Source organism: Chthonobacter rhizosphaerae, assembly GCF_013839525.1.
Lineage (GTDB): Bacteria > Pseudomonadota > Alphaproteobacteria > Rhizobiales > Pleomorphomonadaceae > Chthonobacter > Chthonobacter rhizosphaerae.
In genome coordinates, this window is the sequence record NZ_JACDIS010000001.1 from 1 (window position 1) to 57,237 (window position 57,237).

A 57,237-nucleotide genomic window follows, 5' to 3' on the forward strand; every position below is an offset into this window, starting at 1 on the left:
GACCCCTTCGAGACCGGAGACCCTTCAGGCTTGCTGCCTCGAAGCGTCGATCCGGAGACGACCATTCCCGCCGGCACCGCGTCGCCGCAGCGCCGCCGTCGATGGCGCTGATATAGTCCCCCCCTCCCGCCGCCTGTCAACACGCCAATTCAAAAAACCGATATAAATCTCCAAAAGCCGTTTGAAAGCAGTGGGATACGGGATCTCGACCCTTCCGCGCGGCGCCGGTCCGACCGAGGAGCGCGCCGGCGAGCGGGGCCACGGCCAAGGGCCGCCGACCTGAATTGGAATGGCGCTCGAAAGGGTGACGGGAGGCTTGCGACGGCTTGCCTCGCGACGGTCGATCGATCCGGAGGCGGAGGCCTGGACCATCGGCTCGGCGGCAGCTCGCGAAGGACCGGCGCGCGGTGGGCCTTTTGGCGAGTGGTGCGCCCGGGCTGCGGAGCGCAGGCTCTCCGGCAGCCTGTCGGCTCCGCCAATGGACGAAAGGACCAGGCCGGAGACGCCCGCCTTTCCGGCGGCGGAGCGGGAACGCCGTAATGTCGCCCCAATGGACGGCAGATAGAAGGGGAGAGCGGCCGCGCCGGCCCGGACCGATCGGTCCGATTTGTTGACAAATTGGTCAAAGGTCCGGCAAGGTCCAAGCTCTTGCGCCAAGGTGCGGTGAAGCCTTGGCAACCCGCGAACGGGGCACGCGTGGGGATCGGGGCCGGGGACGGCCTTGTCCTTTTCGGGTGTGTCGATCTCATGCCGACCGGTCCTCCGGTCCGGCCGGCCGCTTGCGGCCCGGCTGGACGGTCGTCCGGGTCAAGACAGCGGATCGGGCATTCGTCCGTGACGATAGGCCGGCGCCTGAAGCCGGTTCGAGGGGGCCAAGACGCCGACATGAACGCGGTCTGGAACGACCACGCTTCTGTGGACATCGATCTCGGGGACGAGCCGGCGCTCGTGACCGCCGACAATCGTTCGGGTCCACCGGACCGACGCCGGGTTTCCCTGCGCTGGCTGACCGGCACCGTGCTCGCCGCCATGGCGTCCACGTCCCTGATGGGTGGCGCCCTGTTCGTCGCCATGGACGGCCGCCAGACCTTCGCGGTCCCGGTGGGCGCCGCCATGGCCGCCGTGCCGCAAGGCGCCGAACAGCCGACCGACCTGATGCCGAAGGGCGACCGGCTGATCGCGGACGCCGGCCCGGCGCCGACCCGCCAGGTGCTGCGCGTCTCCACCATCAGCCGCGACGGCGACCGCGACCTCATCCGCCTGCGCCCGTTCGCCCGCGTGTCGGCCCCGCTGGTCGCCTCGGCGGCGGACATCGGGGAGGAGATCCCGAAGTTCGATCCCCTGCGCATCTTCGCCGACGCGAACGTGGACACCAAGGACGGCATGCCCGACACGCTCTACGGGGCGGACGTGGACGGCCAGATGACCCTGAAGGTGACCGACTTCCCGGTGGGCGACCCGGCCATGGACGCCGCCTCCCCGCTGGACGTGGCGGCCACCGAGGAGAAGGTGCGCGACGCGGCGCAGTTCAACGGGCCGAACGTGCAGGAGGCCTCCCTCCAGATGGTGGACCCGGCCCGGTTCGAGTTCGGCTTCGCCGAGCGCAGCGCCTTCGAGCAATATGGCGTGCGCATCTTCTCGGAGAACGTCTCCTTCATCGGCAGCACCGAGGAGACCGGGGCGGCGGTCGGCAACACCTATACGGAAGAGAAGACGGTGGTCGTCCAAAAGGGCGACGACCTGATGCAGACGCTGATCGCCAACGAGGCGACCGACGAGGAGGCGGCCGAGATTGCGCTCCGCTTCCGCAAGGACTTCAACGTTCTCGCCGCCGAGCCCGGCGACCGACTGCGGGTGGTGCTGGCGCCGGTCAACGACGAGTCCGGCCGCTACCAGCCGATCCGCACCTCGCTCTACCGGGACGGCAACCACATCGGCACGGTGGCGCTGTCCGACCATGCCGGCTACGTGGCCGCCGAGGAGCCCCGGACCGGCGACGGCGACGCCTTCCAGATGGCCGGCGAGCCGAAGGAGGATGCGGAGGTCGCGCGTCCGCGGCTCTACGACAGCCTCTACCAGACGGCGCTCGCCAACCAGATGTCGCCGGACCTCATCGACGAGCTGGTGCGGATCTATTCGTTCGACATGGACTTCAACACCCGCGTCGGGCCGGGCGACCAGATCGAGGTGGTCTACTCCCTCGACGAGGACGAGAGCGAGAGCCGCGACGCCTCGGAGATCGTGTTTACGGCGATCACCATCGACGGCAAGACGCACCGCTACTATCGCTACAAGGCGCCGGACGACGGCTCGATCGACTATTACGACGAGGCCGGCAAGAGCGCGAAGAAGTTCCTGTTGAGGAAGCCCGTCTCGGGCGGCACCTTCCGGTCGGGCTTCGGCTCGCGCCGGCATCCGCTGCTCGGCTATGTGCGGCGGCACACGGGCGTGGACTGGGCGGCCCCGCGCGGGACGCCGATCATGTCGGCCGGCAACGGCACGATCGCCTATGCGGACTGGAAGTCCGGATACGGCAACTACATCGTGGTGAAGCACGCCAACGGGTACGAAACGGCCTACGGCCACATGTCCGGCTTCGCCAAGGGCATGAAGAAGGGCATGAAGGTCCGCCAGGGCCAGGTGATCGGCTACGTGGGCTCCACCGGCCTCTCCACCGGCCCGCACCTTCACTACGAGGTTCTCGTGAACGAGAACTACGTGGACCCCATGCGCATCAAGCTGCCCCAGGGCCGGACCCTGGACGGATCGGTGCTGACGAGCTTCGAACAGGAGCGCGAGCGCATCGACACCCTGCTCGGCGTCGGCCCGCCGGCCAAGCTCGCTTCCGCGGGCAGCTCCGGCGGCGGCTGATCCGGCCCAAGGCGAAGCGGACGCGCGCTCGCCGGACCGCCCCGTGATGGACGCTTCGGTGCGGCGGCCCCGTGGCTTCAGAAGCCCTGGTAGCGGCCGCGCCTGTGATTGACGGCGAGCACGAGGTTGAGCGCGACGGCCCCGGCCACCGAAAGGAGCACGGCGACCGGCGGCAGGACCGCGAACGCGCCGAGCACGATGACGGCGTCGATGCCCATCTGCACCGTGCCGGCCCTGACGCCGTATCGCTCCTGCAGCCAGACCGCCAGCACGCCGACGCCGCCGAGGCTCGACTTGTGGCGGATCAGGATGAGGAGGCCGACGCCCGCCAGCATGCCGCCGGCGACCGCCGCGAAGGCCGGGTGGATGTCGCTGACCCGGAAGAGGTGGGGCAGGATCTCGGCCTCCAGCGACAGGAGCGCCACGGCCGCGAAGGTCTTCACCGTATAGGCGAGCCCGAACACCCGGAAGGCGAAGGCATAGAAGGGCACGTTCACGGCGAAGAAGACCGCCCCGAGCGGCCAGCCGGTGCCGTAGTGGACCAGGAAGGCGAGCCCGGCGGTGCCGCCGGTGGCGAGCCCGACCGTCTTCATGAAGACGAGGCCGAGCGCCACGAACAGCGTGCCGGTGAAGAGCGCGAGCGCGTCCTCCAGGACTGTGTGGGCGAGGTCCGGCTCTTCGAGCGGGCGTTTGGCGGCGTCAGAAGCCAAGGTAGCGCCCCGGCCGGTGGTAGAGCGCGATCACCAGGTTCATGAGAACGGACGCCAGCACGGAGAGCGCGACCGCCTCCGGCGCCATCACCCACAGGGCGCCGGCGACCACGGCGGCGTCCACGCCCATCTGCACCAGACCGGCGCGAAGGCCGAACCGCTGCTGCAGCCACACCGCCATGATGGCGACGCCGCCGACGCCCGTGCGGTGGCGGATGAGCGCCAGCATGCCCATGCCGACCATCAGCCCGCCGGCGACGGACGCGAACGCCGGGTCCACGTGGCCGATGGTGAAGAGCGGCGGCAGGAGGCCGGAAAAGAGCGACAGGGCCACCGTGACGAGAAGGGTCCTGACGAGATAGCCCGTCCCGAAGGCCAGCCGGGCGAAGATCATGAACGGCAGGTTGAGAACGAAGAACATCGCGGCGAAGGGCAGGCCGAGGCCGAAGTGGGCCAGGAAGGCGAGGCCCGCCGTGCCGCCGATGGCGAGACCGGCGGTCTTCAGGATCATCAGCCCGAGACCGACGAAGATGGTGCCCATGAGGAGCGCGAGAGCGTCCTCCAGGAGCGAGTGCGCGAGCGACGGGGACGTGACCACCGACATGGCCGGGCCTTCAGTGTGGATCGGGACAGCGGACGAGATAAGTCAGTATGGCTGACCTTTGTTCCGCCGGCAAGATGCTGCACTGCACGAAGAAGCGGCAGCGGATCCGGATCGGTCGCGGGGGCGCAGGGTGGGTTCGGGGCGGGATGGGTGGAGGGAGGCAGGTCGGTCAGGGGCGGGGGTTCACCCCTCTCCCCTACCCTCTCCCTCAAGGGGAGAGGGGGTGCGTCGGTGCGGGGGAGAGGGGGTGCGTCGGTGCGGGGGAGAGGGCGTCGGTCGATCGGCCGGCCTGGGCAGCGGGTTTGGAGGCAGGTCGGTCAGGGGCGGAGGTTCACCCCTCTCCCCAGCCCTCTCCCTCAAGGGGAGAGGGGGTGCGTCGGTGCGGGGGAGAGGGGCGCCGGGTGGCGGCCGTTCCGGGCAGCGGGATAGCGGCGTCGGTCGATCGGCCGTCCCGGGCAGCGGGATAGCGGCGCCGGGTGGCGGCCGTTCCGGGCAGCGGGATAGCGGCGCCGGGTGGCCGGCCGTGGTGTGAGCTCGAAGCCATGCTCGACGGGCCCCCTCCCCCCTTGAGGGGGAGGGTTGGGGAGAGGGGGGAACCGCCGAGAGCGGCCGGACGAGCGCCGCTCGCCGTCACGCCCGTCCCCTCACGCTTTCCTTGGCCGACCCGCCCTCACCCACCGGCTCTCGGTCAAGGCCGCTCGTCCTCACGCCGCCTCGGCTTCCGCCTCGCCGACGCTGGTGAAGAGCAGCCGGTCCGACCCCGCCGTGATCTCCACGGTGACGCCGTCGCGGATCTCGCCGGCGAGGATCTTCTCGGCCAGCGGATCCTGGACCTGGCGCTGGATCACGCGCTTCAGGGGCCGGGCGCCGTAGACCGGGTCGTAGCCCTTGTCGGCAAGCCAGGCCTTGGCGCTGTCGTCGAGCTTCAGGACGATCTTGCGATCCTCCAGAAGACGCTCCAGCCGCTTCAGCTGGATCTCCACGATGGCGCCCATCTCGGTCCGCTTCAGGCGGTGGAACAGCACGATCTCGTCCAGGCGGTTCAGGAACTCCGGCCGGAAGTGGCCGCGCACCACCGCCATGACCGGCTCGCGCACCGCGTCCACGTCCTCGCCGTCGATCTGGTTGGCGAGATACTCGGACCCGAGGTTCGAGGTCATGATGATGAGCGTGTTCTTGAAGTCCACCGTGCGGCCCTGACCGTCCGTCAGCCGCCCGTCGTCGAGCACCTGCAGGAGGACGTTGAACACGTCCGGATGCGCCTTCTCGATCTCGTCGAAGAGGATCACCTGGTAGGGCCGGCGGCGGACCGCCTCGGTGAGGGCGCCGCCCTCCTCGTAGCCCACATAGCCCGGAGGCGCGCCGATCAGCCGGCTGACGGCGTGCTTCTCCATGTATTCGGACATGTCGATGCGCACCATCGCGTGCTCGTCGTCGAACAGATAGCTCGCCAGCGCCTTGGTGAGCTCCGTCTTGCCAACGCCGGTGGGGCCGAGGAACATGAAGGAGCCGATCGGCCGGTTGGGATCCTGCAGGCCCGCCCGGGCGCGCCGGACCGCCGTGGAGACCGCGTGCACCGCCTCCGCCTGGCCGACGACCCGGCGGGCGAGCTCGTCCTCCATGCGCAGCAGCTTCTCGCGCTCGCCTTCCAGCATCCTGTCGACCGGCACGCCGGTCCACCGGGAGACGACCTGGGCCACGTGGTCGGGCGTCACCGCCTCCTCCACCATGCCGCCGGCCGCGCCCGCCGCCTCCACGTCCTTCAGCTCCTTCTCCAGCTGCGGAATCACCCCGTAGGCGAGCTCGCCGGCGCGCTGGTACTCGCCCTTGCGCTGGGCGATGGCGAGGTCGTTGCGGGCGGCTTCGAGGCGGGTCTTCAGGTCGGCGGCGAAGCCGAGCTTGTCCTTCTCCGCCCGCCACCGCGCGGTGAGCTCGGCGGAGCGCTGTTCCAGGTCGGCGAGCTCCTTCTCCAGGCGCTGCAGCCGGTCCTTGGACGCGGCGTCGCTCTCCTTCTTCAGCGCCTCCTGCTCGATCTTCAGCTGGATGATGCGCCGGTCGAGCTCGTCCAGCTCCTCGGGCTTGCTGTCCACCTGCATGCGCAGGCGCGCGGCCGCCTCGTCGACGAGGTCGATCGCCTTGTCGGGCAGGAAACGGTCGGTGATGTAGCGGTTGGAGAGGGTGGCGGCGGCCACGAGGGCGGAGTCCGTGACCCGCACCTTGTGGTGCTGCTCGTACTTCTCCTTGATGCCGCGCAGGATCGAGATGGTGTCCTCCACGGTGGGCTCGCTCACGAACACCGGCTGGAAGCGCCGGGCCAGCGCCGCGTCCTTCTCCACGTACTTGCGGTACTCGTCGAGCGTGGTGGCGCCCACGCAGTGCAGCTCGCCGCGGGCGAGCGCGGGCTTCAGGAGGTTGGACGCGTCCATGGCGCCGTCCGACTTGCCGGCGCCGACGAGGGTGTGCATCTCGTCGATGAACAGGATGACGCCGCCCTCGGCCGCGGTCACCTCCTGCAGCACGCCCTTCAGGCGCTCCTCGAACTCGCCGCGATACTTCGCGCCGGCGATGAGCGAGCCCATGTCGAGGGCGAGCAGTTCCTTGTCCTTGAGGCTTTCCGGCACGTCGCCGTTGATGATGCGCAGCGCCAGGCCCTCGGCGATGGCGGTCTTACCGACGCCGGGCTCGCCGATCAGCACCGGGTTGTTCTTGGTGCGCCGGGAGAGCACCTGGATGGTGCGGCGAATCTCCTCGTCGCGGCCGATCACCGGGTCGAGCTTGCCCTCGCGGGCCGCCTTGGTGAGGTCGCGGGCGTACTTCTTCAGGGCGTCGTAGGCGTTCTCCGCCGAGGCGTTGTCGGCGGTGCGGCCCTTGCGCAGCGTGTTCACGGCCGCGTTGAGGGCGTTGGGCGTGACGCCGGCGTCCTTCAGGATCTTCGAGGTGGCGGCATCCGGCTCCAGCGCGAGGGCGATCAGCAGCCGCTCCACGGTGACGTAGCTGTCGCCCGCCTTGTCGGCGATCTGCTCGGCGCTGGTGAACACCTTGGCGGTGGGGCCGGCGAGATAGAGCTGGCCCGCGCCGCCGCCCGCCACCTTGGGCAGGGCGTCCAGCGCCTTGTCGACCGCGGCGAGCGCGTCCTTCGGCCGACCGCCGGCCGCCTGGATGAGGCCGGCCGCCATGCCTTCCGGGTCGTCGAGGAGGACCTTCAGGATGTGCTCGGGCAGGAACTGCTGGTGACCGCGCCCCAGCGCATGGGTCTGCGCCGACTGCAGGAAGCCCCTGGCCCGTTCGGTGTACTTCTCGATGTTCATGCGGATCGTCTCCCTCTCGGCACGTCCCGCCCGTCTCGAAAGCCCGGATGGGACGCCCTTCCGTGTTCTGCCCGAATATGGTGAGGCCGATTTGGACGATGAAGGGGGTCCGGTCGAATCCGGACGCTTGGAGGCGCACACGCCCGCCGCATGCGTGGATGGGACCGCCTGGTGATGGCGCACGGCGGTGGGTGATGGCGGCGGATTCCGTCGCAGGCAGGGCGCGGACCGGCGTTCCAGGTCGTCACCCCGGTGCAAACCGGGGCCCAACCCAAGCCGGCCGGATCGGCGCCGTCCCGGGGCGGCCAAGGGCGGCTGGATCCCGGCTTTCGCCGGGATGACGGGAGTGGGAGGAGGACGGGCGAAAGTCGTGGCGTGCTCAGCCAATCAGGCAGGGCACGGACCGGCGTTCCAGGTCGTCACCCGGTGTAAACCGGGGCCCAACCCAAGCCGGCCGGATCGGCGCCGTCCCGGGGCGGCCAAGGGTGGCTGGATCCCGGCTTTCGCTGGGATGACGGGAGTGGGAGGAGGACGGGCGAAAGTCGTGGCGTGCTCAGCCAATCAGGCAGGGCACGGACCGGCGTTCCAGGTCGTCACCCCGGTGCAAACCGGGGCCCAACCCAAGCCGGCCGGATCGGCGCCGTCCAGGGGCGGCCAAGGGCGGCTAGATCCCGGCTTTCGCCGGGATGACGGGAATGGGAGGAGGATTGTCGACCAGGGGTCCGGGTCTGCTCCCAGGTTCCATCTGGAAAAGGCCCCGGCAAGCACGACGCCCGCCGGGGATGCCGGCGGGCTTCGGTTCATGTCGGCCGCTGCGCGGTCGGCGCCTTGGCCGCTGTGCGGCGGGCGTCGACGGCGCCGTCCGAGCGGGGCTCAGTCGCCGGCGGGGGCGTCCGCGGGGGCCTCGGCCGAGGCCTCGTCGGCGTCGGCGCGGCGGGTGCGCGGGCGGGTGGCGCGGCGGCGGCGGGTGGGGCGCTCGCCCTCGGCGTCGGCCGCCTCGGCCGGGGCCGGCTGGGCGGCGGCGACGGCCTCGGGCGCCACGGGGGCGGTGGCGACCGCCGCGATGGACGGCTGCTCGACCGGCGCCTGCGGGACCGGCTGCGCCTCCACGGCGACCGGGAAGTTCACGTCGGGCTGGGGCGCGTCCAGCGGCATGGGCGCCGCGGCGCGCTCGCGCGGCTCGTACGGACGCTGCTCGCCCCGGTTCTCCCGACGGTCGAAGGTGTTGCGGTCGAACCGCTGCCGGCGCTCGCGGCGGTCGCCGCGCTCCGGACGGTCGCCGCCCTCGCCCTGGACGGCCGGCTGGCGGTCGCCCTGGTCGGGCGCGGCCTCGCGCCGATCCTGCCGCTCGTAGCGGTCGCCCCGGTCCTGCCGGGGCCTGTCGTTCTGGCGATCGTTGGGCCGCTCGTTCTGGCGATCGTTGCGGTCGAACCGCTCGCCGCGGGCCTGCTGGCCCTCGCCGCGATCCTGGCGCGGGCGATCGAAGCGCTCGCCCCGGTCCTGCCGTTCGCCCCGGTCCGGGCGGTCGCCGCGGTCGAAGCGCTGCTCCTGGCCGCCCTCGCCCCGATCCTGACCGTAGTAGCCGTTGCCGTTGCCGTTCTGCTGGCCGAAGTTCGGACGATCGAACCGGTCCGTGAAGCCGGCGTCCAGATCGTCCTCCACGTCCTCGTCCTCGCGGCCGAAGGACGGCTGCAGCTGCGCCTGGGCGGCCGCGATGATCCGGTAGTAGTGCTCGGCGTGCTGGAGGTAGTTCTCCGCCATGACACGGTCGCCGGACGACGACGCGTCGCGCGCCAGCTGGGTATACTTTTCGGCCACGTGCATCGCGGTGCCGCGAATCTTGACGTCGGGACCGTTGGATTCGTAGGAGCGGGTCAGCGGATTGGGGCCCTTGCGGTTCCGCCCGCGCATCCGCTTGTTGTTCTGCTGAACTTGCCTCATATGTCCGCTATCTCTTTAGCTTTGAGCGCCCTGTTGGCTTTGCCCGTCACGCGCTTTCGACAGGCTTCAGAAGCGCTCGTGAGACGGTCGGCGACCTCCGGAGACGGGCTCCGACCGCTGATCCCCCGGAAACACGAGACGGACGTCGTCATGGCGCGAACCGACGGCCCGGTGCCCCGAGAACGGGATACCTCGCCCCTTGTCGGGCTGAGCGTGCGCGTTGAGCCATTCGTCCAATCGTTCCGAAACGAAAGCGAGCCGAAGCGAGACCAGATCCGAAGGTTGGTGCCGCCGTCCCGCCTCAGCCTTCGACGGCTTCGGCCGGAACTGACGATCAACCTGTCGATCCGCCGGAAATGACCGATCCACCCCCCAGTGGATGTTCCAGATTGGACGGAGTGCCCGCAGGGTGAAACACTGCGTATCGGCCGGATACCCGTCTCTCGGCAGGTTGACCGTAGCCGTTTCGCCGCGAACTTCCAAGCCTTTTTTCAAAGTGGAGCTTGCGCTTGGCTGGTTTCAAGGGGTGCCGCGCGCGGACTTTCGCGCGACGACCACCCTGTCCCGTCCTTCCAGGTCTTCCAGGATCCTGATCGCCTCGAATCCGGCGGCGCCAAGAAGCGCCGACACGCTCGCGGCCTGGGTTGAACCGATCTCCAGACAAATCGTTCCGCCGGCCGTGAGCGCCGCGAAACCCTGGGCCGACAGCGCCCGGTAGGCGTCGAGGCCGTCCGGGCCGCCGTCGAGGGCGAGGCGCGGGTCGTGGTCGCGCACGTCCGGGGCGAGGCCGGCGATCTCCGCGCTCGCGATATAGGGCGGGTTGGCGACGATCAGCGGCACCGGCTCGGCCACCGGATCGAGGAAGGAGCCTTCGCGCAGGTCGAGCCGCCCGGCGACGCCGTGGCGGGCCGCGTTGGCGCCCGCGACAGCCAGCGCGCCGGGCGCGAGGTCCACCGCGATGCCGCGCGCGCCCGGCAGGGCGACGAGGAGCGCCACCGCGATCGCCCCGGTGCCGGTGCCGACATCCACGAACAGGAGCCCCTCCCCGTCCGGCGCCGCCCCCGGGCAGCCGCCGGACCGCACCAGGGCGAGCGCCGCGTCGACGAGGACCTCCGTGTCGGGACGCGGCTCCAGGGTGTCCGGGCCGAGCTCGAACGTCAGGCCGTGGAACTCGCGCGCGCCGAGGATCCGGCCGACCGGCTCGCCGGCGACCCGCCTGCGGACGAGCTCGTCGATCCGGGCGGCCGTTTCGGTATCGGTCGGCGCGCCGCCGTCGGCGACGAGGCGGACGGCGGACCAGCCGAGCGCGTGGGCGACGAGGACGCGGGCGTCGAGCGCGGCCGTCGGCAGGCCGGCGTCGCGCAGGCGGCGCCGGGCGTCGGCGAGAAGGGCGTCCACGGTGGGCACGGCGCGGTCACATCTCCGCCTCGGCGAGCCGCTGGGCCTGGTCCTCGCTGAGGAGGGCCGAGACGAGCTCGTCGAGGTCGCCCTCCATCACCTGCGGCAGGCGGTAGAGGGTGAGGTTGATCCGGTGGTCGGTGACGCGGCCCTGGCCGAAGTTGTAGGTGCGGATCCGCTCCGACCGGTCGCCGGAGCCGACCTGGCCCTTGCGCTGGGCGGCCCGCTCGCTCGCCAGGCGCTCGCGCTCGGCGTCGTAGAGGCGGGCGCGCAACAGCTTCAGGGCCTTGGCGCGGTTCTTGTGCTGGGACCGCTCGTCCTGGACGGCCACCACGACCCCCGTGGGCACGTGGGTGATCCGGATGGCGCTGTCGGTGGTGTTGACGTGCTGGCCGCCGGAGCCGGACGCCCGGAAGGTGTCGATCCGAAGGTCGGCCTCGTCGATCTCCAGGTCCACCTCCTCCGCCTCGGGCAGGACCGCCACGGTGGCGGCGGAGGTGTGGATGCGGCCGCTCGATTCGGTCGCCGGCACCCGCTGGACCCGGTGGACGCCCGATTCGAATTTCAGCCGCTCGAAGACGCCGCGCCCCTCGATCGCCGCGATGATCTCGCGATAGCCGCCGTGCTCGCCCTCGGTGGCGGACAGGACCTCCACCTTCCAGCCCCTGGCGTCCGCGTAGCGCTGGTACATGCGGAAGAGATCGCCGGCGAACAGGGCCGCCTCGTCGCCGCCGGTGCCGGCGCGCACCTCCAGGATGGCGCCGAGGTCGTCGGCCCGGTCGCGCGGCAGGAGCGACAGGCGGATCTCCTGGGTGAGCGCCTCCAGCTGCTCCATGACGTGCGGCCGCTCGGCCTCGGCGAGGACGCGCATGTCCCGGTCGGTGCCGGCGTCGGCGATCATGTGGTCGAGGTCGCTCAGCTCGCGCTCGACCGAGCGCAGCTGGCGGATGCGCCCGACGAGCGGCTCCAGCTCGGCATAGTCCCGCGACAGGCGGACATAGGTCTCCGCGTCCGGCTGCCCGGCCATGCGCGCCTCGATGATCGCGAACCGATCGAGCACGCCTTCGAGTTTGTGATCGAATCCAGTCATCGGTCCGCGGTTTACGAGAGCGGCACGTCGTTGGCCAGAGCATACTCTTCAAGCACGGGCCGGAGCGTCGGCGCCGTGGACGTCTCGATCGCCTCCGACAGGAAAGCCTCCAGGGCGGCGACGTCGACGGATCGGACCATCGCCTTCACCGGGCCGACGGAGGCCGGCGTCATGGAGATGGACCGGAACCCCACCCCGATCAAGGCCATGGCGGTGAGCGGCTTGCCGGCCATTTCGCCGCAGAGGGTGGCGGTCTTGCCCTTGGCGGCGGCCGTGGCGGCGATCGTCCTCAGAGCCTTCAGGAAGGACGGAGAGAGCACGTCGAACCGGTCGCCGATCATGCCGTTGCCCCGGTCGGCGGCAAACATGAACTGGAACAGGTCGTTGGAGCCGACCGACACGAAGTCGACCGCCTCCAGGAGGGCGTCGAGCTCGAACAGGAGCGCCGGCACCTCCACCATGGCGCCGAGCCGGACGGTGGACGGAGGCTCGTAGCCGTGGCCGGCCAGAAACCGCTGCTCCCGCTCCACGAGGGCGCGGGCGGCGGTGTACTCGGCCACCTGGCTGACCATGGGGAACATGAGGCGCAGCTCGCGCCCGGCCGACGCCTTGAGAAGCGCGCGGATCTGGGTGCGCAGGATCACCGGCCGGTCGAGCCCGAGCCGGATCGCCCGCCAGCCCATGGCGGGGTTCTCCTCGTGGACCGAGCGGCTGAGATAGGGCAGCACCTTGTCGCCGCCGATGTCCAGCGACCGGAAGGTGACCGGCCGGCCGGCGGCGCCGTCGAGGATCTTGGAATAGAGCTGCTGCTGCTCGCCCATCCGCGGGAAGGCGGACGCGATCATGAACTGCAGCTCGGTGCGGAAGAGGCCGATGCCGTCCGCCCCGCTCTCGTCCAGGTGCGGCAGATCGAACAGGAGGCCGGCGTTGACGAGGAGCGAGATCTCCACCCCGTCCCGGGTGACCGACGGCTTGTTGCGCAGGCGGCGGAAGCGCTCCTGCCGGCGGGCGCGGAAGCGCACCTTCTCGGCATAGGCGTGCTCCACGTCGGCGGGCGGGCGCAGGTGCACGAGCCCGGTCTCGCCGTCGACGATGATGGCGTCGCCGCTCTCGGCGAGGGTGACGGCGTTCTGCACCTGCCCGACGGTGGCGATGTTGAGGGCGCGGGCCACGATGGCCACGTGGCTGGTGGCGGCGCCCTCCTCCAGCACGAGGCCGCGCACCTTGGTGCGGTCGTAGTCGAGGAGTTCGGCCGCGCCCATGTTGCGCGCCACGATGATGGCGTCGCGCGGCAGTTCGGGCGGCTTGTCGGCCTTCCCCATCAGTTCGCGGAGGAGCCGGAAGGTGAGGTCGTCGAAGTCGTGCAGGCGCTCGCGGAGATAAGGGTCGGTCTGGCGCATCATCCGGGCGCGCGTGTCCGACTGCACCCGCTCCACGGCGGCCTCGGCGGTGAGGCCGGAGCGGACGATCGCCTCCTCCATGCGCCGCACCCAGCCGCGGTCGTAGGCGAACATGCGGTAGGCTTCCAGCACGTCCCGGTGCTCGCCGTGGTGGGCCACCTCGCCGCGCTCGATCATGTCGTCGACCGAGAGGCGCAAGTTGGCGATCGCCTGCTCCAGGCGCCGGATCTCGGCCTCCGGGTCCTCGGCGATCAGGTCGGTGACCACCACGCGCGGCTCGTGCAGCACCACGTAGCCGAGGCCGACGCCGTCGGACAGGGCGACGCCCTCCAGGTGCATGGGCCGGGCGAGATCGAGGCCGGCGGATTCCGTGGCCGAGAGCGACGCCAGCTCGCCGGAGGCGATCATCTCGGCGATCACCATGGCGGTGGTCTGGAGCGCCTCCTCCTCCTCCTCCGAATAGTGCTTGCGCGCCCGGTTCTGGACCACCAGCACGCCGAGGGTGCGGCCGGCGCGCAGGATCGGCACGCCGAGGAAGGAGTGGTAGGCCTCCTCGCCGAGCCCCGGGATGTAGGAGAAGGCCGGGTGGACCTGGGCGTCCGGCAGGTTGAGGAGCTGCGCCTCCGCGGCGATCTGGCCGACGAGGCCCTGGCCCACCATGAGGGCGGCCTTGTGGACGGACTCGCGGTTGAGGCCCTCGGTGGCGAACAGTTCGAGGACGTTGTCGGCCCTCAGGACATAGACCGAGCAGACCTCCGCGACCATGTTGGCCGCGATGGTGACGACGATCTTGTCGAGCCGTTCCTGCGCGCTGATCGGCTCCGCCATCACCTCGCGGAGACGACGCAGCAACACGCGCGGACCGAAGAGTGACCCCCGCATCGTCCGCTTTCCTCATGGCCCGAGCCCGGCGGGGGCCCAGTCCGCCGGAACGCCCGGGCCATCCGTAAGGTCCATCGCGCCGCCCGTGCCGCAACGAGCGCCGGACGGTCTGGCCGCGCGGGTGTCCGCGCGTCCGATCAGGCCTTGTCGAGTCCGTATACCGAGTGGAGCGTTCGGACCGCAAGTTCGGTGTAGGCGGCGTCGATGAGGACGGAGATCTTGATCTCCGACGTGGTGATCGCCCGGATGTTGATACCCTTGGAGGCGAGCGCCCGGAAACACTCCGCCGCCACCCCCGCGTGGCTGCGCATGCCGATGCCGATCACCGAGACCTTGCAGACGTCCTTGGCGCCTTCGATCGCCTGGTAGCCGATGCCCTCCAGGTTGCTCTCGATGACGCTGACGGCGCGCTCGTAGTCCACCGCCGGCACCGTGAAGGTGATGTCCGTCTCCTGGCCGTTCGACGAGACGTTCTGGACGATCATGTCCACGTTGATGTTGGCGGCGGCGAGCGGCACGAACACGGCGGCCGCGACGCCCGGCTTGTCGGCGACGCGGCGGATCGAGATCTGCGCCTCGTCCTTGGAATAGGCGATGCCGGTGACGACCTGCTGTTCCACGATTTCGTCCTCGTCGCAAATGAGCGTTCCGAACGGGTCGCCGTTCGGCATGGTCTTGGGGTTGGCCGGGTCCTCGAAGGAGGACCGCACGAAGGTTCGCACCCGGTGCACCATGGCGAGCTCCACGGAGCGGACCTGCAGGACCTTGGAGCCGAGGGACGCCATCTCGAGCATCTCCTCGAACGACACCTTGTCGAGCCGGCGCGCCTTCGGCACCACGCGCGGATCGGTGGTGTAGACCCCGTCCACGTCCGTGTAGATGTCGCAGCGGTCGGCCTTGAGGGCCGCCGCGATCGCCACCGCCGAGGTGTCGGAGCCGCCGCGGCCGAGGGTGGAGATCCGCCCGTCGGGCGCGATGCCCTGGAAGCCGGCGATGACCGCGACCCGGCCCTCCTCCATCTGCTGGATCACCCGGGTGCCGTCGATCGACGTGATGCGGGCCGCCCCGTGGGCCTGGTCGGTGACGATCGGCACCTGCCAGCCCTGCCAGGAGCGGGCGTCGACGCCCATAGCCTGGAGCGTGATGGCGAGGAGGCCCGACGTGACCTGCTCGCCGGAGGCCACCACCGCGTCATACTCGCGGGCGTCGTGGAGGACCGAGGCGCCCCGGCAGAAGGCCACGAGCTCGTTCGTCTTGCCCGACATGGCCGACACCACGACGGCCACCTGGTGGCCTGCGTCCACCTCCCGTTTGACGTGGGCGGCGACGTTGCGGATGCGGTCGAGGTCGGCGACGGACGTGCCGCCGAATTTCATCACCAGCCGGGCCATCTTGGACAATGCCGAACTCTGTTGAGGGGCGAACCCGCCCGAAGGACAAGGAGGCGCTTGACGCGGCGTCATCCGCCGCGGCGAGGCGCGCCCTCCATACAGGATGGTCGCCGCTCCCGCAATCGGTGCGCCGTCGAAGGATGTCCGACGGGGCCGGTCAGGCGGCGAGGCGCGCCAGCCACTCGGCCATGGCGGAGAAGACCCGGGACACGACCGGGTGGCCGCCCATGTGCAGGAAACCGTGGTGGAGCCCGGCGACCCGCTCGAACAGGCTGAGACCGCCGGCCTCGGCGAGCCGCGCCGCATAGGCCTCGCCCTCGTCGCGAAGGACGTCGTATTCGGCGGTGAACAGGAAGGCCGGCGGCAGGCCCTTGAGGCTGTCCGCCGACAGCGGCGCCGCGTGCGGGTGGGTCCGGAGGGCGGGATCCGGCGCGTAATGGTCCCAGAACCAGCGCATGTCGTCGGCGGTGAGGCCGTAGCCCTCGGCGAACTCCCGATAGCTCGCGAAGCCGGCGCCCGCGTGGGCGACGACCGGATAGGCGAGGATCTGGCCGGCGAGGCGCGGCCCGCCCTCGTCGCGCAGGCGGAGCGTCGTCACGGCGGCGAGGTTGGCGCCGGCGCTGTCGCCGGCCACCACCAGCCGGTTCGAATCGAAACCGAGGGCGCTCGCCGCCTCGGCCGCCCAGCGGGTGGCGGCGAGCGCGTCGTCGGCCGCGGCCGGGAATCGGTGCTCCGGCGCCAGCCGGTAGTCCACGCTGAGGACGCCCACGCCGCCGCGCGCCGCGATCGTCCGGCAGATGGCGTCGTGGCTGTCGAGCCCGCAGAGGACGAAGCCGCCGCCGTGGAAATAGACGACGAGCGGCAAGGTCCCCGCCTTCGGCCGGTAGAGCCGCGCCCTGAGGGGGCCGGCCGGCCCCGGAACGGCGAGCGCGCGCACCTCCGCGACCGCGGGCCCGGGCGGCCGCTGCACGGCGTCCTCGTCCGCAAAGGCGCGCGCCTCCGGCACCGTGACGGCGGCGAACCGGCGGCGGCCGCTCGCGCGGGCAAGGGCAAGGGCTTCGGCGACGAGAGGATCGAGGGGCATGATGGCTCGAGATCGGGCGGGAAGAGCGCGAAGAACAGGTCGGGCGGAAAAGAGGCGACGCACGATGGGAAACCTTACCTAGCACAGGCCGCGTGCCCGCGCATGCGGGACGGAAGGACGCTCGGATGACGCGGAGCCTGGGCTCCGGCGGACCCGCTCGACCGCCGACCCCCGAGCCGCCGGCTTTTCCTTTCCGGCGATGGCGCGCTATGTGTCCGCATGCGCGCGCGGCCGGACGGCCGCCGCCGGCGGCATGGAGGGGGACGGGACGATGCAGGCGACCAGGACGACCGTGGACCAGGCGGAGGTCGACCGCTTTTCCCGCATGGCCGCCGAATGGTGGGATCCGAAAGGCAAGTTCAAGCCGCTGCACAAGTTCAACCCCGTGCGGCTCGGGTACCTGAAGCGCGAGGTGAGCGCGCATTTCGGCCGCGACCCGAAGCGCCTGGACGCCTTCACGGGCCTGCGGATCCTGGACATCGGCTGCGGCGGCGGGCTCGTGAGCGAGCCGCTCGCACGGCTCGGCGCGTCGGTGGTCGGGGTCGATCCGTCCGACACGAACGTGGAGGTGGCGCGGCTTCACGCGGCGCGCACCGGCGTGACGGTGGACTACCGCGCCGCCACCGCGGAGGACCTCGCCGCCGCAGGAGAAACGTTCGACGTGGTGCTGGCCCTGGAGGTGGTGGAGCACGTGGCCGACGTGCCCGGCTTCCTGGCGCTGACCGCCGGCATGGTGCGCCCGGGCGGCCTGATGGTGGTGGCGACCATCAACCGAACCCTGAAGGCGCTCGGCCTCGCCATCGTGGGTGCGGAATACGTGCTCCGCTGGCTGCCGCGCGGCACCCACAGCTACGACAAGCTGGTGAAGCCGGAGGAGATCGAAGGGCCGCTCCAGGCGGAGGGCCTGACGCTGCTCGATCGCGCCGGCGTCGTCTACGATCCGCTCCGCGATCTCTGGAAGGAGAGCCGGGACACGGACGTCAACTACATGGTGCTGGCCGCCCGGCCCGCCTGAGCGGGGCCAAGGGCGGGCCTCGACCGCGGTCCGGCGTCACCCGGGAACGCGGCGTTCGCGCGCTCATGGCGCCGGCTGCGTCGGCCGGGCCTCGGCGGCGCCGGCGCGCGTCAGTTCTGCTCGTCCGGGAGGATCGGGAGCGGCAGGATGCCGACGCCCTCCTCAACGAGTTCGCGCGCCTCCTCGGCGGTCGCCTGGCCGTGCACCGCCCGCTCGGGCGCCTCGCCATAATGGATGCGCCGTGCTTCCTCGGCGAAGCGCGAGCCGACGTTCTCGGAATTCTCGATCAGCCTCGTCTTGAGCTCGCGCAGGCGGCCGATGATCTCCCGCCCCTCGGGGGTGGACAGCATGGCCTGGATGGGCGCCGGCACGGTCGGCGCCTCGGCCGGGACGGGCGTGGGCGCGGACGGCTCCGCCGCCTCGCCGGTGCGCACGCGCGGAGCCATCAGGCCCTTGGCGACGGACGTGGAGCCGCAATGCGGGCAGGACAGGAGCCCCCGCTCCGCCTGGGCGTCGAAATCCGCGGCCGACCGGAACCAGGCGTCGAACCCGTGCCCCTTGTCGCAGGAGAGTGCGTAGCGGATCACCCGAGGGACCTCAGCCGTGCGCGCTCGGCCGGGACGAGCCCGAACGGCCGCTCGTTCTTCAGGGACGGGATGCGCCCGCGCGCCGCCGCGACCGCGGCGAGATCGATGTCGGCGAAAAGGACGCCGGGCTCGTCGTGGTCGAGCTCGGCCACCACGGCGCCCCACGGATCCACCACGATGGAGTGGCCGAACGTTTCGCGGCCGTCCTCGTGGACGCCGCCCTGGGCGGCCGACGCCAGATAGCAGCCGTTCTCGATGGCGCGGGCGCGCTGCAGCGCGTGCCAATGGGCAAGGCCGGTCTGGCGCGTGAAGGCGGCGGGCGCCGTGATCAGGTCCGCCCCCGCCTGCCCGTAGGCGCGGAAGAGATGGGGAAAGCGCACGTCGTAGCAGATGCCGAGACCGACGGTCATGCCGCCGGCGTCCACCATCACGGCGTCCGTGCCGGGCGTGTAGGTGGCGCTTTCCCGCCAGCTTTCGCCGTTCGGCAGGTCCACGTCGAACATGTGGATCTTGTCGTAGGCGCCGAGGACCCCGCCGTCCGGCCCGATCACGAAGGCGCGGTTCGCCACCTTGCCGTCGGCGCGCAGGATGGCGAGCGAGCCCACGTGGATGTGGATGGCGCGCTCGGCCGCCACCGCCCTCAGCCGCGCGAGCGTCGGGTCGTCGGCCTCGGGCTTCAGCGCCTGGAAGAGATCGTCCCTGGACCGCTCCAGGATGTTGGTCATCTCCGGCGTCTGCACGTAGGTGGCGCCGGCGTCGGCGGCCTCGCGGACGAGCGCCTCGGTCCTCGCCAGGTTGGCGAGCGGGTCGCGCCCGGAACGGAGCTGGACGCAGGCGATGCGGCGGACGGTCATTGCGGGATACCTGTATCGGGCGGGCCGGCTGGACGGCGCATTGTGTCAGGCGGCGAGCAGGGCGTCGAGCCTTCCGGCCCGCTCCAGGGCGTGCAGGTCGTCACAGCCGCCGACGTGGGTGTCGCCGATGAAGATCTGCGGGAAGGTGGCGCGGCCGGACCGGGTCATCATCTCCTGCCGCCGCGTCGGATCGCCGGTTGCGTTGATCTCCGTGTAGGCGACGCCCTTGCGGTCGAGGAGGGCCTTGGCGGCGGCGCAGTAGCCGCAGAGGTCGCGGGTGTAGATGATGACGTCGGCCATGGGATCTCCTGGATTTCGGGCAGCGCTCGGCGTGGCGTTCGGGGCGGAAAGGTCTTGCCAGATATAGGGTCTAGCCGACGCCGGGGACAACCCGCGCGAAGGCGACCACGTCGACCGAGGCGGCGCCGGCGCGCAGGAGCGCGCGGGTGGCGGCCTCCACGGTCGCGCCGGTGGTGACGACGTCGTCGACGAGCAGCACGCGGCGGCCTTTCACGTGGCGGCGCAAGGACTTGGGGACCGCGAACGCGCCCTTCACGTTGGCGAGCCGCCCCTCCCGGGAGAGGCCCACCTGACGGGGTGTGGGGCGGCGGCGAACGAGGAGGCGGGGACGGTGGGGACGACCGGTCCGGCGGCCGAGTTCGGCGGCGAGCAGGGCGGACTGGTTGTAGCGCCGGGAGAAAAGCCGGAAGCGGTGCAGCGGCACCGGCACGAGGACGTCGGCCTCGAGGGCCAAGTCCTTGGAAACCCTCAGCATCATGGCGGCGAGGAGGGGCGCGAGGTCGGACCGGTCGGCGTACTTGAAGGCGCCGACGAGCTCCGCCGCCGCCTCCGTGTAGCAGACCGCCGCGCGGGCCCGGACGTAGGGCGGCGGATCGGCCACCGCGGCGGCCGAGAGCGCCCCGGGGCCGAGATCGTAAGTCATTGGCGTGCCGAGTCTTTCACACCACGGCCGCTCGATCGGGACGAGCCGCGACCAGCACGGCTGGCAGAGCCCCGGCCCCGCCTGCACCCGCCGCCGGCACAGGGGACAGGTCGGCGGCAGGGCGGAATCGAAAGCGCTGACAAAGGCTTGGCGGATCGCCGCGACCACGCGGGACAAGGCCGCCGACAGGGCCCCCGCGGCACCCCGGAGGCCGGCCGGAAGCCCCCGCGCCGGCCCCTCGAATGCAACCTCGGCGCGCATGGACGCGAACCGCCCGGATGGCTCGGCGGGCGGCGGATCGGCGGGGGCGAGCGGGATCCACATGGGTCGGTCGGGGTCTGGTCGCGGGTTCGGCCGGAGCGGCGCGCGCGGCGGAAAATGCTGTCGTGGCGGCAGCTTACGCCGTCGGGGCCGGCCCCGGAAGCCCCTCCCCGACGCCTCTTCCGGGCTCTTCGACGCACCGGCCGGAGCGGCCCCGCCGGGCCGTTTCCGACATGTCGGCCGTGTCGCCGGCGCGGCCGGAAGCCCGATCCGCCCGCCGCCGCCGGGGACGATTGACCCTCCGGCGCGTTCTCCCCATAACGGGGGCCCCGCGGCAGAAGGTCATCGGCTCATGATCCCGCACGTCTTCGACCGGTCTCTTCTGAAGGCCCGGCGGCGAAAAGCCATCGCCGAGGCGCCGGCCGGCGCGGATTTTCTTCTGGACCTCGTTGCGGACGACCTCGCCGAAAGACTGGCCACGGTTTCGCGCACGTTCGACCTCGCCGTCGCGATCGGCGGGCCGACCGACGCCATCGCCCGCGCGGTGGCGCAAAGCGGCAAGGCGGCCCGCACCGTGCGCGCCGACGTGTTCGCCGCCGGCCCGGACGGCGCCCACCCGGCCGAGGTGGTGATCGACGACGAGGCCCTGCCCTTCGCGGACGGCTCCGCCGACCTGGTGGTCTCCGGCCTTTCGCTGCAATGGGTGAACGACCTGCCGGGCGCGCTCATCCAGATCCGCCGCATGCTGAAGCCGGACGGCCTTTTCCTCGCCACCTTCGCGGGGGGTGACAGCCTGACGGAGCTGCGCCAGGCCTGGCTGGCGGCGGAGGCGGAACGCTCCGGCGGCGTCTCGCCCCGGGTCGCGCCGTTCGCCGAGGTGCGGGACCTCGGCGGCCTTCTGCAGCGGGCGGGCTTCGCCCTGCCGGTGGCCGACCAGGACCGGCTGACCCTGCGCTACCGGACGCCCTTCCACCTGATGCGCGAACTCGCCGCCATGGGCGCCGGCAACCCGCTGGCGGAGCGCCGGCGCGGCCTGACCGGCCCCGGCCTGATGGCCCGGGCGGCGGACCTCTACCAGGAGGCCCACGCGGACCCGGACGGGCGCGTGCGCGCCACGCTGACGCTGGTCTCCGTGTCCGGATGGGTTCCGCACGAAAGCCAGCAGAAGCCGCTGAAGCCGGGTTCGGCCAAGATGCGGCTGGCGGACGCCCTGAAGACCACGGAAAACCCGCTCTGACGGCCGCAACGGCCGCTCAGTTGGTGCTCTCGTTCATGGTGGTGGCGAGATCGTCGTAGAGCGTCGTCTTCACGGCGGTGCTGAGCGACGACATGCCGATGAGCGCCACCACGATCATGGCGAGGATCAGCGAATATTCGAGCGCGACCGCGCCGCCCACGGCGGATCGGAACGCCGTCAGGCGGCGGCCGAGTCGGGTCCGGCTCTGGCGGACTTCGGTCATCGTCTCCGACCTCGTCGTGTTCGTCCTCACACCAGGTCGATGAGGTGCGGGATCAGCGGATCATCCGCCGGCGGCATCGGATAGTCGCGCAGTCGATTGGGCTTGACCCAGGCGGTGGCCTGCCCTTCCCGAGACGTCACGAAGCCTTCCCAGCGTCGGCACACGTAAAGTGGCATCAAGAGATGAAATCTCTCGTAATCGAAACTCGCAAATGTGAGCGGTGCAAGACAAGGTTTCCGGATCGTCACGCCCAGTTCCTCATGCATCTCGCGGATGAGCGCATCCTCCGGCGTCTCGCCCGGCTCCAGCTTGCCGCCGGGAAACTCCCACAGCCCCGCCAGCGACTTCCCCTCCGGCCGCTGGGTGATGAGCACCCGGTTGTCCGCATCGATGAGCGCGCAGGCGACCACGAGCACGAGGGGTTTCGGAGCGGCCGGTTCGCCCATGGGCAAGTATCCTTCAAGAGCAGGGACGGAGCCGGCGAGAAGACCGGAAGACGAGAGCCGGACAGGCGGCGGGCGCGGAGTGTGCCGGAGGCGACGGAGGAGGGCAAGGCGGGGGACGGTGGGCGTGTCGTCGGGGATGTGGGGGCGACGGGGCGGGATCGCGGGAGGCGGAGGTGGGGGTGTGGTGGGGGCGTGGGAGAGGGGCGGTTGTCCCCGGGAAGTGTCGCGGCGGGCGGGCGGGAGGCGTGGGTGGTCCGCCTGCGCGGACCATGACGAGTGCGGTGGCAGGGCGGGCGGAGCGGTCGTCAAGTCCGCGCGGTGGTGTTGCCCGCGCCCGTCATGGTCCGCGAACGCGGACCACCCATGCATAAGGTGGGGACAGGCCCGAGCGGCGGAACTTGGGGCGGGCCGGCGGGAGGCGTGGGTGGTCCGCCTGCGCGGACCATGACGAGTGCGGTAGCCGGGCGGGCGGAGCGGTCGCGGGCTGGCGGGAGGCATGGGGAGGCCGGGAGCCCCCCCCTCAGCTCCGGTAGTCCCCGTTGATGGCGACGTATTCCTTAGTCAGGTCGCAGGTCCAGACCGTGGCCGCGCCCTCGCCGAGGCCGAGGTCGACGCGGATGCGGATGTCCTGCTTCTTCATCTCGGCGCTGGCGGCGGCTTCGGAATAGCCGGCGTCGCGCTCGCCCTCCACGGCGACGCGGGTGTCGCCGAACCAGATGGCGAGGCGGTCGCGGTCGGCGGGCTCGCCGGCCTTGCCGACGGCCATGACGATGCGGCCCCAGTTGGCGTCCTCGCCGGCGATGGCGGTCTTCACCAGCGGCGAGTTGGCGATGGAGAGGCCGATGCGCCGGGCGGAGGCGTCGCTGGCGGCGCCGGTGACGGCGATCTCCACGAACTTGGTGGCGCCCTCGCCGTCCTTGACGACCAGGTGGGCGAGCTCCTTCAGGAGATCGTGGAGCGCGGCCCGGAAGCCCTGGAGGCGCGGATCGTCCGCCGCCTCGATGCGCGGCGCGCCGCGGCCGGCGGCCTTCTGAGTGGCGAACAGGATCAGCGTGTCGGACGTGGAGGTGTCGCTGTCCACCGTGATGGCGTTGAACGAGGTCTCCACCCCGGCCGACAGGAGCGCCTGCAGGACCGGCGCGGCGATCGGCGCGTCGGTGAACACGAAGGACAGCATGGTGGCCATGTCGGGCGCGATCATGCCGGCGCCCTTGGCGATGCCGTTGATCGTGACCGGCACGCCGCCGAGGTCCACCGTGCGGGTGGCGACCTTCGGGAAGGTGTCCGTCGTCATGATGGCCTTGGCCGGCTCGATCCACGGCGTGGCGGCGAGCCGCCCGGCCGCCTCGTCCAGCACCGCGCCGAACTTGCCCGGATCGAGCGGCTCGCCGATCACGCCCGTGGAGGCGAGGAAGACCGTGGCCGGATCGATGCCGAACACCCGCGCCACGTGATCGGCGGAGATCCGCACCGTCTCGCGGCCCTTCCGGCCCGTGAAGGCGTTGGCGTTGCCGGAGTTGACGAGGAGCGCTCGGGCGCGGCCCTGGGAGAGGTTCTGCCGGCACCACTCCACCGGGGCGGACGGGCACTTGGACCTCGTGAACACGCCCGCCACCTCCGTGCCCTCGTCGAGAGCCACGATCAGCACGTCCGTGCGGTTGCGATACTTGATCCCCGCCTCGGCGGTGGCGAACCGCACGCCCTCGATGGCGGGCGCGTCAGGCGTGGAGGTGGGCGCGAGCGGGGAGACGGCGTGGGCCATGGGACGGGTCCGGACGGAGAGGCGCGCGCGGGCGCGCGACGCGGGGGAATGGATGCCGGAGGGTTTTGGGGGATGGGCGGGGGGAAGGCAAGGGGGATGGGGGAACAGTTGAGAGAGAACGGAATCTATACGCACTTTTAACGTGCTTAGAACACAATGGTAACCATCGAGCGTAAAGCCGCTGAGAGTTCGACCATTGATTACACGAGAGCATACGCAGGAAGCACTGTCTTGGGCACATGTCCATGCTTTGGCAGGGCGTGCTGGGGTTAATGTTGAACGAGCCACTCTCGACTATGGAATAGATGGTACATTCTGGCCCGTGAAAAAGATCAAAGAAAAGCTGATTCAGAATGGTCATCCGATTGTTTTTCAGATAAAATCTACAACAAAATGGACCTTAACTGAATCAGACGTCGTATACGACTTAGATGCCCGAGCTCATGTAGCACTTACTAGTCGAGAGCCTAGCGAGCCGATGGCCATACTGATCCTCTTATGCCTACCCCAAGACGACAATCTTTGGTATAGGCTAACAGAGAAAGCTTTGTTTTTGCGGAATTGCTGTTTTTGGATGGCTTTCAATGAACCACCCACTCAGAATGCTTCAAGCATACGCATTAGAATACCGAGATCAAATATCCTCGATCCTCAAGCATTGCGAGCGCTACTGACGAAAGCCCGCGCACAGGCCTTAGAGGAGCCTTGTTGATCATGCGACATATGTCGTCAGTGATTTCACTAGGCGCACTCAAGCGCTATCTGATTTCTAAGGGATGGCAGTTTCGTCAACTTCGCAATGGAGTTGAATTGTATTCCTTTGGCGAATATAACGACGCAATTGAGATCGTTCTACCACCCAACTACAGGTCGAGTAACGTACAGACCAGGATATCCGGCGCAATAAAAACCTTAAGCGCAGTTGAAAACTGCTCGGAAGACAATGTTGTGCAGCGAATATCGACTATCGGCGTCGATAAGTTTGTCACGATCTTTCCAAATAGCGCCGTAATGAATGCTAGCATACGCATGCGAGACGCCAACGAGTTTGTAAAGAGAGCATTCCGCTTTTTGATATCATCAGCGCATGCTGAACTAAACAACGAACCATACTATACTACTGCGTCGAGTGCAGCAGTTCAATTTGCCGAGAAGTGCAGATTCGGCCACACTTTCTCTGGGAGCTTCGGATTGGTTGTAGAGGCCCCGGTTGGCCCTCAAACGCTCGCCTCAGCAAGCCTAGCGCTACGCGCGCCACCCCTCGAACGCCGAGTAATGACACGACTTGCAAGAGGCCTTCAGATCGTAAGCGAAGCAGTGCAGCACGGAGAACCCGAGATAATTGTGAATAAATATAAGGAAGGCCTGAATGCGAATGCTTGTGAAGAGCTTATGGCTATCGTTGATCTTCCGAAAGGAAGCAAAATGGGTTTTCAGGTTTTATTCTCCCCTGAATGGGGCGAACCGTCAGTAATCAACGCCTATGAGACTCTGTTTCTATCGCAGAGCGATAGCTCGAGGATTCTTAAACAGGCAGCGGTCAAACTCAGGTCTGTCAATATAACTACAGAAGATGGCATACGGGGAAGAGTGATAACATTGCACTCCCCGATCGATCCGACACAAATTGATACGCCAGGGCAACGCTCGGCCGTGGTCGAATGGATAACAGAAGAATTTGGAAAACGAAGAGTTCGAATAGGACTGAGTCCAGAGGATTATCTAAAAGCAGTAGAAGCTCATGTATCAGGAAAAGAAATCTCTGCATTTGGAAAAATTGAAAAAAAGGGGCACTGGCGATTGGAGGGCAGCCGAGATCTCCGTATAATCTCCACACAGTAATGCCGGCGAGCACGCATGCGCTCGCCGGGTAACAGCTGTCTAAACAGCGATGCCAAACCTCTGTTTGACTCACTCCGGCTTCGGAGCGCCCCCTGCCGCCGGCGCACCCTCGGCCGGGGCCGCGCCCGGGGCAGCCGCCGGAGCCTCGGCGGCCTGATCCAGTCGCTCCACCTTCGCCTTGCCCTTGAGGTCGCCGAGGACTTCCTGGAACTTCTCGCGCTGGACCACGGAGGCCACCTGCTCGCGCACCTCCTCGAAGGTGGGGGCGGGCTGGGTGCGCTTCTCGTCGGTCTTGATCACGTGCCAGCCGAACTGGCTCTGCACCGGGTCCTTGGTGTAGGCGCCCGGCTGCAGCGCGAAGGCGGCCGTCTCGAACTCCGGCACCATCTGGCCCTTGGTGAAGAAGCCGAGGTCGCCGCCGTTGACCTTGGAGCCGGGATCCTGCGACTTCTCGGCCGCGATCTTGGCGAAGTCGGCGCCGCCGTCCAGATCCTTGATGATGGCGCGGGCCTCCTCCTCGGTCTTCACGAGGATGTGACGGGCCTTCACCTCCTCGGGCGCCTCGTAGCCGGCGAGGTCCTTCTCGTAGCGGGCCTTCAGCTCCTCGTCGGTGACGGCGCCCTGCACCTTCTCCTCGATATAGGTGTTGCGCAGCGCCTGGGCCGACAGGAAGGACATGCGGTCCTTGAACTTCTGGCTCTGGTCGAGGCCGTCCGCCTTGGCGGCGTCGGCGATCACGTGCATGTCGATGAGGGCGTCGAGCACGATGGTGCGGCGGGCGGCCTCGGGCACCTGGGCGAGCTGCTCGCCGAAGACGTCGAGGGCGAGGTCGACCTCGGTCTTGGTGATGTCCTTGCCGTTGACGCGGGCGAGCACGTCGCCCTCCTGCGCGGCGGCGGGGGCGAGCGCCAGCACGCCGGCCACCAGCGCCGTGGAGGCGAGGCTCGCGGCCCGGCGGGCGATGGCCCGGGTGTTCAGGATCTGCATGGGAAGGTTTCCTCTTGCCTTGTCGTGTCGCGGATGCCGGGGCTTCGCCCGGCTTTCGCGGTGTGTCGGTCCCGCCAGGGGCGGGCGTGCGATGGCATGCCCCCGCCCGGCCGCCTCCCCTCTTCCGTCGGCCGCCGGACGTCTCGGCTTCGGCGTATAGCGCGGCTCTGGGGCGCGGGGAAGGCGGAACGTTGACAAGGCCGGGGTCCCCTCTTAGGTAGGGTCGGGCCCCTGACGCGGGTGGCCGGGCCGCTGACCGGCCCGCCGCCGACGCCACGACGGGGGCCGGCGCTCCCGCCGCCGACGGCTTCCGCCCCTGACGGCGCGGGACCGGTTTGACGACGACGGACGTTCGTTATCAAGCGGGTCTTCCGCTCGCCGCCGCATCCGGCGCGGGCGCCAGAACCCCGTCAGGAAGGATTGGCTGCCATGGTCGGCTTCGGCGCGCTGGCGCGCAAGCTGTTCGGTTCGGCGAACGACCGCCGGGTCAAGGGTTACAGGCCGCGGGTGGCCGCCATCAACGCGCTGGAGAGCGAGGTCCAGGCCCTCTCCGACGACCAGCTGAAGGCGCGCACGGCGGATTTCCGCCAACAGCTCGCCAACGGGGCGGATCTGGACGACCTCCTGGTGCCGGCCTTCGCCACCGTGCGCGAGGCGGCCCGGCGCGTGCTCGGCCAGCGGCACTTCGATGTGCAGCTGATCGGCGGCATGGTGCTCCACGAGGGCGCCATCTCGGAGATGAAGACCGGCGAGGGCAAGACGCTCGTCGCGACGCTCGCCACCTATCTGAATGCCCTGCCCGGCAAGGGCGTCCACGTGGTGACGGTGAACGACTACCTCGCCCGCCGCGACGCGGAGTGGATGGGGCGGGTCTACGGCTTCCTCGGCCTCTCCACCGGCATCATCGTGCACGGCCTCTCCGATCCGGAGCGGCGCGCGGCCTACGCCTGCGACATCACGTACGCGACCAACAACGAGCTCGGCTTCGACTACCTGCGCGACAACATGAAGTACCAGCGCGACCACATGGTCCAGCGCGGGCATCATTACGCCATCGTCGACGAGGTGGACTCCATCCTGGTGGACGAGGCGCGCACGCCGCTGATCATCTCCGGCCCGCTGGACGACCGCTCGGAGTTCTACAACACCATCGACACCTTCATCCCGGGCCTGGAGCCCGGCGACTACGAGGTGGACGAGAAGCAGCGCACGGCCATCTTCACCGAGGCCGGCACCGAGAAGCTGGAGGCGCGCCTGAAGGCCGCCGGACTTCTGAAGGGCGGCGCGCTCTACGACGTGGAGAACGTCTCGGTCGTCCACCACATCAACCAGGCGCTGCGCGCCCACCGGCTGTTCCAGCGGGACAAGGATTACATCGTCAAGGGCGACGAGGTGATCATCATCGACGAGTTCACCGGCCGCATGATGCCGGGCCGCCGCTATTCGGACGGCCTGCACCAGGCGCTGGAGGCGAAGGAACACGTCCGGATCCAGCCGGAGAACCAGACGCTCGCGTCGATCACCTTCCAGAACTACTTCCGCATGTACGGCAAGCTCGCCGGCATGACCGGCACCGCCTCCACGGAAGCGGACGAGTTCGCCGACATCTACGGCCTGGAGGTGGTGGAGATCCCGACCCACCGGCCGGTCGCCCGCCAGGACGACGACGACGAGGTCTACCGGACGGTCGAGGAGAAGTACAAGGCGATCATCGAGACCATCAAGGAGGCCAAGGCCAAGGGCCAGCCGGTCCTGGTGGGCACCACCTCGATCGAGAAGTCCGAGACGCTGGCCACCATGCTGACGAGGGCCGGCTTCAAGCAGAAGTCGTTCGACGTGCTCTACGACGGCGACCAGGGCCACGCGGACGAGATGGTCTTCCAGGTGCTGAACGCCCGCTACCACGAGCAGGAGGCCTTCATCATCAGCCAGGCCGGCGTGCCGGGCGCGGTGACGATCGCCACCAACATGGCCGGCCGCGGCACCGACATCCAGCTCGGCGGCAACGCCGACATGCGCATCGCCCGCGAGCTCGCCGACGTGCCGCCCGGACCGGAGCGCGACGCGCGCGAGCAGAAGATCCGCGAGGACATCGCCCGGCTGAAAGAGAAGGCGCTGGCCGCCGGCGGCCTGTTCGTGATCGGCACCGAGCGCCACGAGAGCCGGCGCATCGACAACCAGCTGCGCGGCCGCTCCGGCCGCCAGGGCGACCCGGGCCATTCGCGCTTCTACCTGTCGCTCCAGGACGACCTGATGCGCATCTTCGGCTCCGACCGCATGGACGGCATGCTGCAGAAGCTGGGCCTGAAGGACGGCGAGGCCATCATCCACCCGTGGATCAACCGGGCCCTGGAGAAGGCGCAGCAGAAGGTCGAGGCGCGCAACTTCGACATCCGTAAGAACCTTCTGAAGTTCGACAACGTGATGAACGACCAGCGCAAGGTGGTCTTCGAGCAGCGCATCGAACTGATGACCGACGAGAACGTGTCGGAGACGGTGGCGGAGATGCGCCACGACGTCATCGCCGACCTCGTTGCCAAGCACATCCCCGAGAACGCCTACGCGGAACAGTGGGACGTGGAGGGCCTCGCCCGCGAGGTGCGGGAGACGCTGAACCTGGACCTGCCCGTGGCCGACTGGGCCAAGGAGGAGGGCATCGCCGACGAGGAGATCGAGGAGCGCCTGAAGAAGGCCTCCGACGAGGCCTTCACGGCGCGCGAGGAGCGCTTCGGCACGGACGTGATGCGGCAGGTGGAGAAGGCGATCCTGCTCCAGACGCTCGACAACCTGTGGCGCGAGCACCTGGCCCACCTGGACCACCTGCGCTCGGTGATCGGCTTCCGCGGCTACGGCCAGCGCGACCCGCTGAACGAGTACAAGACCGAGGCCTTCACGCTGTTCGAGGCGCTGCTGGCGCAGCTCCGGCAGGCGACCACGGCCCAGCTGATGCGCGTTGAGCTCGTCCAGCGGGACGCCCCGCCGGCGCCGACCTTCGACGACGCCGGCATGGCGCCCCACCACCTGGACCCGGTGACCGGCGAGGACGAGTTCGCCCTCGCGGCCGCCCCGATGCTGGCGACCGTGTTCGACGAGGAGGGCCGCGCCCCCGCCCGCAACCCCGCCGACCCGTCCACCTGGGGCAACGTCGGCCGCAACGAGCCCTGCCCGTGCGGCTCGGGCAAGAAGTTCAAGCACTGCCACGGCCAGTTCGTCTGAGCCGGGCGGGGCGAGAGGACCAGGGGCGGCACGGCGAGGCGCCGCCCTTTTTCGTTGGCGGCGGGTGTGGCGCCCGGACCGTCACATGGCGAAGGGCGGGGCCGGAGCGGATGCGGGCCGATCCGCCGCGATGCGGGTGGGGACGCGGACGGCTGGATCCCGGCTTTCGCCGGGATGACGGGCGAGGGGCGGCCGACGGCTCTTCGCTTCGAAATGGACCGGGCCGGGCCGGGATCGCTTCTCCGCTTCGGCGGTTGACGGGGGAAGCGTCGGGCGGTCATCGTCCGGCCGTCGTCACACCCGCATCGGAGCGCGCCCATGGCCACCCATCCCGCCTTCACCACGGACGGCGTCGCCGTCGTCACCGGCGCGGCGAGCGGCATCGGCCGCGCGGCGGCGGAGCGGTTCGCGGGCCTTGGCCTGAAGGTGGCGCTCGCCGACGTGAACGAGCCCATGCTGGAGGAGGCCCGCGCGGCGGTGGCGGCGCTTGCGGGCGGCGACGACCGGGTGATCGCCGTGCCGACGGACGTGTCGGACCGGGCGGCCCTGGTGGCCTTGCGCGACGCCGTGGAGGCGCGCCTCGGCCCCGCCACCGTGCTGATGCCGAACGCCGGCCGGGAAGGCGGCGGCGGGCTGTTCGCGGACCCGATCCGCTGGACCGAGACCATCGGCACCAACCTCTTCGGCGTCGTGAACGCCATCCAGGCTTTCGTGCCCGGCATGATGGAGCGGGGCGAGCCCGGCGCCGTGATCGTGACCGGGTCCAAGCAGGGCATCACCACGCCACCCGGCGACACCGCCTACAACGTCTCAAAGGCCGGCGTGAAGGTGGTGACCGAAGCGCTGGCGCACGACCTGCGCAGCCGCGAGGGATGCCGCGTGACCGCGCACCTCCTGATCCCGGGCTTCACCTTCACCGGTTTCACCCGCGTGCGGACGTCCGTAAAGCCCGACGCGGCGTGGACGCCCGAACAGGTGATCGACTTCATGATGGAGGCTGTGGACCGCGGCGACTTCTACATCCTCTGCCCGGACAACGACGTGACCCGCCCCATGGACGAGAAGCGCATGCGCTGGGCCATGGACGACGTGATCGAGAACCGCCCCGCCCTGTCGCGCTGGCACCCGGACTATGCGGACGCGTTCGCGGCATGGATGAAGGGGTGAGACCACCAGGCATGAAAGAGCGACGCCCCGCGACGATGGCGAAATGCTTAGGGGCCGCCGTCGCGGACCATGACGGGAGAGGATGGGGCTCGCCGGGACGTTACTCCCGCGTCGACGTGGTCGAGGCCTGCACCACGTTCCCGTCCGCCTTCACAATCGAGCCCTCAGCGGCCTTCGCACTCTTTAGAACGACTCAAACCTTGACCCGGCGGGCGGAGTGACCTTATCTGGGGACCATGCGGCTCACTCAGCAAACCAACTATTCCGTCCGGATCCTGCTCTACTGCGCGGCCAATCCCGATCGGCCGAGCCGGGTGGCGGATATCGCGTCGAGTTTCGAGATGTCGGAGACGCATCTCTTCAAGATCCTGAAGGTCCTGGTCGACGCCGGCTTCATCCGCACCATTCGGGGGCGGAACGGCGGCATCATGCTGGGGAAGCCGGCGGAGGAGATCCGGATCGGCGCCGTGGTGCGGGCGGCCGAGGAGAACTTCATCCTGGCCGACTGCTTCGACGAGGGCGCGCACAATTGCCCGCTCACCATGAGCTGCGAGTACAACCGGATCCTGCGGGAGGCCCTCGGCGCCTTCTTCAGCGTGCTGGATCGCTATACGATCGCGGACGTCGCCAAGGAGCGCCCCGACCTGCGCTTCCTGCTCGGGATCGAGGACACCGTCCGCGCGCCGGCCGGCACCGCCTGATCGACGTCAGACCCATCGGAGCCGACATGCGGCCCGCCCGTCCGAAGGACGCGGCGGGCTTTTTCGTGCGCGACGGGATCAGCGGGACGGTCGGCCCGTCCCGAAGCCTGCGGCGGGGCTCTTCGTGCGCCGAAGGGCCGCGAGACGCCGAGGGCTGGGCGGCCGGGCGGCCGGTCGGCGGGCGCGAGCCCCGGCAGTCGGGGGGCAGACGGGGCGGGGCTGGTGCGAGAGGCTCCGGTGGGCGCCGGATGAGAAACCGCTCGCCGTCGCCGGCCGGACCGGCGCTTCCAAAGCCGGCTCAGGATGTGGCGCGGGATGTGCGGAGGGCGTTAGGACGGTCTTCACGGTGCCGCCAGTCGAGCGTCGTCGCCGCTAACGAAAAGCTGGACAGGCCGACGCATCCGGCGCCGCTTCGCCGGCATCCGAAATTCAGGCGGCACGGCACGAAGATTTGACGAGGCCGGACCCGCCCGGCGGGCGGGCGGCCGGGGCATGAAGCCTCCTTCGTTTTCAACGACATGGACCCGGTCCGCGCGTTTACCCTGACAAGAAAGCCGATGGCTCCGTTTTGTGTCAAATGCAATCGGCGGGCGAAACCTGCTGGAGAGATCCTGGGCGGCACCCTGTTCATAGTCCGTTAGGACGGGGCAGAGGCAATGATTCAGTCGATCCTTCGTTTCATCAAAGAGAAGCGCGGCAACGTGCTCATTCCGTTTTCGCTCGGCATGCCGGTGCTGATGGGCGCGGGCGGCCTTTCGGTGGACGTGTCGCTCTGGGTGGACCAGAGGGCGGCCCTGCAGGCGGCAGCCGACAGCGCGGCGCTCGCCGCCGCCGGCGTGCTCCTGAAAGCGGACGGCACCACGGACACGGAGGCGAAGGCCAAGGCCGTCGCCTCCGCCTTCGCGGCTGCCAACACCGCCGGCCGGGAGGTGGACGTGACCGTGGACGTCGCCACCCGGTCGGCCACCGTGACGGTGCGCGAACCGGCCAAGAAGGTGTTCGCGTCCCTCTTCGGCGTGTCGGACTTCGCGCTCGCGGCGGACAGCCACGCGGTGATCAGCGAGCGGCGGGACGGCCGCACCTGCGTGCTGGCGCTGGACCCGGCCGCCAAGACCGGCGTGCTGATCACCGGCAGCGCCACCTTCGACGCGCGCGGCTGCACCGTGTGGTCGAACTCCACCTCCGACACGTCGGTGACCATCGGCGGCTCGGCGCAGGTGACGGTGACGAAGCTGTGCGCGGCCGGCAAGGTGTCGGTGAACGGCACCTCCGCTTCGATCACCGGCGCCCTGATGGCGGGCTGCAAGCAGCAGGCCGACCCGCTGGCGAACTGGCTGGCGCCGACCGGCACCCACTGCTCCAAGAACGCCAAGGGCACCCAGATCAACCAGGGCGACGTGACCCTGTCCCCCGGCACCTATTGCGGCGGCCTTTCAGTGACGGCCTCGGGCAAGGTGACGCTGCTGCCGGGCATCTACGTCATCGACGGCGGCCCGCTGAAGATCACCGCGGACGGCGACGTGTCGGGCGACGGCGTCGGCCTCTACATGACCGGCAAGCAGGCCACCGCGGACATTTCCGGCCAGGGAACGGTGCGCCTGAAGGCCGCTTCCTCCGGCGCCATGGACGGCATCGTGCTCGCCTCCAACCGGGCGGACGTGGGCAACTACGCGAGCCGCATCGCCGGCGGCGCCGTGGTGGAACTCGCGGGCACCACCTACCTGCCGAACCAGGACTTCGTCTGGCGCGGCAACAGCCGCAGCCTGGACCCGACCAGGATCACCCAGGTGATCGCCAAGACCGTGGACATCGCCGGCACCACGTCCATCCTCTACGAGGCCGACTTCGAGAGCGAGGACTACGCGCCCGTGCTGACCGTGCAGCCGGACGTGTACCTGGGCCACTGAGGGGCGCGGGCCGGAGGCGGGACCCCGGCGGTCGGGGCTTGCGATCGAGGGCTGAGATCGGAACCGGGCATGAAAAAAGGCCGCCGGAGCATCGCCCCGGCGGCCTTTTCGCAGTCTCGACGCCCCTGTCGGATCAGGCGGCGGCGCCGGCGCGCTCGGCGCGCTTGCGGTCGTTCGGGTCGAGGATGGCCTTGCGCAGGCGGATCGACTTCGGCGTGACCTCGACGAGCTCGTCGTCCTGGATCCAGGACAGCGCGCGCTCCAGCGTCATGCGGATCGGCGGGGTGAGGCGGACGGCCTCGTCCTTGCCGGCGGCGCGCACGTTGGTGAGCTTCTTGCCCTTGAGGACGTTGACCTCAAGGTCGTTCTCGCGGTTGTGCTCGCCGACGATCATGCCCTGGTAGACCTTCCAGCCGGGCTCGATCATCATCGGGCCGCGGTCTTCCAGGTTCCAGAGCGCGTAGGCCACCGCCTCGCCCGCCTCGTTGGCGATGAGCACGCCGTTGCGGCGGCCGGCGATGTCGCCCTTGTAGGGGGCGTAGGCGTGGAACAGGCGGTTCATGATCGCCGTGCCGCGCGTGTCGGTCAGGAGTTCCGACTGGTAGCCGATGAGGCCGCGGGTCGGCGCGTAGAAGACGAGCCGTTGGCGGTTGCCGCCGGACGGGCGCATCTCGATCATGTCGGCACGGCGCTCGGACATCTTCTGGACGACCACGGAGGAGAACTCCTCGTCCACGTCGATCACCACCTCCTCGATCGGCTCCAGGGTGTCGCCGGTCGCCTCGTCCTTCTGGTAGACGACGCGCGGACGGGACACGGCGAGCTCGAAGCCCTCGCGGCGCATGGTCTCGATGAGGACGGCAAGCTGGAGTTCGCCGCGGCCGGAGACGAAGAACGAGTCCTTCTCGGCGCTCTCCTCGATCTTCAGCGCCACGTTGCCCTCGGCCTCGCGGAGCAGGCGGTCGCGGATCATGCGGCTCGTGACCTTGTCGCCCTCGGTGCCGGCGAGCGGCGAGTCGTTGACGATGAACGACATGGTGACGGTCGGCGGGTCGATCGGCTGGGCGGCGAGCGGCTCGGTCACCTCCGGCGCGCAGAAGGTGTCGGCCACGGTGCCCTTCACGAGGCCCGCGATGGCCACGATGTCGCCGGCCTCGCCGAGCTCGATCGGCTGGCGCTCCAGGCCGCGGAAGGCCAGGATCTTGGACACGCGGCCCTGCTCCACGACCGAGCCGTCCTGCGCCAGCACCTTGATGGTCTGGTTCGGCTTGACGGTGCCGGCGGTGATGCGGCCGGTGATCATGCGGCCGAGGAAGGGATTGGCCTCCAGGAGGGTGCCGATCATCTTGAACGGCGCGCCGTCCTCCACGGTCGGCTCCGGCACGTGGCGGAGGACGAGGTCGAACAGCGGCGTCATGCCCTGGTCCTGCGGACCCTCCGGGCTCTCGGCGAACCAGCCGTTGCGGCCGGACCCGTAGAGAATCGGGAAGTCGAGCTGCTCGTCGGTGGCGTCCAGGTTGGCGAAGAGGTCGAACACCTCGTTGATGACCTCCTGGGCGCGGGCGTCCGAGCGGTCCACCTTGTTGATCACCACGATGGGCCTGAGGCCCACCTTCAGCGCCTTGCCGACCACGAACTTGGTCTGCGGCATCGGGCCCTCGGCGGCGTCGACGAGCACGATCGCGCCGTCCACCATGTTGAGGATGCGCTCCACCTCGCCGCCGAAGTCGGCGTGGCCCGGCGTGTCGACGATGTTGATGCGCGTGTCCTTCCAGACCACCGAGGTCGCCTTGGCGAGGATAGTGATGCCGCGCTCCTTCTCCAGGTCGTTGCTGTCCATCACGCGCTCGGCGACGCGCTGGTTCTCGCGGTAGGAGCCGGACTGCTTCAGGAGTTCGTCGACGAGAGTGGTCTTGCCGTGGTCGACGTGCGCAATGATGGCGATGTTGCGAAGTTTCATGAGCTGTCCGGGAGCGAAAATGGGAGACGGCCCGGGGAATGCACTCGACCGGGCCGTCCTATTGCGGCGCACTATACGAATCATTGTGTCAGGAGCAAGAAGATCTCGTCACAATGGGCGCAATTGCCGCTTGAACGCGCGTGCGGCGGCGACCGAAAGAGCCGACCCGGGCCTTGGCGAGCCCGCGCGGCGGACGGCGTGGCGGGCCGGCCGGCGGGTGTCGCGGCGACGGCGGACACGCCCGGACACGACCAGGGCGACGCCTTGACAACGCCCTCGGGGGCGTCATCTGTAAGGAAACCTTACGGTCGAGCCCCCCATGCCCCTACAGGACGAACCTCTCGGCTTCATCGTGGTGGACGTGGCGCGGCTGTTCCGCCAGCGGTTCGAGGCGGCGCTCGCCGAGGCCGGCCTCGGCGTGACGCCCGGCGAGGCGCGCACGCTCTATCACGTGGTGACCTACGGCCCGGTCCGCCAGAGCCTTCTCGCCGGACGGCTGGCGGTGGAGCCGATGACCCTGGTCGGCACCCTGGACCGGCTGGAACGGGCCGGGCTCGTCGCCCGCATGCCGGACCCGGGCGACCGGCGCGCCAAGCGGGTGACCGCCACGGCGGCGGCGGACGCGCTCTATCCCCGGATCCACCAGGTGGCGCTGACCGTGCGGGCGGAGGCGACCGCCGGGCTCGACCCCGAGGACGTGGACCGGCTGCGCGCCACGCTCTCGGCCATGCGGCGCAACCTCGACGGTGGCGACGGATCGGCGCCGTCCGACGAGGGAGCCGGCGGATGACCGCCCATCCCCAGATGCAGGCGACCGCGCCCGCCTTGTCGGAGCGGGCCACCTCCGCCTTCGGCGCCATGCTGGTCGCCATCGGGCCGATCTCCATGGCGCTCTACACCCCCGCCATGCCCACCCTGGTGGCCGCCTTCGGCACCTCCATGGGCGCCGTGAAGGCGACGCTGACCGCCTATTTCGCCGGCTTCGCCCTCGCCCAGCTCGTCTGCGGGCCCTTGTCGGACGGCTATGGGCGCAGGCGCGTGGTGATCGGCTTCCTGGCGCTCTACGTGGCCGCGAGCCTTCTGGCCCTCCTCGCCCCGACGGTGGAATGGCTGCTCGCCGCCCGCTTCGTGCAGGGCGTCGGCGCCGCGGCCGGCGTCGCCATCTCCCGGGCGATCGTGCGCGACAGCTTCACCGGCCAGCAGTCGGCCCGGATCATGAACACGATCGGGATCTGGCTGGCGGTCGGCCCGGCCCTGTCGCCGACCATCGGCGGGATCCTGCTCCAGCTGTTCGGCTGGCAGGCCATCTTCGCCAGCATGGTGGTCTACGGGGCAGCGCTCCTGGCGGTGGTGGCCCTCCTGATGCCGGAGACGAACCGGGCGCCGGATCCGGCCCGCGCCCGCCCGGCGGGGCTGCTCGCCGCCTACCGGACCCTCCTCGCCGACCGGCGCTTCCTGCGGCCGAGCCTGGTGGTGGGCCTCACCATCGGGGGCCTCTACGCCCTCGGCACCATGCTGCCCTTCGTGCTGATCGACCGGGTGGGCCTGTCGCCGACGGCGTTCGGCCTCGGCATGATGGTGCAGTCGGTCTCCTTCATCACCGGCGGGATCGTGACCCGGCGGCTCCTGACGCGCCTGGACGCCGGCCGGCTGGTGATGCCGGGCCTCGCGCTCTGCGCCCTCGGCGGCGTGATGCTGTTCGCCTCGCTGACGCTGCTCGAACCGACCTTCCTCGGCATCATGGGGCCGGTCGGCGTGTTCGCCTTCGCGCTCGCCCTGTTCATGCCGGCGATGACCACCGACGGCCTCGCGCCCTTCCCCCACATGGCCGGCGCCGCCGCCGCCCTGATGGGCTTCCTCCAGATGGGCGGCGGCTTCGCGGGCTCCGCCGTGGCGGCGACCTTCGCGGATCCGGTGACCGCCCTGGCCACGGTGGTGCCGACCATGACCGTGGTGGGGCTGGCGTTGGCGATGGGGCTGCGCAAGGGGTGAGGCGGGGATCGGGAAGGCTGCGAGGCGGGGGAGATCGGGCCGTCATGCCGGTGGATGGGGTGGACCGGTGGGGGGCGGTTGGCCGGGATGCTGCGGATTGGCTGGAACGGCTGCGGATTGGTCGGTTGGCTTCCCGAAACAGCGGCGGAGCGGGTGGCGGGGGCGGAGCGCGAACAGCGGCGGAGCGGGTGGCGGAGCGGAGCGCGAACAGCGGCGGAGCGGGTGGCGGAGCGGAGCGCGAACAGCGGCGGAGCGGGTGGCGGAGCGGAGCGCGAAACAGCGGCCGAGCGGGTGGCGGGGGCGGGGCGCGAGATAAGGGCGACGTGCGGGGCGGGGCGCGGGGCGTGGGCGAGGTGACGGGTTTGGGTGGTGTGGCTTTCGGGAAGCCTTTACGGGGTCAGGACCACTTTGCCGCGGACGCGGCGGCCGGCGATTTCGTCGAGGGCTTCGGCGGCGCGGTCCAGCGGGTAGCGGGCGTGGATGGTGGGGGTGAGGCGTCCGTCGGCGACCGCGTCGAGGAGCCAGCGGGTGTTGGCCACGTGGCCGGCCGGGTCGCGCTTGGTCCAGGCGCCCCAGTGGACGCCGACCACGTCGATCGACTTCAGGAGGACGAGGTTGAGGGCGAGGCGCGGGATGTCGCCGCCCGCGAAGCCGACGACCAGATAGCGGCCGCCCCAGGCGGTGGCCCGGACCAGCGGGTCCACCAGATCCGCCCCGACCGCGTCGTAGACCACGTCCGCCCCGGCGTCGCCGGTGAGCGTCTTCACGCGCTCCTTCGGGTCCTCCGAGGAGAGGTCGATCACCGCCTCGGCGCCGAGCGCCAGCACGCCCGCGGCCTTCTCGGCTGAGCCGACCACGCCGATCACCCGCGCGCCCATCAGCCGGCCGATCTCCACCGCCGCCTGGCCGACGCCGCCGGTGGCGCCGGTGACCACGAGCCAGTCGCCGGGCTGGAGGCGGCCGCGGTCCTTCAGGGCGTGGACCGTGGTGCCGTAGGCCACGATGAGGCCCGCCGCGACCTCCGACGGCACCGCCTCGGGCACGGGCACCAGATCGGCCGCCGGGACCACCACCTTTTCCCGCGCCGCGCCGTGGCCCGTGTAGGCGCAGACCCGATCGCCGAGCGAGACGCCGGTGACGCCCTCGCCGAGGGCCGCGACCGTTCCGGCGCATTCGGCGGAGGGCGAGAAGGGCCGCGGCGGCTTCACCTGATAGCGATCGGCGATGATCAGCGTGTCCATGAAGTTGAGCGCCGCCGCCTCCACGGCGACCACCACCTCGCCGGGGCCGGGCACCGGCTCGGGCAGGGTCTCCACGACGAGCGTGTCGGGACCGCCGGGGGCGTGGGAGAGGACGGCGCGCATGGGGCTGGGACTCCGGGACCGAGGACGGACGCGAGAGTGCTGAGGACGACGGCGGTTGTCGACCGGGAGGTAAGTCGCAGGGGACCGCGACCCGCCGAACCCCGGCGCCAGCGCCGGCCCGCCTCGCCGATCCGCGCCCGTCAGACCTTCCTGGCGTCGTCCTTCAGCGCCTCGCGGGCGGCCTGCCGGTGTTCCTCGGTGATGTTGGAGCGCACCATCGCGATGGCGGCGGCCAGCACGGTCACGTCGTCGGTGAAGCCGAGACCGAGGAGGAAGTCCGGCACCACGTCGAACGGCACCACGAAATAGGCGAGCGCGGCCAGGAGGGTTGCCCGCACGCGGGTGGGCGTCTTCGGGTCGAGGGCGCAGTAGTAGGCGGCCACGACCTCGTCGAACAGCGGAATGGACCGGGCCGCCTTCTTGGCCACACGCCAGAAGTCGCGGCGCACGCGGGTCTCCCGCTCGCCCTCCGGGCCGATGATCTCCGGGTCGTCGTAGTGGCGCGTCGCCATCGTGGGGGCCTCGCTCATGCCGTTGCGGTCGTTCGGCGAACCGGGCTCGGGTCCGTCCGGTTCCAACATGGGTCGGCCCGCCGCTCCCTGCAAGGCGCGCGGGGCTGGGCGCGGGGCGCCCGGGAGCGGTGGCCGGGCGCGCGTGAGCGGTGGCGAGGACGCCCTCGCGCGCGGCTCTTTCGCGCCCCTTGGCGACGGCACCCGCGGAAGGGTACAAGGCGGCGGCTCCGGTCCGGCTTCCGGCCGGGCCGGACGACCGACGCGCCGCTTCAGGCCTGGAGACCCCGCTTGTCCCACCCCGCCGGCCCGAACCCCGCCACCTCCGGCGTCCGCCGGCTGACGGCGGTCGCGGTCCGCTACCCCGTCCGCTTCACCCTGGCGGCGACCCTCGTCCTCAGCCTTCTGCTCGTGCTCGTCCCGGACCTCGACCTTGCCGTCAGCGGCCTCTTCCACGTGGAGGGGCAGGGCTTTCCGGCGGCGCGGGTCGCCGTTCTGGAGGAGTTCCGCCGGCTCGGCCAGGCGGTGGTGGCCGGGGTCGCCGTCCTGGCGGTCCTGTCGCTCCTCGTGCCGCTCCTCGCCTCCGGGGCGCGCTTCCTGCTGCCGCCGCGCGCGGCGCTCTTCCTGGTCGCCACGCTGGCGCTCGGGCCGGGCCTCCTCGTCAACACCATCCTGAAGGACAACTGGGGCCGCGCCCGGCCCCGCAACGTGGTGGAGTTCGGCGGCGACCTGCCGTTCACGGGTCCGTGGGCCATGGTCGGCCACTGCGACAGCAACTGCTCGTTCGTATCGGGCGAGGCCTCGTCGGCCATCTTCCTCCTCGCCCTCGCGCTCGTCGTGCCGGCCGGCTGGCGCAAGCCGGTGGCGATCGGAACGCTCCTCTTCGCCGCCGCCCTCTCGGCCAACCGCATCGCCTTCGGCGGCCATTTCCTCTCCGACGTGCTGATCGCCTGGCTCCTCACGCTTCTCGTCATGCTGCTCGTCCACGGGGCGGTCTACGGCCCCGGGAGCCGGCTGACCGACGCGGCGATCGCCGGCGCGCTCGGCCGGACGGGCGACGCCCTGAAAGCGTTTCTCGCCCGCCGCGCCGGGGCGGTCCGCCGCTTCGTCGCGCTGTTCCGGTGAGGGCTTTCCCGGCGCTTGCGCGGCCCGCCAATCCGATTAAAAGTGCCGGCCGATCGGCGGGGGCCAGGCTCTCGCGACCGACAACGCACCATCGGCGACGAGGCGCCCCGGCCGGATCCGGGCGGACGCCTCCTTCGGAGACACCATGCGCAAGGGCGACATCAAGAAGGTCGTGCTCGCTTACTCGGGCGGCCTCGACACCTCCATCATCCTGAAGTGGCTGCAGACGGAGCTCGGCGCGGAGGTCGTCACCTTCACCGCAGACCTCGGCCAGGGCGAGGAGCTGGAGCCCGCGCGCCGGAAGGCCGAGATGCTGGGCATCAAGGAGATCCACATCGAGGACGTGCGCGAGGAGTTCGTGCGCGACTTCGTGTTCCCGATGTTCCGCGCCAACGCGGTGTACGAGGGCGTCTACCTGCTCGGCACGTCCATCGCCCGGCCGCTCATCTCCAAGCACCTGATCGAGATCGCCAGGAAGACCGGCGCGGACGCCATCGCCCACGGCGCCACCGGCAAGGGCAACGACCAGGTGCGGTTCGAGCTCTCCGCCTACGCGCTCAACCCGGACATCAAGATCATCGCGCCCTGGCGCGACTGGTCGTTCAAGAGCCGCACGGACCTCCTGGAGTTCGCCGAGAAGCACCAGATCCCGGTCGCCAAGGACAAGAAGGGCGAGGCGCCCTTCTCGGTGGACGCCAACCTCCTGCACTCCTCCTCGGAAGGCAAGGTGCTGGAGGATCCGGCCGTGGAGGCGCCCGAATACGTCCACATGCGGACGATCTCGCCGGAGGCCGCGCCCGACAAGGCGACCGTCATAAAGGTGGGCTTCGAGAAGGGCGACGCAGTCTCGATCAACGGCGAGCGCCTGTCGCCGGCGACGCTGCTCGCCCGGCTCAACGACTACGGCCGCGACAACGGCATCGGCCGCCTCGACCTCGTGGAGAACCGCTTCGTCGGCATGAAGAGCCGCGGCGTCTACGAGACGCCCGGCGGCACCATCCTGCTGGCCGCCCACCGGGCCATGGAGAGCATCACCCTCGACCGCGGCGCCGCCCACCTGAAGGACGAGCTGATGCCGCGCTACGCGGAGCTCATCTACTACGGCTTCTGGTTCTCGCCGGAGCGCGAGATGCTGCAGGCGCTGATCGACAGGAGCCAGGAGCACGTGGAGGGCGAGGTGACGCTGAAGCTCTACAAGGGCAACGTCATGGTGATCGGCCGGGAAAGCCCGAAGAGCCTCTATTCCTCGACCCTCGTCACCTTCGAGGACGACCAGGGCGCCTACGACCAGAAGGACGCCGCCGGCTTCATCAAGCTCAACGCGCTCCGGCTGCGGACGCTGGCCAAGCGGAACCGGGGCTGAGGCCCGGCCGGACCTTGCCGACCATCCGAGGCCGTCCGGATCTTCCGGGCGGCCTTTCCGCTTCCTACGTTCGACATATGTCGCCGGTATACCCGTCCAGCGACGCCCGCCAAGGAAGCGCCCCGCCCATGTCCTGGTCCATCCCCCTCGGACGCGTGTTCGGATCGGAGATCCGGATCCATCTCACCTTTCTGATCCTCCTCCTCTGGATCGGCTTCGCGTCCTACGCCCAGGGCGGACAGGCGGCGGCGATCGACGGCGTGCTGTTCATGATCGCGGTGTTCGCCTGCGTGACGCTCCACGAGCTCGGCCACGCGGTGGCGGCGCGACGCTACGGCATCGAGACGCCGGACATCACGCTCCTGCCGATCGGCGGCCTCGCGCGGCTCGCCCGCATGCCGGAGAAGCCCGGCGAGGAGATGGTGATCGCCATCGCGGGTCCGCTCGTGAACGTGGCGATCGCCGCGATCCTGATGCTGGTGGGCGCGCAGCTCGATCCCGGCGCCCTCGCGGCGGTGGAGGAGCCGCAGGCGTCCTTCATCGACCGGCTGGCGGCGGTGAACGTGTTCCTGGTGCTCTTCAACCTGATCCCGGCCTTCCCGATGGACGGCGGGCGCGTGCTCCGGGCGCTGCTCGCCCTGAAGCTCGGCCGGCGGCGCGCGACCGAGATCGCCGCCGCCATCGGCCAGGGCGTCGCCTTCGTGTTCGGCGCCATGGGGCTCTTCGGCGGCAACGCCATCCTGGTCTTCATCGCGATCTTCGTCTATCTCGCCGCCTCCGCCGAGGCGGGCCAGACCGGCCTGATGGAGCGGGCGCGCAAGATGCGCGTGTCCGAGGCCATGATCCGCTCGTTCGAGAGCCTGACGCCGACCGATACGGTGGACACCGCCGCCGACGCGCTCATCCGCACCACCCAGCGGGAGTTCCCGGTTGTGGACGGCGGCGGGCGCCTGCGCGGCTTCCTTTCGCGCGACGCCATGATCCGCGCCCTCAAGGCCACCGGCCCGGCGACGCCGGTGCTGGAGGCCATGACGGCGGACGTACCGGCGGTGCGGCCGGGCGACTGGCTGGAGGTGGCGCTGCGACTGATGGGCGAGAAGGAGATCCCGCTCGCCGCCGTGCTCGACACCGAGGGCCGGCTCGTCGGCTACGTCAGCCAGGAGAACGTGGCCGAGCTGATGATGCTGGACGCGGCCGACTGGAAGAGCGGTTCGGCCCGGATCGCCACGCGGCCCTGGGGCTGAGGCGCGCCGGCCTTCGCTCCGGTCCCGGCGTCGGGGCGCGGCGACGGGACCGGGGGGACGGGACTTGGGCGGCGGGACCGGGGGGACGGGACCGGGGCCGGCGATCGCGCGGACGGCGGCCGCGAGCCTGCGTGACGAGCCGCCGCCCGCCCGTCAACGCCCTCTTGACCGGTGAGCGCACATCGCATCCCATACGGTAGATTCCTCCTGATCGGCGCGCCCTCCGTTGACCCTTCCGCTCCTCGTCTCCGCCTTCCTCGCCGCCATGGCCTACATCCTCACGCCCGGGCCGGCCTTCCTGGCCCTTCTCGGCATCGGCGCCGGACAGGGCCGGCGCGCGGGGGCGCGCTTCATCGCCGGCCACCTGGCCGGCGACCTCGTCTGGTCGGGGCTCGCGCTCGTCGCCATCGTGGGGGCGAAGACCGTCGGCACCCTGGTGTTCGACGTGCTCGGCCTCGCCTGCGGCCTCTATCTGGCGTGGATCGGCTGGTCCGCCCTCACGGCAAAGCCGCGGGCGCCCGGCGAGGCGCTCGTCACCGTGGAGCGGCCGCTCACCCGCGGGCTCGTGTTCGGCCTCACCAACCCGAAGGGCTACCCGGTGGCGCTCGCCACCTTCACGGCCCTCCTCGCCGGCTCGGCGGACGCGCTGACCTTCTCGGCCCTGCCGGTCCTCCTCGCCGCCTCCCTGGTGGGCTTCCTGGTGGCCGACGTCATCCTCGTCGGCATCATCGGGGCGGGCGTGGTGCGCCGTTTCTACCGGCGGCACGAGCACGCCATCGTGCGCCTCTCCGGCCTCCTCTTCTGCGGCTTCGCCCTCCAGGCCGTCTGGCACGCCACGCCGGGCCTCCTCGGCCTTCGCCGCGCCTGAAGGCCCTCCCTCGTCCTCAGCCGTTCCCGCCCGGACGGCCGCCACGCCTTGAAGAGATCAGCCCCGTGACCGAATCTCCCGCTTCCGCTCTCAATCCGGCCCTCGTCGAGTGGACCGGCCCGCACGGCCTGCCGATGTTCTCGGCTGTCCGGGACGAGGACTTCGCGCCCGCCTTCGCGGCCCTCCTGCCGGCCCACGAGGCGGAGATCGACGCCATCGCGCGCAATCCCGAGCCGCCCACCTTCGACAACACCGTGACGGCGCTGGAGCTTGCCGGAGAGGGCCTGTCGCGGACGTCGGCCCTGTTCTGGACCCGCACCGCCACGGACACCAACCCGGTCCTCCAGGCGCTGGAGCGCGACCTCGCCCCGCGCCTGTCGCGGCACTGGTCGAAGATCAGCATGAACGCGGCCCTGTTCGGCCGGATCGACGACCTCTGGTCGCGCCGCGACAGCCTCGAGCTGACGCCCGAGCAGACCCGCGTGCTGGAGCGCCACTGGAAGGGCTTCGTGCGCTCCGGCGCCAAGCTGGCGAAACCCGAGCAGGAGCGCCTCGCCGCCATCGACGAGCAACTCGCCGCGCTCCGCGCCCGCTTCGGCCAGAACCTGCTCGCCGACGAGGAGGCCACCGTGCTCCTCCTCGACGAGGGCGACCTTTCCGGCCTGCCGGACTCCTTGCGCGACGCCATGGCGGCCGAGGCGAAGGCCCGCGGCGCCGACGGCCGCTATGCCGTGAGCCTGTCGCGATCCCTGGTGGAGGCCTTCCTGGCCTTCTCGGACCGGCGCGACCTGCGCGAGCAGGTGCTCGCCGCCTTCCTGGCCCGGGGCGAGAACCCGGGCGAGCGCGACAACCGGCCCTTGATCAAGGAGATGCTGGCGCTCCGGTCCGAGGCGGCCAACCTTCTCGGCCATCCGCACCATGCCGCCCGCGTGCTGGACGACACCATGGCGAAGACGCCGGAGGCGGTGGTGACCCTGCTCCGTCAGGTCTGGGACCGGGCGGTGGTCCGTGCCCGGGAGGACGAGGAGGCCCTGGCGGCGATCGTCCGCGAGGAGGGCCGCAACCATCCCATCATGCCGTGGGACTGGCGCTACTACGCGGAGAAGCTGCGCGGCCGCACCTTCTCCTTCTCCGAATCGGAGCTGAAGCCCTATCTCTCCCTCGACGCCATGATCGCCGCCACCTTCGCGGTCGCCGAGCGCCTGTTCGGCATCAAGGCGGTGGAGATGCCGGCGGGCAGCGGCTACCACCCGGACGTCCGGGCGTTCGAGATCCGCGACGCGGACGGCAGCCTGAAGGCGCTCTTCCTCGGCGACTACTTCGCCCGTCCGACCAAGCGGTCCGGCGCCTGGATGAGCTCGTTCCAGACCCAGCACAAGCTCCCCACGGCGTCGGGCGCGGGCCGGCTGCCGATCATCTACAACGTGTGCAACTTCGCCAAGCCTCCGGCGGGCCGGCCGGCGCTCCTGTCGCTCGACGACGCCCGCACCCTGTTCCATGAATTCGGCCACGCGCTCCACGGCATCCTGTCGGACGTGACCTATCCGTCCGTGTCCGGCACGGCGGTGTCGCGCGACTTCGTGGAACTGCCGTCGCAGCTCTACGAGCACTGGCTGGCGGTGCCGGTGGTTCTGGAGGAGTTCGCCCGCCACGTCGCCACCGGCGAGCCGATGCCGCAGGATCTCCTCGACAAGGTGCTCGCCGCCCGCGGGTTCGACGCCGGGTTCGCGGCGGTGGAGTTCACCGCCTCGGCCCTCGTCGACATGGCCTTCCACACCCGCGGACCGGTGGACGACCCGATGGCCGTGGAGGCTGAGGTTCTGGCCGAGATCGGCATGCCGGAGAGCATCGCCATGCGCCACCGCAGCCCGCACTTCTCCCACATCTTCGCGGGGGGCTATTCGGCCGGCTATTATTCCTACACCTGGTCGGAGGTTCTCGACGCGGACGCCTTCGAGGCCTTCCGCGAGACCGGCGACCCGTTCGACCCGGCGGTCGCCGCCCGCCTGCGCCGGCACATCTACGCAGCCGGCGGCTCCGTCGATCCGGAAGAGGCCTACAAGGCCTTCCGCGGCCGGATGCCGGCGGTGGACGCCATGCTGATCAAGAAGGGGCTGATGGACGCCGCGTGACGACAAGGGGTCGCGCCGGCGGCCCCGCCCTCCTCCGGGCGTCTGGCCCGCAAGGGACGGGCGGGCGCGGGACGCCACGGCGCGCGGTCCGTGATGGCGATGTCCGGTGAAGGCGATCGTTGTTCGCCGGACGGGACGGCAGCCGGGCGGGGCGTCTCTCGGCCGTCGTCCGGCCTAGTCCACGTCCACCTGGGTGTCCGCCTCCAGGATCCGCCTCAGGCGGGTGAAGGCGAGGCGGATGCGGGACTTGACGGTGCCGAGGGGCAGGCCCGTCTCGTCGGCGATCTGGCTGTGGGACAGGCTCTTGAAGAAGGCGAGCTCGATCAGCTGCAGCTGTTCCTCCGGCAGTTCGCGGAGCGCGATCCGGATGCGTTCCTCGCGCAGCTGGCTGTCCAGATAGTCGTCGGCGTTGATGTTGTCCTGCGGCTGGAACGACGGCTCGTTGGGGTCGAGGTCGCCGAGCCGGTCGCGCCGGAGGCTGTCGATCCGGCGGTTGCGGGCGATGCGGAAGAGCCAGGTGCCGACCGACGACTTGGAGCGGTCGAACAGGGCGGCCTTGCGCCAGAGGGTGACCATGACCTCCTGGGTGAGCTCCTCCGCCACCCCACCCGGCGTGCCGAGCCGGACCAGATAGGCGTTGATGCGCGGCGCATAGTGGTCGAACAACTGGATGAAGGCTTCGCGGCTCTGGGTGCGCGCGACTTCCTCCACCAGGCCGGCAAAGGCCTCGTTCTGTGCGGCGGCCGGTTCACGAACCACTCTCGACGCCCCCAATCCGTCGTTCGGTCGTGACGCGCCCGATCGCAGGCGAACCGCGTGTCACCGACTTGAGAAACTCCGGCTTCAGCGCCGGGATGCCCCGCCGACCAGGGGACGAAGGGCAAGCTCACGCCCAAGGTCCGTCCTTGTCAAACTCTCGCCCGATTTGCGGCCAAGCGTGCAGCGCGACGGAGGGATCATAGACGAACTCCGTCGAACTCGCCAAGGCGCATGCCGCCACCGCTGCCGGGATGTCGTTCCCGGCGGTCCGCGGCACCTCGCTTGCAGCCTTTTCGCCTTCACCGGCAACGGTTTGGTAACCATCGGGCCGTAGCTTCGACGGAAACCTTGATGCTGGTTAACCGAAGGCCTCGGTCAGTCCGGCACGCTGGAGAATACGGAAGACATGACGAACGCACGCACGCTCGGAACGGCGCTCACCCTGCTCCTCGGCGCAGCGACGGTCGCGGGGGCGCAGCAGCAGACGCTCCTGGAGCAGTTCAACCGCTGGACCACCTATGCGTACAACGGCGCGGGTGGAAAGGTCTGCTACGCCATCACCCAGCCGCAGCGGACCGAACCCGCCGGCCTCAATCGCGACCCGGCCTACGTCTTCATCACCAACCGGCCGAAGGAAGGCGTGCGCAACGAGTTCAGCGTGGAGACCGGCTATCCCTACAAGGAAGGCTCCAAGACCTCGGTCAAGATCGGCACCGACACCTTCGTGCTCTTCACCAAGGAGAGCGGCGCCTGGGTGGAGAACGCCGCCGAGGAGAGCCGCCTGATCGCCGCCATGCGGGCGGGATCCGACATGGTGATCACCGGCACGTCGCGCCGCGGCACCGTGACCACCGACACCTATTCGCTGGCCGGCGTGACCGCCGCGGTGAACCGCATCGACCAGGAATGCCGCTGACCGCCTGAGGGGCGCTTTCGCGCGGCGGGGCGGCGGGTTTCCGGCGCCCCCTTTTGGTCGCGGGCCATCCACGCTATATGACGGACACGTACGGACCGGCCGAAGCGCGATAAGGCGCTTGCGGCCGCTCGACGCGTTGGGCGAACGCCCGGCGCCGCCCGCAAGCCTTCAGGACCGGATCTCGTTCATCATGGCGGTCACGCTCGACCTTTCGCGTCGCCCCTCCCCCTCCGCCGCGATCATCGCCCCGTCGGCCGACAAGCCGTCGCTCGTCGGCATGACCCGGAAGGAGATGGGCGAGGCCCTCGCGTCCATCGGCGTGCCGGAGCGGCAGGTGCGCATGCGCGTCGGCCAGATCTGGCACTGGCTCTACGTGCGCGGCGCGACCTCGTTCGACGCCATGACCAACGTCGCCAAGGAGCTGCGCGCGGGCCTTGCCGCCGCCTTCACGCTGAAGCGGCCGGAGATCGTGACCGAGCAGATCTCCCGCGACGGCACCCGCAAGTGGCTGCTGCGCTTCCCGCCGCGCGGCGCCGGCCGGCCGGTGGAGATCGAGACCGTCTACATTCCGGAGGAGGGACGCGGCACCCTGTGCGTCTCGTCCCAGGTCGGGTGCACGCTGACCTGCTCCTTCTGCCACACCGGCACCCAGACCCTCGTCCGCAACCTGACGGCCGAGGAGATCCTGGCCCAGATCCTCGTCGCGCGCGACCGGCTGGGCGACTATCCGAACGCCCAGCAGACCGCCGACGGCATGATCCCGAGCGAGGGCCGGCTCGTCTCCAACATCGTCATGATGGGCATGGGCGAGCCGCTCTACAATTTCGACGCGGTGAAGCAGGCGCTGCTGATCGCCACCGACGGCGACGGCCTGTCGCTCTCCAAGCGGCGGGTGACGCTCTCCACCTCCGGCGTGGTGCCGAACATCGCCCGCACGGGCGACGAGATCGGCGTGATGCTGGCGATCTCGCTCCACGCGGTGCGGGACGACCTCCGCGACATCCTGGTGCCGCTCAACAAGAAGTATCCGCTGAAGGACCTGCTCGCCGCCTGCCGGGCCTATCCGGGCCTGTCCAACGCCCGCCGGATCACCTTCGAGTACGTGATGCTCGACGAGGTGAACGACAGCCTCGCCGACGCGCGGGAACTCGTCCGCCTGCTGAAGGGCATCCCGGCGAAGATCAACCTCATCCCGTTCAACCCGTGGCCGGGCTCCAACTACGGCTGCTCGTCGTGGGACCGGATCGAGGCCTTCGCCAAGGTGGTGAACGACGCCGGCTACGCCTCGCCGATCCGCACCCCGCGCGGCCGCGACATCCTGGCCGCCTGCGGCCAGCTGAAGTCAGAGACCGAACGCCTGCGCAAGCGCGACCGGGAGGCCCTGGAGGCCGCCGGTCCGCTGGAGAGCGAGAGCGACTGGGCCATGCGCGCCATGGTGTCCGGTCTCGGCGAGGACTGATCGCGGACGGGCGGCGGCAACGGACCGGCCGCCCACCACGCGGACGAGGGAGAAGGACGGCTCATGCGCGCGGTCGGCCGGGTGTTCGCCACCATGATCGGCTTCCTGGCGGCCATCGCGACCGCGGCCGCCTTCTTCGTCGCCGTGAAGGTGGGCGTCGAGCCCGCGTCGGCGGAGACGGCCGGCTGGTTCTGGGGGCAGTTCGCCCTCTACGGCGGGCTGACCGCGGCGGTGGTCGGCTCCATGGCCTTCGTGCCGGCCGTGATCCTGGCGCTCGTGACGGAAGTGCTTGGCATCCGCTCCGTGATCGTCCACGCCGGCGCCTGGGGGCTGATGGGCCTCGCGGCGGCGACCGCCTTCGGCGGGCTGCAGGCGGGGGACACCACGCTTGAGGCGGACGGATCCATCCTGATGGCGACCGGCTTCGTGGCCGGGCTCGTCTACTGGGTGGTGGCCGGCCGGAACGCCGGGCTGATGCCGGCCGAACCGCCGCCGCGGCGGCTGGACGGGTCCGTGAAGGCGCCGGAGACGGGCGCTTCGAAGACGGGCGCGCCCGACCGGGCGGCCTGACGCGGCGCTCCTCTCCCCCGACGCCACGAGTGCGCGCCCGAGCCCGCCGTCCGGCGGACCGGCGCGTCCGGGTCAGCCGGTGCGCGTCGCCAGCAGGCGGACGGCGAAGGCTCCCATGACGCCGGCGAACAGCCAGTCGAGCGCGCGCATGATCGCGGGCCGGGCCTTGAGGGCGGCGGCGAGGGCGGACGCGCCGAGGATCATCGCGATGGTCGGCGGCAGCGTGACCGGGATGTACCAGAGCCCGAGAACGAACAGCTTCGCGGCCGCCTGCGGATCGGCGGCATCGACGAACTGCGGCAGGAAGGTGAGGAAGAAGAGCACGATCTTCGGGTTGAGGACGTTGACCAGAAAGCCGGTGAGAAAGCTGCGGGCGAGCGACGGCCGCGCCTCGCCGGCCCCCTCGGCGGGCGCGAAGGCGGAGCCCTTGCGGACCGCCTGGACGGCGAGGAACAGGAGATAGAGCGCCCCGGCGATCTTCAGCGCCGTGAAGGCCGCCGCGGACGCGGCCACGAGGGCGGAAAGGCCGACGGCGGCGAACACCGCGTGGCAGACGAGGCCGGCGGCGGTGCCCAGGAAGGCCGCGAAGCCCGCCGCCCGCCCGTGGGCGAGCGTGCGGCCAACGTAGAGCGCCATGTCCGGCCCCGGCGTGAGGGTGAGAAGCACCACCGCGCCGGTGTAGGCGAGGAGGACGGGCCAGTCGGGAAGCACGCTCATCGATGCACCGTCGCCGCGCGAGGATCAGGCCGCCAGCGGATAGGCCTCCTCGATGAGGTAGGGGCCACCGCCGGTCGAGGCCCGGGACGAGTAGAGGACGAAGCGGTCCACGTCAAAGGGGGGCACCCGGAAGTCGCCATGGGCGGCGAGCCAGGCCGCCGCGTCCGCCGACGAGGTGCCGCGCAGCCGCGCGATGGTGACGTGCGGCACGTAGCGCCGGCCCTCCGCCGGCAGGCCGAGCCGCTGCAGGATGCGCTCGTGCTCGGCCTGGAGCTCGACGAGGCCGGGCGTCGGCTCCACCCGGGCGTAGAGCGAGTGGGGCGAGCGGCCGGAGGCGAAGCAGTCGAGCCCGGAGAGGGTGAGGCGGAACGGCGGCCGGTAGACCCGGTCGAGGGCGTTGGCCACCTCGTCGGCGGTGCGCCCGTCGGTATCGCCGATGAAGCGCAGGGTGACGTGGTAGTTCTCCGGATCGATCCAGCGGGCCCCGGGCAGGCCGCCCTTCAGAAGCGAGAGGTGCATCGCCACCGGAGAGGGGATCTCGAGCGCGGTGAAGAGTCTCGTCATGGGCGACCTCCGGATTCGCGACGGGCCGTCGTGTAGAGTGTGAAGACAAGCCGCCTCCGGATGCAAGCCTTTCGGACCCCGGCGGCGGTCCGGCCTCATCCGTCTGAACGGCCGGACCAGGAGGAGAGATCCATGACGACAAGAGAGGATCCGAACGAGGCGCGGGCCGAGGCGGCGCGGCGCGAGATGGAGCGGATCACCGCCCAATCGGGCGCCTTCGCGGAGCCGATCCTCACCCGCTCCAAGACCCGGCTCGGGCGCCATTTCGGCGCCGCGGACGTGGACGAGGAGGATCCGGTGGAGCGGCGCGCCGTGATCATCGGTCGCGCGCTGTCGCTCCTCGCCACGGTGGGGCTTCTGGTCTGGCTCGCGAGCGCCTATCTCTGACCGGAGGACAGACCGCAGCCGAGACCCCATCCATGAGCCGACCGGACGACACCGCCCGACGCATTGCGCGCTGGCACGACGCCGCCGCGCCCGACCTCGACGACTTCGTCGCCCTCGGGGACAAGGCGTTCGCGGAGCTGCCGGAGGCGTTCCGCGCCCTCTGCGGCGACGTGGAGATCCGGGTGGACGACTTCCCCGACGACGAGGCCCTGAAGGACCTGGGTCTGGAGAGCCCGTTCGATCTCCTGGGCCTCTTCCAGGGCGTCGGGCTCGCCCACGACAGCGTGGTCGGCCACACGGGCCGGATGCCGAACCGGGTCTGGCTCTACCGGCGACCGATCCTCGACTACTGGGCCGAGCACGAGGAGACCCTGGGCGCCGTGGTGACCCACGTGCTGATCCACGAGATCGGCCATCATTTCGGCCTCTCCGACGACGACATGGACGCCATCGAGGCGGCGGCGGGCTGAGGCCGGCCGCGCGGGCGCCGGGACCGGACCCGGCGCTGCGCCCCGTCCTGGCCCGGCCGCGGGCTTCGGTGCCGGCGACGGTCCGCCGCCCGGTGCGGCCGTCGTCCGGGTCTCGTTCCACGCGGGGCGGACCCGCGTCCGGCCGTCATGACAGGGACCGGCGCTTGATGATAGGAAACCGCTCGTCGGCCGCGGCGGTCCAGCCCCCGCGGCCCTTCAGCCATCTCCGTAGGACTTCGGGCCATGACCCTTGCGAGCATCTTCATCGACGGCGAGGCCGGCACCACCGGGCTGCAGATCCGCGAGCGCCTCGCCGGCCGCTCCGACGTGACGCTCCTCTCCATCGCGCCGGAGAAGCGCAAGGACCCGGAGGAGCGCCGCCGCCTGCTGAACGCCGCCGACGTGGCGATCCTCTGCTTGCCGGACGACGCCGCCCGGGAGGCGGTGTCGCTGATCGAGAACCCGGCGACGCGGGTGATCGACGCCTCCACGGCCTTCCGCATCGCGGACGGCTGGACCTACGGCTTCGCCGAGATGGCGCCCGGCCAGGCCGAGGCGATCGCCGGCGCGAACCGGGTGGCGAACCCGGGCTGCTACCCGCAGGGCCTGATCGCCACCGTGCGGCCGCTGGTCGACGCCGGCCTCCTGCCGGCGGACACGCCGATCACCCTCAACGCCCTTTCCGGCTATTCGGGCGGCGGCAAGGCGATGATCGCCGAGTACGAGACGGCCGAGGACCCGGCGCCCTACATGCCCTACGCCCTCGGCTTCAGGCACAAGCACCTGCCGGAGATGAAGCGCTACGCGGGCCTCGCGCAGGACCCGCTGTTCCAGCCGGCGGTGGGCGCCTTCGCCCAGGGCATGCTGACCTTCGTGCCGCTGCAGCTCTGGTCCGTGCCCGGCACGCCGACCGTGAAGGCGATCCACGACGCGCTGACCGCCCGCTACGACGGCGAGGCCTTCGTGTCGGTGGCGCCGCTGGAGGCGGTGGAGAAGCTGCCGACCCTCGATCCGCGCGTCTTCAACGACACCAACCGCATGCGCCTCCACGTGTTCGGCAACGACGACCGCCGGCAGGCGCTGCTCGTCGCCGTCTACGACAACCTCGGCAAGGGCGCGTCGGGCGCGGCGGTGCAGAACCTGAACCTGATGCTGGGGCGCGACCCGACCATGGGCCTCGTCAAGGCGGCGTGACCGGACGGCCGGCGGGCGCGCGACGGCGGCCGCCCTTGTTTTCGCCTTGACCGGAACCGGGCGGTTTCCCTAGAGACAAGGGCACGAGAACCGGGCCGTCCCCGACGGGGCCGGCCGACGGATTTGGACGAGGGTCCCATGCAGAAGTTCACCGTGCTCACCGGCGTCGCGGCGCCGCTGCCGATCGTCAATGTCGACACCGACATGATCATCCCCAAGCAGTACCTGAAGACGATCAAGCGCACCGGGCTCGGCACGGGCCTCTTCTCGGAGATGCGCTTCAACGAGGACGGCACCGAGAACCCGGACTTCGTGCTCAACAAGCCGGCCTACCGGAACGCCCAGATCCTGATCGCCGGCGACAACTTCGGCTGCGGCTCCTCGCGCGAGCACGCCCCGTGGGCGCTGCTCGACTTCGGCATCCGCTGCGTGATCTCCACCTCGTTCGCCGACATCTTCTACAACAACACCTTCAAGAACGGCATCCTGCCGATCGTGGTGACGCCGGACGAGCTGAAGCTCCTGATGGACGACGCGGAGCGCGGCGCCAACGCGGTGCTGACGGTGGACCTGGACGCCCAGACCATCACCGGCCCGGACGGCGGCACCATCCGGTTCGACATCGACCCGTTCAAGAAGCACTGCCTGCTGAACGGCCTCGACGACATCGGCCTGACCATGGAGAAGCAGCCCTCCATCGCGGCCTTCGAGACCCGGCTCGCCGCCGAGCGCCCCTGGGCCTGACGGCCCGGCCCGGCACCCCCCGTCACGGCGTCGGCCCCGCGGCCGGCGCCGTTTTCGCATCCGCGACCAGGAAGGACCGCGCCCGATGACACGGCCCACGACCCGGACCCTCGTCTCCACCGGTTCGCCGTTCGAGGCGGCCGCCGGCTATTCCCGCGCGGTGATCGACGGCGACTGGGCGTTCGTGGCCGGCACCACCGGCTACGACTATGCCGCCATGGCCATGCCGGAGAGCGTGGAGGACCAGACCCGCAACGCCATGGAGACGATCCGCAAGGCCCTGGCCGAGGGCGGCTTCGCGCTCGAGGACGTGGTGCGGGCCACCTACTACGTGACGGACGCGGCCCATGCGGACGTGGTGTTTCCCGTGGTGGGATCCTATTTCGCCGCCATCCGGCCGGCCGCCACCATGATCGTGTGCGGGCTGATCCGGCCGGAGATGAAGGTGGAGATCGAGGTGACGGCCAAGCGGCGGGCGTGATCGCCGGTGCCGGACGGGTCAACCAGATTTGAGTGGCACCGATCCGGCCATGCTCCATATTGGATCGTGACGGCGGGCGACAGGCGCCCGGCCGCGACGATGCGTTTGGACCCATGCGTATGAAGGCCGAAACACCGGGACGGATCACAGGCGGGCGGCTGAAGCCGCTGGCCGTGGGCTGCCTCTTGGCGGCGCTGGGCGCCGCCCAGGCGATCGGCGGCGGCCAGGCGCACGCCGGCGAGGCGGCGCGGACCGTGACGGTGGTGGAGCTCTTCACCAGCCAGGGTTGCTCGTCCTGCCCGCCGGCGGACCAGACCCTCGCGAACCTCGCGGCGGACCCCTCGGTGATCGCCCTCACCTTTCCGGTCGACTACTGGGACTACCTCGGCTGGCGCGACACCTTCGCCCGGCCGGACTTCTCCAAGCGCCAGAAGGGCTACGCCAAGGTGCGGGGGGACAACGAGGTCTACACCCCGCAGGCGGTGATCAACGGCAGCGTGGCGGTGATCGGCTCCGACGAGCACAAGGTGCGCGGCGCGATCGAGACCGCGCGGCGGTCCGGCCACGGGCCGAGCGTGCCGATCAGCGCCCGGGTGGAGGGCGACAAGGTCATCGTGGAGGTGCCGGCCGGCGCGCCGCTTCCCGGCCAGCGCACCTCGCTCTGGATCGCGGCCTTCCGGGAGCCGACCACCGTGTCGATCGACAAGGGCGAGAACACCGGCCGCACCGTGACCTACACCAACGTGGTGGAGCGCTGGCAGGTGCTCGGCATCTGGGACGGCACCGCCATGCGGGTGGAACTGCCGCTCGCCGACATCGCCCAGGACGGAACGGCCGGCTGCGCCGTGATCCTGCAGGCGAAGAAGCACGACAAGCCGAGCCGCATCCTGGGCGCCGCGAAGATCGATCTCCTGAGCAACTAAGCGGGGCGACGGCGGAAGCCGCGGGAGGCGGCGTGACGATCCGCGGGTGGCGCCCGACGCGTTTCCCGTGAGGCGGATCATGCGTGCGGTCGTCCGTCGTCGCGGTTCCCAGGCGTGGGTGGTCCGCCTGCGCGGACCATGACGGGAGGAGGATCGGGCGCTCCGCTTGCCACCGGGGACTCCGCTTGCGACCGGGGCTCCGCTTGCGACCGGGCGGTCCGCTTGCGACCGGGGACTCTTCGTGCGAGCGGGCGCTCCGCTCGTCGTCGGAGCGCCCGGCTCGTTCGTGTCACCCGAAGGCCTTCTCCATCAGGTCGGCGACGGCGGCCGCGAAGGCGGCGGGGTTGTCGGGGGCTTCGCCGTCGAGGATGCGGGCCTGGCCGAGGAGGAGCGGGGCTGCGTCGCGGACGGCGGAGTCGCCGGCCGAGGCCTTGGCGGCGAGGGCCTTGATGAGGCCGTGGCGCGGGTTGATCTCCAGCACCGGCGCCGACAGGGCGTCGCGCCCTTCGTGGCGGGCCATCAGCTTCTCGGCCATCTTGTCGAGGCCGAAGTCGGAGGCGACGAGGCAGACCGGGCTGGACGCGAGGCGAGCCGACGCCCGCACGTCCGCGACGCCGTTGCCGAGGACGTCCTTGAGGACCGTCACGAGGGCGGCCACGTCGCCCGCGTCGGCGCTCTCGCCGGCCGCCGGATCGGTAAGCGGGATGGCGTCGAGGTCGGCCGAGCCCTGGGTGACCGACTTGAACGGCTTGCCGTCAAAGCCGAGGGCGGTGCGCACCCAGAAGGCGTCGACCGGGTCGGTGAGGATGAGGACCTCGATGCCGCGGGCCTTGTACCCTTCGAGGTGGGGCGAGGACAGCACCTGCTCGCGGGTCTCGCCGAGGGCGTAGTAGAGGGCGGTCTGGTTCTCCTTCAGGTCCTTGACCACCTCGGCGAGGCCGCGCCAGCCGTCGCCCGACGTGGTGGTGCGGAAGCGCGCCACCTTGAAGAGGTCGTCGCGCCGGTCGGGCGCCTCGTAGAGACCCTCCTTCAGGACCGGTCCGAACGCGTCCCACACCTTGGCGAAGGCCTCCGCGTCGGTCTCGGACAGCCGGGTGAGTTCGGAGAGGACGCGGCTGGTGACGCCCTTGCCGATCGCCTCCAGGACCGGGTTCTTCTGCAGCATCTCGCGGGAGAGATTGAGCGGCAGGTCTTCCGAATCGATCACGCCGCGCACGAAGCGCAGCCAGCCGGGCAGGATCTCGGCCTCGTCGGTGATGAAGACGCGGCGGACGTAGAGCTTCACGCGGCCCTTGCGGGACGGATCGAACAGGTCGAACGGCTTCTGCGACGGCACGAACAGGAGGACGGCGTATTCGTGCCGGCCCTCGGCCCGATAGTGGAGCGTGAGCGCCGGCTCGTCGAACATGCCGCCCACGTGGCCGTAGAACTCGCGGTATTCCTCGGGCGTGACGGACGCCTTCGGCTTCACCCAGAGCGCGGAGCCGTCGGCGAGGTCGCGCGTCTCCCCGGCGCCCTCGGCGCGGTAGCGGATCGGCACGGGCACGTGGGCCGAATAGGCGCGCACGATGCGCTCGATGGTGTGCTCCTCCGCGTAGGCTTTGGCGTCGTCGAGCAGGAAGAGCTCCACGCGGGTGCCGCGGACGGGCGCCTCGTCGAGCGGCACGGG

At 70.4% G+C, this 57,237-nt stretch carries 49 protein-coding genes (1 of these 49 only partly in view); 25 read left to right on the forward strand and 24 right to left on the reverse strand.

Translation table 11 applies throughout. From position 1 onward, the window contains the following. Positions 1-885 precede the first annotated feature (885 nt). Entirely contained in the window at positions 886-2,871 is a 1,986-nt protein-coding gene (locus tag HND91_RS00005; RefSeq protein ID WP_181704472.1) for a M23 family metallopeptidase, read from the forward strand. Between the two features lie 77 nt (positions 2,872-2,948). Here the strand turns inward: HND91_RS00005 and HND91_RS00010 are convergent, their stop codons facing one another. From HND91_RS00010 to HND91_RS00050, 9 genes are all read right to left on the reverse strand, one after another. Continuing rightward, positions 2,949-3,581, reverse strand: coding sequence for a YitT family protein (locus HND91_RS00010; RefSeq protein ID WP_181704473.1), 633 nt, complete (start codon positions 3,579-3,581; stop codon positions 2,949-2,951). Then, a complete protein-coding gene (locus HND91_RS00015) occupies positions 3,571-4,185 on the reverse strand; it encodes a YitT family protein (RefSeq protein ID WP_181704474.1) in 615 nt (204 codons plus the stop codon). The genes HND91_RS00010 and HND91_RS00015 overlap by 11 nt, the downstream gene beginning before the upstream one ends. Positions 4,186-4,889: 704 nt before the next feature. Continuing rightward, on the reverse strand, positions 4,890-7,493 hold the full coding sequence (clpB, locus tag HND91_RS00020) for an ATP-dependent chaperone ClpB (RefSeq protein ID WP_181704475.1): 2,604 nt from the start codon (positions 7,491-7,493) through the stop codon (positions 4,890-4,892). An 873-nt stretch (positions 7,494-8,366) separates the two neighbouring features. Next, positions 8,367-9,434: a DUF4167 domain-containing protein gene (locus HND91_RS00025; protein WP_181704476.1), complete on the reverse strand. Its 1,068-nt coding sequence runs from the start codon at positions 9,432-9,434 to the stop codon at positions 8,367-8,369. 519 nt (positions 9,435-9,953) lie between these two features. After that, a complete protein-coding gene (gene prmC, locus HND91_RS00030; RefSeq protein ID WP_181704477.1) occupies positions 9,954-10,841 on the reverse strand; it encodes a peptide chain release factor N(5)-glutamine methyltransferase in 888 nt (295 codons plus the stop codon). 7 nt (positions 10,842-10,848) lie between these two features. Beyond that, a complete protein-coding gene (prfA, locus tag HND91_RS00035) occupies positions 10,849-11,922 on the reverse strand; it encodes a peptide chain release factor 1 (RefSeq protein ID WP_181704478.1) in 1,074 nt (357 codons plus the stop codon). An 11-nt stretch (positions 11,923-11,933) separates the two neighbouring features. Beyond that, entirely contained in the window at positions 11,934-14,204 is a 2,271-nt protein-coding gene (gene ptsP, locus HND91_RS00040; RefSeq protein ID WP_181704479.1) for a phosphoenolpyruvate--protein phosphotransferase, read from the reverse strand. Between the two features lie 137 nt (positions 14,205-14,341). After that, complete coding sequence (locus HND91_RS00045) at positions 14,342-15,595, reverse strand: aspartate kinase (RefSeq protein WP_181705157.1); 1,254 nt, start codon at positions 15,593-15,595, stop codon at positions 14,342-14,344. Between the two features lie 157 nt (positions 15,596-15,752). Then, the gene (locus tag HND91_RS00050; protein WP_181704480.1) at positions 15,753-16,679 is read right to left on the reverse strand and encodes an alpha/beta hydrolase; all 927 of its coding nucleotides are present in this window, start codon (positions 16,677-16,679) and stop codon (positions 15,753-15,755) included. A gap of 271 nt (positions 16,680-16,950) precedes the next feature. On the opposite strand from HND91_RS00050, the gene ubiG reads away from it, so the two are divergent. Next, the gene (gene ubiG, locus HND91_RS00055) at positions 16,951-17,694 is read left to right on the forward strand and encodes a bifunctional 2-polyprenyl-6-hydroxyphenol methylase/3-demethylubiquinol 3-O-methyltransferase UbiG (RefSeq protein ID WP_181704481.1); all 744 of its coding nucleotides are present in this window, start codon (positions 16,951-16,953) and stop codon (positions 17,692-17,694) included. Positions 17,695-17,804: 110 nt separating this feature from the next. Here ubiG and HND91_RS00060 read toward each other — a convergent pair whose 3' ends face one another. From HND91_RS00060 to HND91_RS00075, 4 genes are all read right to left on the reverse strand, one after another. Beyond that, complete coding sequence (locus tag HND91_RS00060) at positions 17,805-18,281, reverse strand: DUF1178 family protein (protein ID WP_181704482.1); 477 nt, start codon at positions 18,279-18,281, stop codon at positions 17,805-17,807. Next, complete coding sequence (locus tag HND91_RS00065) at positions 18,278-19,135, reverse strand: carbon-nitrogen hydrolase family protein (RefSeq protein WP_181704483.1); 858 nt, start codon at positions 19,133-19,135, stop codon at positions 18,278-18,280. Before HND91_RS00065 ends, HND91_RS00060 begins: the two co-directional genes overlap by 4 nt. Positions 19,136-19,180: 45 nt before the next feature. Beyond that, positions 19,181-19,435, reverse strand: a complete 255-nt coding sequence (grxC, locus tag HND91_RS00070) for a glutaredoxin 3 (protein WP_181704484.1) — start codon at positions 19,433-19,435, stop codon at positions 19,181-19,183. A gap of 70 nt (positions 19,436-19,505) precedes the next feature. Next, positions 19,506-20,246, reverse strand: coding sequence for a ComF family protein (locus tag HND91_RS00075; RefSeq protein ID WP_425485413.1), 741 nt, complete (start codon positions 20,244-20,246; stop codon positions 19,506-19,508). A gap of 445 nt (positions 20,247-20,691) precedes the next feature. Here HND91_RS00075 and HND91_RS00080 point away from each other — a divergent pair, with 445 nt between their 5' ends. Next, positions 20,692-21,576, forward strand: a complete 885-nt coding sequence (locus HND91_RS00080) for a methyltransferase domain-containing protein (RefSeq protein ID WP_181704485.1) — start codon at positions 20,692-20,694, stop codon at positions 21,574-21,576. 16 nt (positions 21,577-21,592) lie between these two features. On the opposite strand, the gene HND91_RS00085 is transcribed toward HND91_RS00080, so the two are convergent. The 3 genes from HND91_RS00085 to argJ form a co-directional block, all read right to left on the reverse strand. Next, complete coding sequence (locus HND91_RS00085; RefSeq protein WP_181704486.1) at positions 21,593-21,799, reverse strand: Flp family type IVb pilin; 207 nt, start codon at positions 21,797-21,799, stop codon at positions 21,593-21,595. A gap of 26 nt (positions 21,800-21,825) precedes the next feature. Further along, a complete protein-coding gene (gene mutT / locus HND91_RS00090) occupies positions 21,826-22,245 on the reverse strand; it encodes an 8-oxo-dGTP diphosphatase MutT (protein ID WP_181704487.1) in 420 nt (139 codons plus the stop codon). 520 nt (positions 22,246-22,765) lie between these two features. Next, positions 22,766-24,007: a bifunctional glutamate N-acetyltransferase/amino-acid acetyltransferase ArgJ gene (gene argJ, locus HND91_RS00095; protein WP_181704488.1), complete on the reverse strand. Its 1,242-nt coding sequence runs from the start codon at positions 24,005-24,007 to the stop codon at positions 22,766-22,768. A gap of 196 nt (positions 24,008-24,203) precedes the next feature. Between argJ and HND91_RS23310 the strand changes: the two genes are divergently transcribed. Then, positions 24,204-24,719 carry a DUF4365 domain-containing protein gene (locus HND91_RS23310; RefSeq protein ID WP_181704489.1) on the forward strand — a complete coding sequence of 172 codons (516 nt, stop codon included), beginning with the start codon at positions 24,204-24,206 and terminating at the stop codon, positions 24,717-24,719. Positions 24,720-24,721: 2 nt separating this feature from the next. Beyond that, positions 24,722-25,849 carry a hypothetical protein gene (locus tag HND91_RS00105; protein ID WP_181704490.1) on the forward strand — a complete coding sequence of 376 codons (1,128 nt, stop codon included), beginning with the start codon at positions 24,722-24,724 and terminating at the stop codon, positions 25,847-25,849. Between the two features lie 69 nt (positions 25,850-25,918). Here HND91_RS00105 and HND91_RS00110 read toward each other — a convergent pair whose 3' ends face one another. Further along, positions 25,919-26,836: a peptidylprolyl isomerase gene (locus HND91_RS00110; protein ID WP_181704491.1), complete on the reverse strand. Its 918-nt coding sequence runs from the start codon at positions 26,834-26,836 to the stop codon at positions 25,919-25,921. 429 nt (positions 26,837-27,265) lie between these two features. Here HND91_RS00110 and secA point away from each other — a divergent pair, with 429 nt between their 5' ends. From secA to HND91_RS00130, 4 genes are all read left to right on the forward strand, one after another. Then, complete coding sequence (gene secA, locus HND91_RS00115; protein ID WP_181704492.1) at positions 27,266-30,052, forward strand: preprotein translocase subunit SecA; 2,787 nt, start codon at positions 27,266-27,268, stop codon at positions 30,050-30,052. A gap of 318 nt (positions 30,053-30,370) precedes the next feature. Continuing rightward, positions 30,371-31,219, forward strand: coding sequence for an SDR family NAD(P)-dependent oxidoreductase (locus HND91_RS00120; protein WP_181704493.1), 849 nt, complete (start codon positions 30,371-30,373; stop codon positions 31,217-31,219). Between the two features lie 236 nt (positions 31,220-31,455). Continuing rightward, the gene (gene rirA, locus HND91_RS00125) at positions 31,456-31,920 is read left to right on the forward strand and encodes an iron-responsive transcriptional regulator RirA (protein WP_181704494.1); all 465 of its coding nucleotides are present in this window, start codon (positions 31,456-31,458) and stop codon (positions 31,918-31,920) included. A gap of 656 nt (positions 31,921-32,576) precedes the next feature. Next, complete coding sequence (locus HND91_RS00130) at positions 32,577-33,827, forward strand: pilus assembly protein TadG-related protein (RefSeq protein WP_181704495.1); 1,251 nt, start codon at positions 32,577-32,579, stop codon at positions 33,825-33,827. Between the two features lie 133 nt (positions 33,828-33,960). On the opposite strand, the gene typA is transcribed toward HND91_RS00130, so the two are convergent. Next, on the reverse strand, positions 33,961-35,787 hold the full coding sequence (gene typA / locus HND91_RS00135; RefSeq protein ID WP_181704496.1) for a translational GTPase TypA: 1,827 nt from the start codon (positions 35,785-35,787) through the stop codon (positions 33,961-33,963). A gap of 319 nt (positions 35,788-36,106) precedes the next feature. Between typA and HND91_RS00140 the strand changes: the two genes are divergently transcribed. Both HND91_RS00140 and HND91_RS00145 read left to right on the forward strand, forming a co-directional pair. Next, on the forward strand, positions 36,107-36,577 hold the full coding sequence (locus tag HND91_RS00140) for a MarR family winged helix-turn-helix transcriptional regulator (RefSeq protein WP_181704497.1): 471 nt from the start codon (positions 36,107-36,109) through the stop codon (positions 36,575-36,577). After that, positions 36,574-37,779 carry a multidrug effflux MFS transporter gene (locus HND91_RS00145; protein WP_246329231.1) on the forward strand — a complete coding sequence of 402 codons (1,206 nt, stop codon included), beginning with the start codon at positions 36,574-36,576 and terminating at the stop codon, positions 37,777-37,779. The genes HND91_RS00140 and HND91_RS00145 overlap by 4 nt, the downstream gene beginning before the upstream one ends. A 389-nt stretch (positions 37,780-38,168) precedes the next feature. On the opposite strand, the gene HND91_RS00150 is transcribed toward HND91_RS00145, so the two are convergent. Together HND91_RS00150 and HND91_RS00155 are read right to left on the reverse strand one after the other, a co-directional pair. After that, on the reverse strand, positions 38,169-39,143 hold the full coding sequence (locus HND91_RS00150; protein ID WP_181704498.1) for an NADPH:quinone oxidoreductase family protein: 975 nt from the start codon (positions 39,141-39,143) through the stop codon (positions 38,169-38,171). 140 nt (positions 39,144-39,283) lie between these two features. After that, the gene (locus tag HND91_RS00155) at positions 39,284-39,655 is read right to left on the reverse strand and encodes a YkvA family protein (protein WP_181705160.1); all 372 of its coding nucleotides are present in this window, start codon (positions 39,653-39,655) and stop codon (positions 39,284-39,286) included. A gap of 288 nt (positions 39,656-39,943) precedes the next feature. On the opposite strand from HND91_RS00155, the gene HND91_RS00160 reads away from it, so the two are divergent. From HND91_RS00160 to HND91_RS00180, 5 genes are all read left to right on the forward strand, one after another. After that, positions 39,944-40,777, forward strand: a complete 834-nt coding sequence (locus HND91_RS00160; protein ID WP_181704499.1) for a phosphatase PAP2 family protein — start codon at positions 39,944-39,946, stop codon at positions 40,775-40,777. Between the two features lie 145 nt (positions 40,778-40,922). Continuing rightward, complete coding sequence (locus HND91_RS00165; RefSeq protein WP_181704500.1) at positions 40,923-42,140, forward strand: argininosuccinate synthase; 1,218 nt, start codon at positions 40,923-40,925, stop codon at positions 42,138-42,140. 128 nt (positions 42,141-42,268) lie between these two features. After that, a complete protein-coding gene (locus HND91_RS00170) occupies positions 42,269-43,384 on the forward strand; it encodes a site-2 protease family protein (RefSeq protein ID WP_181704501.1) in 1,116 nt (371 codons plus the stop codon). A gap of 226 nt (positions 43,385-43,610) precedes the next feature. Further along, on the forward strand, positions 43,611-44,252 hold the full coding sequence (locus HND91_RS00175; protein ID WP_181704502.1) for a LysE family translocator: 642 nt from the start codon (positions 43,611-43,613) through the stop codon (positions 44,250-44,252). A 65-nt stretch (positions 44,253-44,317) separates the two neighbouring features. After that, complete coding sequence (locus HND91_RS00180) at positions 44,318-46,384, forward strand: M3 family metallopeptidase (RefSeq protein ID WP_343056994.1); 2,067 nt, start codon at positions 44,318-44,320, stop codon at positions 46,382-46,384. Positions 46,385-46,558: 174 nt separating this feature from the next. Here the strand turns inward: HND91_RS00180 and HND91_RS00185 are convergent, their stop codons facing one another. Further along, positions 46,559-47,143, reverse strand: a complete 585-nt coding sequence (locus tag HND91_RS00185; RefSeq protein WP_181704503.1) for a sigma-70 family RNA polymerase sigma factor — start codon at positions 47,141-47,143, stop codon at positions 46,559-46,561. 406 nt (positions 47,144-47,549) lie between these two features. On the opposite strand from HND91_RS00185, the gene HND91_RS00190 reads away from it, so the two are divergent. From HND91_RS00190 to HND91_RS00200, 3 genes are all read left to right on the forward strand, one after another. Beyond that, a complete protein-coding gene (locus HND91_RS00190) occupies positions 47,550-48,059 on the forward strand; it encodes an invasion associated locus B family protein (protein ID WP_181704504.1) in 510 nt (169 codons plus the stop codon). A gap of 190 nt (positions 48,060-48,249) precedes the next feature. Beyond that, complete coding sequence (rlmN, locus tag HND91_RS00195; RefSeq protein WP_181704505.1) at positions 48,250-49,518, forward strand: dual-specificity RNA methyltransferase RlmN; 1,269 nt, start codon at positions 48,250-48,252, stop codon at positions 49,516-49,518. 63 nt (positions 49,519-49,581) lie between these two features. Continuing rightward, complete coding sequence (locus HND91_RS00200) at positions 49,582-50,088, forward strand: hypothetical protein (RefSeq protein WP_181704506.1); 507 nt, start codon at positions 49,582-49,584, stop codon at positions 50,086-50,088. A 72-nt stretch (positions 50,089-50,160) separates the two neighbouring features. Here HND91_RS00200 and HND91_RS00205 read toward each other — a convergent pair whose 3' ends face one another. Together HND91_RS00205 and thpR are read right to left on the reverse strand one after the other, a co-directional pair. Then, complete coding sequence (locus tag HND91_RS00205; RefSeq protein WP_181704507.1) at positions 50,161-50,805, reverse strand: LysE family translocator; 645 nt, start codon at positions 50,803-50,805, stop codon at positions 50,161-50,163. A gap of 24 nt (positions 50,806-50,829) precedes the next feature. Further along, entirely contained in the window at positions 50,830-51,369 is a 540-nt protein-coding gene (thpR, locus tag HND91_RS00210; RefSeq protein ID WP_181704508.1) for an RNA 2',3'-cyclic phosphodiesterase, read from the reverse strand. 132 nt (positions 51,370-51,501) lie between these two features. On the opposite strand from thpR, the gene HND91_RS00215 reads away from it, so the two are divergent. The 6 genes from HND91_RS00215 (at position 51,502) to HND91_RS00240 (ending at position 55,568) form a co-directional block, all read left to right on the forward strand. Beyond that, positions 51,502-51,756, forward strand: coding sequence for a hypothetical protein (locus HND91_RS00215; RefSeq protein WP_181704509.1), 255 nt, complete (start codon positions 51,502-51,504; stop codon positions 51,754-51,756). Between the two features lie 32 nt (positions 51,757-51,788). Then, positions 51,789-52,226: a metallopeptidase family protein gene (locus HND91_RS00220; protein WP_181704510.1), complete on the forward strand. Its 438-nt coding sequence runs from the start codon at positions 51,789-51,791 to the stop codon at positions 52,224-52,226. Between the two features lie 243 nt (positions 52,227-52,469). Continuing rightward, positions 52,470-53,420, forward strand: a complete 951-nt coding sequence (gene argC, locus HND91_RS00225) for an N-acetyl-gamma-glutamyl-phosphate reductase (RefSeq protein ID WP_181704511.1) — start codon at positions 52,470-52,472, stop codon at positions 53,418-53,420. Positions 53,421-53,558: 138 nt separating this feature from the next. Then, the gene (gene leuD, locus HND91_RS00230; protein ID WP_181704512.1) at positions 53,559-54,164 is read left to right on the forward strand and encodes a 3-isopropylmalate dehydratase small subunit; all 606 of its coding nucleotides are present in this window, start codon (positions 53,559-53,561) and stop codon (positions 54,162-54,164) included. Between the two features lie 85 nt (positions 54,165-54,249). After that, a complete protein-coding gene (locus tag HND91_RS00235; protein ID WP_181704513.1) occupies positions 54,250-54,645 on the forward strand; it encodes a RidA family protein in 396 nt (131 codons plus the stop codon). A 113-nt stretch (positions 54,646-54,758) separates the two neighbouring features. Then, the gene (locus HND91_RS00240) at positions 54,759-55,568 is read left to right on the forward strand and encodes a DUF1223 domain-containing protein (RefSeq protein ID WP_246329232.1); all 810 of its coding nucleotides are present in this window, start codon (positions 54,759-54,761) and stop codon (positions 55,566-55,568) included. A gap of 289 nt (positions 55,569-55,857) precedes the next feature. On the opposite strand, the gene htpG is transcribed toward HND91_RS00240, so the two are convergent. Next, a protein-coding gene (gene htpG, locus HND91_RS00245; protein ID WP_181704514.1) for a molecular chaperone HtpG crosses the window boundary here: on the reverse strand, positions 55,858-57,237 show its 3' portion. Its footprint extends 510 nt past the window's final position; only the last 1,380 of its 1,890 coding nucleotides appear in the window; its start codon lies off the right edge, out of view; it ends in the stop codon at positions 55,858-55,860.

What these genes read in the sequence shown, in the direction of transcription:
- HND91_RS00120 (WP_181704493.1), top strand. Translation starts at nt 30,371, where the DNA reads ATGGCCACCCATCCCGCCTTCACCACGGACGGCGTCGCCGTCGTCACC.
- HND91_RS00190 (WP_181704504.1), top strand. Translation starts at nt 47,550, where the DNA reads ATGACGAACGCACGCACGCTCGGAACGGCGCTCACCCTGCTCCTCGGC.
- HND91_RS00200 (WP_181704506.1), top strand. Translation starts at nt 49,582, where the DNA reads ATGCGCGCGGTCGGCCGGGTGTTCGCCACCATGATCGGCTTCCTGGCG.
- ptsP (WP_181704479.1), bottom strand. Translation starts at nt 14,204, where the DNA reads ATGCGGGGGTCACTCTTCGGTCCGCGCGTGTTGCTGCGTCGTCTCCGC.
- HND91_RS00145 (WP_246329231.1), top strand. Translation starts at nt 36,574, where the DNA reads ATGACCGCCCATCCCCAGATGCAGGCGACCGCGCCCGCCTTGTCGGAG.
- grxC (WP_181704484.1), bottom strand. Translation starts at nt 19,435, where the DNA reads ATGGCCGACGTCATCATCTACACCCGCGACCTCTGCGGCTACTGCGCC.
- HND91_RS00085 (WP_181704486.1), bottom strand. Translation starts at nt 21,799, where the DNA reads ATGACCGAAGTCCGCCAGAGCCGGACCCGACTCGGCCGCCGCCTGACG.
- HND91_RS00015 (WP_181704474.1), bottom strand. Translation starts at nt 4,185, where the DNA reads ATGTCGGTGGTCACGTCCCCGTCGCTCGCGCACTCGCTCCTGGAGGAC.
- ubiG (WP_181704481.1), top strand. Translation starts at nt 16,951, where the DNA reads ATGCAGGCGACCAGGACGACCGTGGACCAGGCGGAGGTCGACCGCTTT.
- rirA (WP_181704494.1), top strand. Translation starts at nt 31,456, where the DNA reads ATGCGGCTCACTCAGCAAACCAACTATTCCGTCCGGATCCTGCTCTAC.
- HND91_RS00150 (WP_181704498.1), bottom strand. Translation starts at nt 39,143, where the DNA reads ATGCGCGCCGTCCTCTCCCACGCCCCCGGCGGTCCCGACACGCTCGTC.
- HND91_RS00110 (WP_181704491.1), bottom strand. Translation starts at nt 26,836, where the DNA reads ATGCAGATCCTGAACACCCGGGCCATCGCCCGCCGGGCCGCGAGCCTC.
- argC (WP_181704511.1), top strand. Translation starts at nt 52,470, where the DNA reads ATGACCCTTGCGAGCATCTTCATCGACGGCGAGGCCGGCACCACCGGG.
- HND91_RS00235 (WP_181704513.1), top strand. Translation starts at nt 54,250, where the DNA reads ATGACACGGCCCACGACCCGGACCCTCGTCTCCACCGGTTCGCCGTTC.
- HND91_RS00050 (WP_181704480.1), bottom strand. Translation starts at nt 16,679, where the DNA reads ATGCCCCTCGATCCTCTCGTCGCCGAAGCCCTTGCCCTTGCCCGCGCG.
- HND91_RS00005 (WP_181704472.1), top strand. Translation starts at nt 886, where the DNA reads ATGAACGCGGTCTGGAACGACCACGCTTCTGTGGACATCGATCTCGGG.
- typA (WP_181704496.1), bottom strand. Translation starts at nt 35,787, where the DNA reads ATGAAACTTCGCAACATCGCCATCATTGCGCACGTCGACCACGGCAAG.
- leuD (WP_181704512.1), top strand. Translation starts at nt 53,559, where the DNA reads ATGCAGAAGTTCACCGTGCTCACCGGCGTCGCGGCGCCGCTGCCGATC.
- prfA (WP_181704478.1), bottom strand. Translation starts at nt 11,922, where the DNA reads ATGACTGGATTCGATCACAAACTCGAAGGCGTGCTCGATCGGTTCGCG.
- HND91_RS00080 (WP_181704485.1), top strand. Translation starts at nt 20,692, where the DNA reads ATGATCCCGCACGTCTTCGACCGGTCTCTTCTGAAGGCCCGGCGGCGA.
- HND91_RS00025 (WP_181704476.1), bottom strand. Translation starts at nt 9,434, where the DNA reads ATGAGGCAAGTTCAGCAGAACAACAAGCGGATGCGCGGGCGGAACCGC.
- rlmN (WP_181704505.1), top strand. Translation starts at nt 48,250, where the DNA reads ATGGCGGTCACGCTCGACCTTTCGCGTCGCCCCTCCCCCTCCGCCGCG.
- HND91_RS00165 (WP_181704500.1), top strand. Translation starts at nt 40,923, where the DNA reads ATGCGCAAGGGCGACATCAAGAAGGTCGTGCTCGCTTACTCGGGCGGC.
- HND91_RS00130 (WP_181704495.1), top strand. Translation starts at nt 32,577, where the DNA reads ATGATTCAGTCGATCCTTCGTTTCATCAAAGAGAAGCGCGGCAACGTG.
- HND91_RS00215 (WP_181704509.1), top strand. Translation starts at nt 51,502, where the DNA reads ATGACGACAAGAGAGGATCCGAACGAGGCGCGGGCCGAGGCGGCGCGG.
- HND91_RS00155 (WP_181705160.1), bottom strand. Translation starts at nt 39,655, where the DNA reads ATGGCGACGCGCCACTACGACGACCCGGAGATCATCGGCCCGGAGGGC.
- argJ (WP_181704488.1), bottom strand. Translation starts at nt 24,007, where the DNA reads ATGGCCCACGCCGTCTCCCCGCTCGCGCCCACCTCCACGCCTGACGCG.
- HND91_RS00170 (WP_181704501.1), top strand. Translation starts at nt 42,269, where the DNA reads ATGTCCTGGTCCATCCCCCTCGGACGCGTGTTCGGATCGGAGATCCGG.
- HND91_RS00220 (WP_181704510.1), top strand. Translation starts at nt 51,789, where the DNA reads ATGAGCCGACCGGACGACACCGCCCGACGCATTGCGCGCTGGCACGAC.
- mutT (WP_181704487.1), bottom strand. Translation starts at nt 22,245, where the DNA reads ATGGGCGAACCGGCCGCTCCGAAACCCCTCGTGCTCGTGGTCGCCTGC.
- secA (WP_181704492.1), top strand. Translation starts at nt 27,266, where the DNA reads ATGGTCGGCTTCGGCGCGCTGGCGCGCAAGCTGTTCGGTTCGGCGAAC.
- HND91_RS00045 (WP_181705157.1), bottom strand. Translation starts at nt 15,595, where the DNA reads ATGGCCCGGCTGGTGATGAAATTCGGCGGCACGTCCGTCGCCGACCTC.
- HND91_RS00105 (WP_181704490.1), top strand. Translation starts at nt 24,722, where the DNA reads ATGCGACATATGTCGTCAGTGATTTCACTAGGCGCACTCAAGCGCTAT.
- HND91_RS00240 (WP_246329232.1), top strand. Translation starts at nt 54,759, where the DNA reads ATGCGTATGAAGGCCGAAACACCGGGACGGATCACAGGCGGGCGGCTG.
- clpB (WP_181704475.1), bottom strand. Translation starts at nt 7,493, where the DNA reads ATGAACATCGAGAAGTACACCGAACGGGCCAGGGGCTTCCTGCAGTCG.
- HND91_RS00205 (WP_181704507.1), bottom strand. Translation starts at nt 50,805, where the DNA reads ATGAGCGTGCTTCCCGACTGGCCCGTCCTCCTCGCCTACACCGGCGCG.
- HND91_RS00065 (WP_181704483.1), bottom strand. Translation starts at nt 19,135, where the DNA reads ATGACCGTCCGCCGCATCGCCTGCGTCCAGCTCCGTTCCGGGCGCGAC.
- HND91_RS00140 (WP_181704497.1), top strand. Translation starts at nt 36,107, where the DNA reads ATGCCCCTACAGGACGAACCTCTCGGCTTCATCGTGGTGGACGTGGCG.
- thpR (WP_181704508.1), bottom strand. Translation starts at nt 51,369, where the DNA reads ATGACGAGACTCTTCACCGCGCTCGAGATCCCCTCTCCGGTGGCGATG.